The organism is Bacillus sp. ISL-55 (assembly GCF_018613155.1).
Classification (GTDB): Bacteria; Bacillota; Bacilli; order Bacillales; family Cytobacillaceae; genus Mesobacillus.
Map to the genome: position 1 here is coordinate 1 of NZ_JAGGQU010000043.1, position 43,140 is coordinate 43,140.

Genomic DNA, 43,140 nt, shown 5'->3' on the forward strand with positions numbered 1-43,140 from the left:
TTTTATGTTGCCATAAACAGTAAAGAACGTCTCCTGCTACGAAAGTGCGACTTGCGGACAATTCATCTATCAATTTAATAAAAACATATTGATCATCCAGTTCGACCGTGATGGAAAAACTGTGCAGTATTATGATTTAAGTAAATTGCAATAGAGTAGTGGCCGCCATTTGGCGGTCTTTTATTTTGCATTTTCGGATAAAAGAAATGCGATGTATCAATAATAATGGAGGATGTTATTAATCTGCAAAGGAGAATGTGCAGCATGAAAAAATTATTGTTGATGAGTTTTATTTTATTATTGTCGCTGAATATGATGGCCGGATCATCCCCTGCTTACGCCAAACCACAGCACAAATGTATTACTCAATCTGAGATAAAGTTCGAGAATGATTTCCGGAGACTGTGGGTTGACCATGTATTGTGGACAAGCAACTACATTACAAGTGCCACGACAGCAGGTTCCGAGGATCAAAAAGATGTTCTTGAGCGGCTGCTGAGAAACCAGGAGGATATCGGAAACTCCATCAAACCAGTATACGGAGAGGCAGCTGGAAACAAACTTACAGACTTACTTAAGGAGCATATCGTTATTGCCGGCGGCATTGTTGAAGCAGCTAAAAGTGGTGATAAAGCAAAGCTCGATCAGCTAAACAAAGAATGGTTCAGGAATGCTGATGATATCGCGGCCTTCCTCAGCAAAGCCAACCCAAATCTAAAAAACGAAGATGTAAAAAAGTTACTGTATACACATTTGGAAATGGTGGCAGATGACCTAAATGCAAGCTTGAAAAAAGATTGGCAAGCAAGAATTGTTTCGATCGACGACGGTTTGACTCATATCATCATGATGTCCGATGCCATTTCAGAGGCAGTTGTAAAGCAGTTCCCAGAGAAGTTTAAGAAGTAAGAATAAGTTTGGGAAGGTTTTTTGGTCAGAACCATGACAATCAAACCTTCCTGTTATTATCTAGGTACCGACCAATTCCCACTAACAAGTACTTCTTCATTTTAGTAAATCCCCCACTACTCTGCATATTCCTTAAACTTGATGCATGCGCCTTTGTAGCTTTAATAATGTTTTTATATTAGACATATTTTTAATGCAACCCCATATTAATAGCTAAGTATGTTACAATTTAATGATAGCTTTTTATGTCTATAATACAACGGGGTGCTAATTTGGAATGTGTGCATTTAAAAGAGGTTACCGAAATTGCAAACCAGGTCAAGGGACATGGGATATATTTTTTCCAAGATCAGGACCGTTATATTTCTAATGTGGTTGACTTTGTCGTTTCAGGATTAGAACGGGATGAATATTCAATCATTGTAGAAAATGACCGAATAATACCCTTGATACAAAAAAGACTTAAAGACTTATTGGATGAAAGCCGTTTAGAAAAAGTGAATTTCATCAATAATTATGACTTTTATTATGCCAAGGGAGACTTTAGCGTTAATTCTATTTTTGATTTCCTCCCGAACCTAATCGAAGGTTATTCAGAAAACTTAACTGTCCGGAGCTGGGCACATGTAGAATGGCGAGATGAGCCAGCAGTAAGCAAAAAGTTAATGAGTTCTGAAAAAGAAGCTGATGAAATCGTGACCGAAACAAACCTTCTTTCTATTTGTGCCTACGATTCTGACAGGGTTAGTGAAGAATTAAAACAAAGTCTGCTGGCCTGCCACAACCTTCTTCTAAATGACAAAGAAAATGGCGTGTAAACTGACATCAGTTTTGGCACGCCATTTTTTTGATTAAAGATTAAATACTCGGTAACTTAAAAGTATTGCTTACATTGTCATTTTCTAGTTGTCATCAGAAAGTGATTTTTTATCACTAATGACTCCCTACTTTTTTTCGATAAATTGGCCAACCACAGATTTATTAATACCCACCTTGACTGCTGTTGATATAACCATATACAGAATAAATAATACAATGAAAAAAAAATAATATTTAAAACCAGAACAAATCCAGGTACACCCATATTTGAAATCATATTCCCACCCCCACTTACAATTATGCTAGCCTTTGAATGGAAATGAGTAGGAAAATATGAAAATTATGGTACAAATTTAATCCTTAATCTTCTCTTTAGTTGAAGATATGACCGAAAAATTGTGTGAGCATTGGAATCCCCATGTAACCTATCAAGATACCGACTAATAATACCCAAAAATAACTCCATTTAAGTAAACTTTTCATTTTCTTTCTCCATTTCTCGCTTTTCTACTTTCCAATACATTCTAATTACGCTAATTCTGAACAAGTCTTTCAAAGATGATTTCATAAGACGTGGTCTTTCCATGCCCATTATATTCTAAAGGCAGTACTTGTAATAATCTCCACCCATCAGCTGCATATTCACTAATGGTTTCCCTATGAGTTGCTGAAGAAAAAAATCCCCCCAGGGAAGTCTCTACAAATATATATTGGTACATTATATGCACCTCCAAATCTTATATTTTTCAATATGACATCTACATCACAAGTCAAGGATACTGAATAGACAGTCCCTATTCTTTGTCCATCTTTTCAACCCTCTGCCGATGATTTAAATCAATAACAATTTCTCCGACACCCATTGCAATTAATCCATTCAGCAAAGCAAAAATCAAAAGTGCCATATCTCCGCCACCATCTGTAAAAAGGATGATAATAATCCCCAATACACTAAAGAAAACAAAAGCCATTCCTAATAAATATAAAGCCCGGCCAACAAACAACTTTTTTCACCTCTTCGTCATTCTTTCTCCTCGTTGGTTCAATAAGTTCAACGACGAAGGTTGTAATTCCTTCATGTCTCCATGCAACCAATTAGAAAAAGTCACCGTTTCTTCTTGACCAATTCGATTAAATAAAAGGTCTGTGATATTAGAAATGATAGAAGAATGACAATTATTGTTCCTAACGTTAATACCATCTCTTCTGCCGGATCGCCACCACCCATAAAGAATGAAGCAAAAATAAAAAAGAAAATAAGACTTACCATTAGAGTTAAGAAAAAAACGCTAACATACTTTGACACAATAACCCCCCTAAAAGAAAACGAACTTATATTTATAAAAAACGTTGCGTACTTTTTTTGTACTAATCACTACATAGTTATATAAATCAATGGACAGGCATATGGATTAAATGAAACCTCAACAAAAGGAGCCTATAAAATTGAAACGAATAATTGCCTTATCAGGTCTACTGCTACTCTGTATTTATTTGGTCTATAACAGTCCTCAAATATCCCAGAAATACTCTGACATAGAGTCCTTAGAGACAAATGCCAGAATTGGCACCACTGATGACATTCTCGAATCGATCATACCTGAATTTGAATATGTACACGAGAAAGATAAAGACAAAGAAGTGGCTGGTTATATCATTGAAACTCACAGGGAGTATGAGATTCACAGGGATGAAGATGGTAAGATTTTAAAACAGGTCCCCACCTCAAACTTTGAATATATCAGATATAAAAAATACTAACTCACTTTGGGTTCAACTGAAGGCAGCACACTAGTTAAAAATGATGTTATACAAAATAAACGCTATTATAATGCCTATAACAACAAAACCGCCAATTGTTGGACTTCCAAAAAACGTTCTGTTCCAACCATCTTCAGTATTTTTAATATGATCTTTGTTTTCCTTATTCATGAGTCCCTATCCCCTATATTATAAATAGCTGCCTCACATGCCAAAACTAACTTTGTTTTACCTAGCCCAAAAGTTTATACAGATTCTCTACCTTTTTTATAGAATCAAAATATAAGAATTTTCAGTTCCAATCATTCTAATCACCCACAATAAAATATGTAATATTTTGTATACGATTGAATGGCAAAAAAGTTTCTAAAAATACACAAATGAGAGCCTGGCAAAAACCAGGCTCCTCTTTTTTTATGAAGCGGTTTTCGTTTTCAGCAGCTGGATGCCCATTCCAATAAAAACAATACCAGTCAAACGGTTTAAGACCGTTCCAACTTTTGCATTTTTCCTTAGCCTTGTTGTTGCCATCGAGGAAAAATGGGCAGTGAGCATGCACCAGATTCCCCCAGTCAATGTGAATGTCATTCCCAGGATGATGAACGGTATTGGGCTTGGAGTTCCTGCATCGGCCTGGATGAATTGAGGAAGAAATGCCAGGAAAAACAGAGCCACCTTCGGATTTGTTACATTTGTGATCATGCCTTGAAAAAAGATCTTTTTATTGCTCTGGATTGGCAGGGATTTCTGTTCATTTGTGTTGCTTTTCGCTATTAACATTTGAATTCCCAGATAAGCCAGGTATATGGCACCCGCAATTTTAATTGTTTGAAATAAAAAAGCTGATTGTGTCAATATGACTGATAACCCGAAAGCTGCAAGAAGGGTATGGACAACGATTCCTGAAGAAATTCCAAAAGCCGAGTAAATCCCGGCAGCCTTGCCTTGAGATATACTTCTGCTCACGATGTACATTGTATCCGTACCAGGCGTTAGATTAAGCAGGATCGCTGTTACCAGAAACACTTCGAAATTATTAATACCAAACATAATCCATCTTCCTCTGCCGTAAAATAACGTTCAATTAAACAACATTCTGCTGATGCTGCTCGATGAAAGCTGCTAACGCTTCTTTGAATTGCTCTATTTCTTCCATCGTATTATATGGTGCAAGGCCGATTCGAACCCAACCGCCTGCTGGATAGACATCGAGAGCCTCAGCCATCGTGGAAGCGTAGAAATCCCCATCTGCGACACACATATTGTATTTTTCCGCTAGCCATGCTGTGACCTCGCGGGAATGGTGACCTTCTATTGTGAAAGCAAATGTTGGTGTCCTGCGGCCAGAAGCTGCGCGATGTAATGTGACTTCCGGAAGGCTCCTCAAAAAGCTTTCCACTTCAGCTGCAATTCCATTTTCATATTCATCGATTGCATGCATTCCGGACAACAACCGTTCCCTTCTCGTTTCTCCATAACCCAATTCTTCAATGAATTGGATTGCTCCCATTACCCCGGCAATGCCTTCATGATTTTGAGTTCCGGTTTCGAGCTTGTAAGGGATCTCTACAGGTGCAGGCTTAAGCTTGTAGACAGGAAGTTTTTCAAATAAACTCTCCCTTACGACAGCAATGCCGACATGTGGGCCGAAAAACTTATAAGCAGAACATAGAAGGATGTCACATCCTAACTCCTGAACATCTATCGATAAATGCGGTACTCCATGGACAGCATCTACAACTGACAATGCCCCAACCTCTCTGCCCCGTTTTATTATGGGTTCTAAATCCGTTACAGTTCCAGTTACATTCGATGACATACCAGCTGCCACCAGCTTTGTTTTTTCCGTGATGAGCTCTTCCAAATCATCTAATTTCAAAGTGAAAGTATCAGGATCCAGTTTAATGAACTTTACTGTGGCACCACGGTCCCTCGCAAGGGTAATCCATGGATCAACATTGGCACGGTGGTCCAGCTCTGTGACTACAATTTCATCTCCCTCATTGATAAAAGACGCTAAACTCCGAGCGATAGCAAATGCATGAGTGGTCATGTTCGCACCAAAAGCCACCTCGTTCGCCTGGCAGCCGAGCAAATCAGCGACAGCCTGCCTGGCTTCGTCCAGCAATGCATCCGTATCAGCGCTGGTATTAAATGTCCCGTGAAGGTTTGCCATTCCATTCCTTATGTACCGATACATCGACTCCAACGCAAAATCCACCATCTGCGTACCGCCAGGACCATCAAAGTAAACCACCTGTTTGCCATCATCGTTACGGCTTAGGGCAGGAAACCTCTCCCTCACCTGTTCAATCGGAAACATACTAGCCAACCCGCACCACTCCTTAATAAAAGATAATCTCATTATGTCATAATTTTCTAAAAACTGCAGTTATAAAATTTCGACAAACGAAAGAGCCGACTCTTAAATTGCTCATCTAAAAACAAAAAAACCGCCTCAAATTAGACAAGTTAAATTAATATTTGATTGGGAACTTTTTAAACTATTCACTGGTTTGATTTACTTGCATTCTTTACTTCCATAAAAAAAGGCGAATAATCTTGTTCAGCATACCCAACCGTTAGTTATACATAAAGATCTGCACAATAACTGCATATTATATAAATGAAATGACAATAAGGGTTATTTCTTACCTTTTAGTTCTAAAAGTATAGGTGCTATATTCAGTAAGATAGAAACAATTGTCAAAAACCATAATGCCCTTGCCATACCAGGTACAACATCAGATAAAGCTGACCAATCTTCCCCTATTACCCACCGGGATACGTAACTGTAATCAGCACAAAGTGTTAAGGCAGTAAATGATAAACCCATCGCCATAGCAAGCTTATAATCCTTCCCTGCATTATACATATAAAGGTTTATAAAAGTTGCTACTATAGCAATGATCCCTAATATTACCCACATTACTAGACCTCCATTCATTTTTTTTATGTACTATAATAATACTAATGTGCTTCTCTCAATATTTTCATTTCTTTTTTTTATTCTTTTTTTTCTAACTGCTTCACTCTATGTAGTATCTGAAAAAGTATTGTAGTGGTAAAAGAAAATTGAACAATAAACAAAAGTAAATAAATGAATTCAATATTTTCTCCACCAATAATAGACCCAATTCCATATACCAGTACAAAACTTCCAATGCAGGTTATGATGAAAACAAACAACCAATTATCCATTATCTTTTCTCCTTCTAAATCTTCTGCTAATTATGATTTTTACATAAGCAATAGAATATCTTTCCGCAAAACTGTCCCTTTACTTCACTAAGCATATGGTTATCGCAATTCACAAGGCATTTTAATCTTCTAAAAAATCATCATAATACTCTTTCGGATTAGCAATATTGTTTTCAATAAAAAATCTAGCCTGATGTTTGAACATATCTATATAAGAATCTCTATCCATACTTAAATCTCCCAAATCTTCGACATCTCCTTGGACTTGAACAGTATCTGTTTTCAGGTCAATAAGGACGGTCAAATAAGTTTTTTCTTTATATTTAACAATACCGATGGCTTGTTGTTTCTCTAAATCTATATGAGGAAACTCGTGTTGTACTCCTGTCGATTTAAAAAGCGTATATCCAACATTAGATTTTTCAGCTTTATTATCCATTTTTCACCTCGTATTTTATAATCACCCTATTTATTATCCGTTTGCTGATGCTATCCTGTCCCTAGCTGCACAAGGAGTAAACAAAAAATGCGTTAACCCTTCAGGGATCAACACACCCATCCCATTCGTTGTCGTCGGTTGTATTTTCATATTTAAATCTAGCTTGATTATCTCTAACAAATTATACCAAATACTTCATCTCATTATTATAAATATTTTCACATACCAACACAATAAGCAGCACACAAAAGCTCAGAACCTATAGCTCTGAGCTTTCATTCTAGATCGCTACTTGACTGCTAGATAACATTTTGTAAAAAAACAGTGCCAGCCATTAACCTGTTTAGTACTTCACCGTAAAAATCACTTCTCAATGGTAACCATTTTATAATAGAGAAATGTAGAACTTACTAATCCGAATCCTAACATAATGCTTCCGCTCACCAGGTAATTATTAATATAGCTTTTAACAATTAAATGATAATAGGCTGTATCTGCTCCTCCACGACTGGCTAACCATGCATCCGCATTTGAAGTTCCAAATTTAACGCTGAATGCGATTAAAATAATTCCCAGCAATACTAATAAGGCACTAATCATCACAAAACCCTGAAATTTTTCCTTTGTCAATTTATCCCACCCCTACATAATAATTTATCATAAAAATCAGATAAATATTTGACTACTTAAAAGAATTTTACTTTACCTCAATCACGAATCCGTAAAAAGCATCTCCATGCGATACATGCTCTTCCTTTTCATCCATCCACCATACACCATATGAATAATAATAAATCCCTGCCTCAGTCGGGGCAGTAAAGCTGTTATCAGAAACTGTCACTTCCTTTTCCTCATTATCAAGAAATTGAATTAAGTGGATTTTATTTGGTTTTGATCATAATCCATGTCAAAAGAAATTGTTTCCCCAGCTTTAACGATAATGGGTTCTTCGCCTTCTAAACGCTCAACCGGTCCAGCTGTATCGACACATGTAGCTTTCCAGCAATAAGTGCCTAAATCCGTTTCGTATTTTTCATCTCCAATTTCCAGAAAAACTGCAGGTGGCTCAGCCCCAAACAATCCACCATTAGAACAGCCTGTCAATATTACTAAAAAAAACATGACGACTGCTAATAAATACTTCCACATACCAACACCCCTTTTGCAATTAGACGCAAAAATGATGGAAATGTTTCCTAAGTTTTTTCATCGATTGAAACCTGTAAACCAAAAAAAGGTGCTTGACGTCTCAAGCACCCTTTTACTCAACATAAAAAGGCAAGCACAGAACGCGCTTACCTTTTTGCCAATGTGAAAAGATTGATTAGGTTAAACTCGGGATCCTTACTAATGACTCTAATCTTCTGTTGATCAAAATCATGAAAAACCTTGTTTTAATCAATAAGGTAATGATCGCCTTAACCAAACTGTGAAGAATATTCACTGAAATCCCCCCACATTGAGATTAGTGTTAAAACTAACACTATTCTTAGTTTGTGCCAGACGCTTATTTCAATTCCCTTTTTTGATGATGGCCTCCCGATCCTCCATTTGTGGAGGTTCTTCAAACCAGCCGTTCTTGATTTTAATTTCAATTCCTTCCTGCGAATAGAAAAAAATATCCTTAGAAACCATAATGGCTTTCATCGATAAATCATTTCTTAAGGTGAAAAATGCACCGGCACCTGCTCCAACAAGCCCAAAGCCATTCAATAAATATATGCAATGCATCATGAGTTTATCTGAAAACGGCGGAATGGTCGATGTAGTGACCGTGCCCCCTAAAGCAGCTGAAGGCTGGAGATCACTCTCACGTAGAACTTCTTCCATGATTCCAATCTGCTTTTTAGCCAGTTCTTTTCCCTTGAGAAAAAATTTCTTTGCCTCTTTATTCTGGGCACATTGCGCAAAACCGGTAATCAACTGCATGCCGATAATATTGGATTCAAGATTGTGATTAATGATCCCAATTTCCAGATCGTTCAATACCCGCTTGTCTCCAAATAGCTTCATGCCCTTCATATACTTCTTGCTCTCGATGATTTCCGTTGTTTTTGGCATGCTCACCTTTGGCGGCTGTGAGAGAATCCCTTTTTCAAGGAGATAGAATGTTGCCAGTTTATAAATTTTTTGGGTAACCGTCGTAAGCCCCTCATAAATCGTCATCACCCGATTGTCATAAGACATATTCATATTCAATGTATATAAACCCATGCTCACTTGCTTCAATACACGAACAAACATAATATCAAAGCCATTGTCAAAAAGCTTTGGGGCATCCAAATGAACGTCCTCTGACGTAAATCCGATTGGCTTTACGATCCCTTGCTCCTTAAAAAGAACTTCCATCTCTTTAACATAGAAATCAAGCTCCTGCCACAATCCGCCTAAAATATTGCGAGCCTGCTGATCATCAGCTTTTTCAATAAAATATTCTAAAATCCTCATGATCAAGGTTTTCTCCTGATATGTCTGCCAAAGAGTCCCGACTTCAGATGCACTGATCGGCTTAGTTTGGACCAAGTAAATGCCCTCCTTACAATTCCATTTTAATTAATACAATCTCCAAATATTTGGAAATAATGCCTAATCAGACAGAAAAAAAGTAGAGTTAGTCCTTAGGCTTTGACGGTTAAAATCGAGTGGCGTTGCCATGGAACTTGATTACTGTACTTACCAGGAGCGTAAAAAGACACGCTTCTGCGATAGAAACGTGCCTTTATAGAGCTGCTGGCTTTATTCTAATAAATACGAAATAACCTCTGGTATCCGCTTTTTAAAGGCTTGATAGTTATGCTCTGCACCATCAATGACTTTCAGTTCTGCTTCGATTCCTTTTTGCCTGATAATCTCGAAGATAGCTTTATTGGTTTCCAGGAATGGCCCAGAAAGTTTCTCGCCACCTTCATTTGTGCCGCAATCCAAATATACTTTTTCCAGATAAGATAAATCTGCAGTTTTAAACAACTGCTCAATTTCCTCCTGGTTACGATAAAAACCGGATGAAAGGCCTGCGACTCTTTTAAAAATATGAGGATAAGTGCATGCTGCGTAGGTTGAGATTAACCCGCCCAAAGAGATTCCTGCCATATAGGTTTCGTTGGGCTCTGTGCAATACTTAGAGTCAATGAATGGTTTCAATTCGTTGACGATGAACTCAACATATTCCTTGCCTTTTCCTCCTTCAGTACTAGGTTTTCCAAGAAGTTTTGTTGTATATTCTCCGTTTATCCAAGGACAATACTCATTCACTCGCTCCTCTGAGTTCTGATCAATGCCCACGACGATGAGGTCAACTTCGTTCTTCTCCAGATAATCGTCCAGTTCAAGCCCCACACCACCAATCGACTCTTCATTTCCAAACACATTCTGTCCATCATGCATGTATAAAACAGGGTATTTATTGTTTTTTCTTTTCTTCGGCAAATAGACTCTAATTTTCCTTTCCTCTCCAAACATGGACACTGAGAAACTTTCTACCATATTTACACACTCTTTTCGATTAATATGATGAAAATTTTACCATATAGTTTGAGACCATACTAGAAAAGTTTGGAAAGAGAGACAAAAAGCATGGGATATCCCATGCTTAGTTGCTAATGACCTTCATCTTTTTCTTATCGCTGCTCAAAATGGCTACTTGGTACTTTTCATTCTGGATGGATTTTAGTGCTTCCTCTGATTGAAGAAAGTCCTCTACCGTCTTTTCGATATCTTTTACTACTTTGTCAACATCTGGATCTGTTGACTCCAGAAGCAATTGGACAGAGATATAAAAATGATCTTTTTTATTATTCGTAAAGCCTACGGAATCGATTTGGAATTCAGGATTTGCTTTCAACCCTAGGGCAATTGAATCAAAAATTTCCATGAACTTTCCGCCTCGTTCTTCCAAACCAGGATCATACGTGTAAACCTTCACCTCAATATCACCAAGCTCCCTTTGTTTGAGCTTTTCTTTAATCTCTAGTTTTATGTTCTTGATGTTAGTGTCGGTGATCGGAAGCTCAAGATTCACCCGCTTCAAGCTTATCCCGCTTGTATGTCTTGGAGAATCATAATTATACTTGCCCAGTACTTCATATACCGTTTTCTCTATTTTTTCTATTTTTTTATCTATTTCTATCGATTCTTCATCCATCTTGCTCCATTGTTCAGCAGCTTCTGGATTGTTTGCGACCCTGATTTCATACTCTTCCTCATTCCTTGCTTCCAGGATACCACTGATCATATCTTTTATTGGTGTTTTCGTTTCTTTGAAATATTCCTCGGTATTAAAAACCATCGCTTCAATATACTTTTCTTTTCTATTAACATGCAAAGCAATATTTTTAAAATCATGCTCCAAGATCGCTTGATTTATTTCATTTTCAAGGGTTTGCACCTGAATTTTATCTTCAAAAATAAGGTTCAGGTAAGGAATACGTGATGCCACTTGTGCTACGGCTGGTGAAACAAAGGCGGTGCTGATGAAAAGTCCAACTGCTGCGGCAGCGGATATTGAGAGAATCGTCACTCTCTTTCGGATGACACCTCTTTGTTGATTCCTTGTGTTTCTTTGAAACTTGTTCCAGTCGTCATCTACTTGCTTTTCTGCTTCCATGGTGATCGGTTTCTTTGGTATCTCGTCGATCAATCGATAGATACTTTTGGGTACCTCCAGCTGGTCAAGCGATTCCACCCTGTCCTCGTTGTTAGACCCCATTTACTTTCACCTCCTGTAAAAATTGCTTAGATTCCTGCAGAATTTTCGCTAAGCTCTGTTTCCCTCGCTTCATCCTTGCTTTTACCGTATTAATATTTTCATTGAGGATTTGCGAGATTTCTTTTACAGACATGTCCTCATAATAATGAAGGAAGAGCGGCAAACTCTGTTCTCTTTTTAACTTCATCAGGTGGCGTACCATTTCACTCTTACTTTCTTTATGTATAGCGATTTGCTGAGCTGACTCGGAAGTAATTTTCAGTTGAGCTTCTCTATTTTCATCAAAATCGATGTAAGCCTGGCGATTATTTTTACGGTATATGTCTATCGACCGTGAATACACAAGCGTATAAAACCATGCCTTGAAATTCGTGATGTCTTTCTGTTTCATAATGCTGACATATGCACCCTCCAGGGCAATCTGCAATGCATCCTCTGCATGCTCCTTTGACCTAAGAATCAAATAAGCCGATTTAAAAGCTGAAGACATCAATGGCGTTACAAGTATGCTGAATGCCTCATGGTCTCCTCCCCTTATCCTGCCAATCAATTCCTGCTCTTTATTCAATGAGGAAACCCCCTTTCCATTTGCTACATAAGTATAACGAAATGAAGTAAATATTTGGTTGCATTTTTTTGAAAAAAACTAGAAAAAAGACTTCAACATGGAGTTATTCCCTGAATAGAAAGAGAATTCTCGAAGGATACAGAAAAAAACTTTCTTCAACGCATATTTGAATACCGGAAAAATATATTTAATCTGACTTTGAGGTTGCTTAGGGGGCATTTTATGAAGAGATTAATCGTGATCATGTTGGTAATTATCATTGTCAGCATTGGATCCTTCTGGACTTTTGACTATGTCAGTACTGATGGGGACTTCACTAAATGGAGCCATACAACCATGGGCTACGAACATTACGAGGACGGGAAGAAATACTATTTGGGTTATGTTTTTAACTGGGAAGGTATCGGTAAACCAACCCTAGAAAAAGTGGAATTCATTAAGAAAGACGGAACTATTGTCGCCAAGGACGATGATGAGTTCAAAATTGAACCTTATGTAGCGGACAATGGAAATATTGGCGGTCTAGATGAAGAATCCCTAGTAGAAGAAGGAATACACGAGGATCTTATTGATGTTAAAAATTATCAAGTAGACAAAGGTTTTTATTTAATATTAGCTGTGCAATACAATGGCACGACTCCAGAAAATGATATTAATTTATTAAGGATTACCTATAAAAAGTTCGGCGTAACCCAGCACCGGGAAATTTCATTCGATGATGGAGTGATTACTGATCCGATGGAAAACTAAAGAAAGAATCCTGCATCAGTTTGCTAAAGAGCTTTTTTGCTGATGATAGGCAACACCATGTATGGGTTCACATTTTTGCTGATGGCTGTTCTCGTAAAGATTGTTGTTAAAATCCTAAAGCCGATTTTAACGTAGTGCAAGGCCATTTTGCAGTCGGAATAAAGTTTGCAGCTCTTTTCTCACAAAAGAGTCAACTTTACCAAGAAAAATGGTCATAAGATCCTATTTTGTAGTCAAATAGCAACAAAGTTTGAGAAAAGAGCCTTGCTGAAGGCTGTTCTCGTAAAGATTGTTGTTAAAATCCTAAAGCCGATTTTAACGTAGTGCAAGGCCATTTTGCAGTCGGAATAAAGTTTGCATGCTCTTTTCTCACAAAAGAGTCAACTTTACCAAGAAAAATGGTCATAAAATCCTATTTTGTAGTCAAATAGCAACAAAGTTTGAGAATAGATCCTTGCTGAAAATAACGACATGCCATCAAAATGAAAGGCAAGGGAATTTCTCCCTTGCCTTTCTAGATTTCTGCTTTCCTAGCTATGCAAACTCCCTTTTAACCATTGACGCGGACGATAGGAGCCGATTGGTATCTGGATTAAGGTGGTTGCAACTTTCATTCTATAAAGCTCATCAGCCTTGCTTGTATCGAACCCTAACAGTGGATGGCCCCCTAAACCAAGAGCAGACGCAGTTAAAAGTAAATTTTGAACGAGCATTCCCGCTTCCATCTGTAATATCCGGTACCCTCTGTATCCTAATTCTTCTCGAAAAAAATCTATATTGCCTGCGACATGCAAGCAGAGTGGTACTTGCATGAGGTTGACGTTGTCAATGGACAACCCTGTCTGTAATCGCACACGGTGATCTCCTTGTTGAATTTCTTGTAAAGAATGTTGTAGCTGGTTGTAAAAATAAGCTCCATTTGGAATGCCTTCTACATTATAGAAACAGCCGTATATCGAAACTCTGGGCCCCTGGCTGCAGTAAAATTCGTCCAGATCATTGCGGTATGAAAAAGTAGACATAGACTCCTTCAGTAGGGAAGCCAGCTGCTGCTGATTAACCCTGGACAAAACAAAGTCCATTTCAGGTGAGGAACGCTGCTTGCTTATCTCTGCCAAATCAAACACTAATGATTCCGTTTGCGGGAGACTGATCTGCAGACTTTCCTCAATGTCTCTAGACGGGTTACAGACCCTGGTAATCGACTCGGTGGATTCAAGTTTCGAAGCTTCATTCAAGGTTATTAATTTTGGAAACTGTAATACTTTCTCCGACCTTTCATAACGCTTAAATACAACCGGTTTCAGCTTTCTTTTTAATTCTTCTGACGATATGTTTTTGTGGGAAGCTGTTCCATTCGCAGTCCAGTTTGTAGTTTCCACTGACAGCGGAATAATCGAATACACACTCTCCTCCTGCTCAGATAACCCGAGAAGATGGTTGATTGCTGAATCGAGATATTGAAAGTAAACACCTGAAGCGAAACCAAAACGTTTCGCCGTTTCCAGCAGCTGCCCCATCATTACTCCAGCATCCAACCCCTGCAGCCGGTACGAAAAATTATTATATTTAAAGAAGTTTTTCCAAAACATCGTAGAAATGAATGCAGTCCCAAAGCAAGAAGATATATCGCAACGGTCGCCAATAGCGGCAGCAATATATGAATCGAAGTTACCAGCCCTCAGCAGAACAAGACAGTGATGGGCCGGGTCATAATGATATACCCCTTCAGGCAGATCCTCTATCTTTAAATATACATAAAGTTCATTAGGGTATAGACCCCCGCCGGAAGGAGCATACCTTCTAAAGGTATGGGCGGGATCAGCATCATCAGAGAAAAATGACTCACTTACTTGGGTAATTCCGTAAACATACCAGAGGAAATGTCCGATCTCCTTGATATTCGGCTTGGATGGCTGCTTGTTTTCTGCCAAGGACAAGGGCACCTCCCCGGAAAGTGGCACCACTGGCAATCCTTGATAAAGTTTATAAGAAAGAGGAGCGTCCTCCCAGTTTGGTTCCCAGTTTTGCTGATTGGCACGATCGATATTAAACTGAAGATCCGTTAAAAATTGATTAAGATTCATCCTGCTGCCTCCTAAGGGAACGGATGCGGAAAGTGATTTAATTCTTCAAATGACAAAGGTTCTTTCACATATCCAAGCTTCATTGGGACGTGGAGAACCCGGTCGAGCCCTTTGAGACGGGTCAAATGGTGTCCAAAGGTCATTGGCAGCATCCCCGGTATCAATACTTTCACACAATAGAGCCCATTTTTCCTTATTTCAGGAGGAGTCTGGTCGACAACGATGACATTGAGCCCCAATCGCCGAAATTCCTTGAGGATATCATTGAGATCTTCCGTCAGGTCTGCATGACGCGACTCATTATTAAAAGCGTCCTGAAAACTCTGTAATGGCCGGTCATCTTCGAGCAGGAAACCTAAGCGTGCTTCCGCCTGCGGCAATCCGTACAGCATTCCGTGATCATCCATCTCTCGCACTAGTGAATCATCATCAAGCATTTGCATGTATTTTTCCTTGTTGGATTCCAGTTTTTCATCGAGATTGAGCATCATGCCGGCGAGCTCCTGAATCGCGCTTTTGGCAGCCTTTACTGGATCAAGATGGGCGCCTGCCGCACAAATAATGTTCAATCCATTATCCTTCCTGTTTTTCGCCATCGCCCAGACACTTGGAATACCATGCTCCATGGTGGCATTAAATAAATATAAATCATATCCAGCTACAGCCCTCATCCGCTCCGCCATCAAAAGCAGTTCTTCATCTTCAGCCGATTGAAGATCAAGGCGTGGCAGTTTCAGCTTTGAGTACCAGGACAAGAGGAAGGAATCACGCTCTACCACTTCCATGATGCCGTAGAAAATCGCCTCTTCCCTGCTTCCTCCAAGCGCGCAGCCATTTGACGTTTCATAGACAAATCCTGCTGACCCGCATCCCAGACTATAATAGGATAGAAGTTCTGGCACGAGAATCGGCCGCTCTTCAATCAGTGAGTAACCCCATACCCAATCCATCTGCCGGTCTGGGTCAAATTTTCGAAAAGGAAATCCTGGCTTTTCATATTCTTCATCAGCATGGACACCTACTTCCAATGGATTCAAGGCGTGCTGTTCCAGGTTACGGTAACTGTCATGAACGGCTGTCCGCTTACCGCGAGGCTGAAGTCCGCAGTGACGCTCAAGCCCCTCCAGAATGGCAGTCAATTCGCTTTCTGCGTAGCATTGTGTCCTGCCGGCTGTCCCCTCATTTCCCCCTGAAATCATTGGCAGATTGACGCTAGCATCAGCGAAGGGAGTGACCAAATCGTACATTTTACTGTTTAACAGCCCTGTCCGGTTGTCAAAATAATCGGCAACGAGCACTTCCTTCATCTTATCAAGCGGTGTACATCGGTAGCTGCTGGCACTAATCTTCGGACTTGAATTTAATGAGATTTTAGCAAGAGAAGCTGAATCGTCTGGAATTGAACTGCAAACCTGGCACGAGGAATCTGCCAGAAACGTATGCCACGATCCATTCAATGTTTTTAAGTCGGTAAAATGCATCCGTCCTGCGGAAAGGCCCTCCTCGCCCGCAAGTACTCGATCTGCTTCAGTTACAATTATATGAACCATATGCAGAAGGCCACTTTTAGATGCCCAAGGGTCTGAACTCGTTTCTTTTTCAGACAGCTTTTTCTTCACCTCATTCATTTCGCTCCGTTCCTGCCCCCCCAGCAGTTTCCTCAGGTCAGCACATTGGGAACATCCTGGTTTGCCTGGCCTGACGAGCGGTCCAATGATTCCTTCTCCAAACGAAATAAAGGCACGGAGCCAGGGACTGCCACTCAGTTTTACCGTTTCTTCAGCTTTTTGATGCGCAGTGGGGTTCCAGGAATCATGAAGGACAAGCATCAACTCAGAATTTTCGGGAAGCCCATTCTCAAAATCTGTCCTTCGGAACACTTGATAGCGTGAGGATAATTCTTCAGCAACCGAGTCTGCGAGCCAGCCTTCCCCGATAATGACTACGAAGGAACTCAACTCAATCCCTCCTCTCGCAGAGATACACCAAATACGCCTTCTAGTTGCTGACTGAACATCGGTTCAAAGCTTAATTCATACACTGACATTTCGGTTCTGTTCTGTTTAAGAACTTCAATCGCTGCCTGCAAAGTTTCACGCTGGATCCTTCCTGTGCATTCCGGAATCGGTAAGCTATGTTTCTCACTTTCCGGAAAATAAACCTGTGACTCCTGCAGAATTCTAACTCCAGAAGATTCATTTTGAAAATGTGATAATGCATTCTGCAAAGCGCTTCTTAACGCCAAAGTTTTATTCAGCCCTGCGCTTCCATACCAGCCTTTTTTCGTACCGATCCAGATAACAGGGAAACCGTGGACTTCCTTCCCAACCCCAACTCGCGGTGCTCCCTGTATTGTCGTAAGAGCCTTTAAATAGAAAGCACATCGCTCGTCTTCAATCAACTGGAGGTCAATAAGAGAAATACACTCTTTCTCGTTGAACTTTCGAGTATCCAATTCCTTTGTGAGACATTTTTGCAGTCCTCTCCCAACTGCTTCCGCAAAAGATTCACCGGCACCTACACCAAGATTTTGTCCGTTTCCAATCACTTCTGCCATGCGGTTTGCATATGTTTCAATCCCCGTCAACGCCGCCTCCGTTCTTGCTTCTTCATGTGTGAACCCTGAACAAACCGTTGCGGCCAGTAATTCAGACGGCCCATCTGATAGCGGATCTGCTGCCTGGACCCTGCATTGTGCCAAGGGAAGCTGCTTAAGGTCACCCTCCTCCCATTCATGTAATATCCCAGTCTCTTTGGAAGTCAATAGACTAAAATACTGCAAAAGTTTTTCAGGTTCAACTTTTCTGTAGTTCTGAGCAAGTCGACTTTCAATATCCTCTATCTTTTCGGATGAAAAAACTTCTGTTACTAGTGGATGTGGTGAAACTAAATGCCAGCTTCCCTCAAGAGTTTCTAAATTCAACAGATAGATCTGGTTTCTTTGTTCAGCAGTCGTGACGCCCGCAAGTTTTTTATATAATTCAAAGGTAATAACATTTGCCAGTAATGCCCCAGTGGTTGAGGACATAACCGGGTCCTTCTGCTCTTTTACCAAAACAGAAGAATGCAATCTTCTCCATGCCGACTCCCAGCAAAGCTCTGAATCAGGAGCAAACATTGGACCAGCCATGCCTGTTTGTTTGAACAGTATGGCGGGAATGAAGGTTTTCCTCTCCTCCCTGCAAATTGATTGTAAAAGCCCCAATTCTTCAACATTGCCATTTTGTGAAACATACAGGACTGAGTCGAAAGGCCTCAGCAGCCCGCTCCAGTCTCCATCGGTACTTTTAAGCTCCTCGTACTCCACCTCCGAATCAGTTCTACGTGCATGGTTCACGAGCTCAGCCAACCTTTTTCTATTGGTCGGGATATCATCTGTAATAGAGACATTCAGTTTCTGCAGACCGGATTCCAGCAAAGTTGAAATGAGCGAGTTCAATATGGGACCGGAGCCTACCGCCAGTACCTTTGCATTGCGGAATGACTGGAATCTTGATGCACCTGAACCAGCCAAATTATCGGCAAACTCAATTTGTGAAGCGAATTTCTTCAGGACTTGCTCAGATAATTGATGCTTTTCATCCTCGCTCACATCCCTGACAAAACCATTTTCAAGAAGAACTTCAGTAATTTGATAAACTCGCTGCCTGTAAGCTTCAGGCAGGCCATCGGTTAATTTCCCCAGCGAATACTCCCCGTTAAACATTGGCAGCAGCTTTTCAACCCACTGGTCAATTCCATTGCCTTCAAGACGAAAGGAACATGAGTTATTCCTTAAATACACACCACTGTTTGGTTCTGCGAGATAAAATGTATCTCTTTTCACCTTCAATACCATAGAAGGGTCCAGCTTCACCATCTCACTCCTCCTCAGGCACAAATGCCTTTACTCTCCTTCATTTGACTGTCATTATCATCGTATGTAGTTCAATTTGTCCCTTATGTCATATGAGGAAATAAGAAGCCCCTGCAAAAAACTTTCCACAGGGGCTAAAGTCTGTATTCTCTAACTTAACCGCGATGGCAGCGGCCGCAACCACCACAGCGTCCGCACCCGGCGCAACGAGCGCATCCTCCACATCCGCCGCAGCCTCCGCAACGGAAACAACCACCGCCGCCAAAGCAGCTAAAGAAACAAGAAAAACCGAAACAACCGCCAAAACCACCCAAGCCTAGAAAAATCCGCTCATCCCCTGAATGGTACTGGTTTTGATCCCAGCTAACCGGCTGAGTTGCCTGGAAATCACCAACATTCAGCATTTGCAGTTCATTTTGAAAATTATTCATCATTATTCTTTCCCTCCTCGGATAAATACAGGGCTCCAAAAAACAAGTCACAACCTTGAGCACTACCAGAAATATTCTTATATACATGGTACAAACATAATTAATAAGAATACTCTTCATCAATTTATGAAGACGAAACGGCCATTGTCACATATGCAAAAGCCTATTTTAGGAAATTGAAGGGTACCGCTTAAGCTAAACACTTTTTCCCCTATCTATATCAAGGCAAGGGAGGTATAGAAAACTTCAGTTTTTTTTCGGACATTGCTTAGAATCAGAGTCGGACACTTCAGAAACATCCTCCTCATCACATCCTCAATTAAATGCCAAAGCGTGATGGTTTATAAAATATTCTGCAACTTCCATCGCAAAGTTGTACAATGAACATGTAAACTCAATTGTTTGGGAGGGAATAGCATTGAGAAACCACGAAATAGATTATAAGATTTACGGCGATGACATGCAGTTTGTTGAGGTTGAACTGGACCCGAATGAAACGGTGGTCGCTGAAGCTGGCAGTCTGATGATGATGGATCAGCAAATTGAAATGGAAACGATTTTTGGTGATGGTTCAGGCAGTGGCGGCGGACTTGTCGGCAAGCTTTTTGGTGCTGGGAAACGCCTTTTGACGGGCGAGAGCCTTTTCATGACCACATTTACCAATAATGGCCATGATAAAAAGCATGTATCATTCGCCTCTCCTTATCCTGGTAAAATCATTCCGATGAATTTGAGTGAGAATGGCGGCAAGATCATCTGCCAAAAGGACGCTTTCCTGGCTGCGGCAAAAGGTGTTTCAGTTGGGGTTGAATTCCAAAGGAAGCTAGGTGCAGGTTTCTTCGGTGGAGAAGGCTTCATCATGCAGAAGCTTGAAGGAGACGGAATGGCATTTGTCCACGCTGGCGGAACGATACATAAAAGAGAGCTTCAACCAGGAGAGGTCATTAAAGTCGATACTGGCTGCCTTGTTGCAATGACAAGCAACGTGAATTACGACATCGAAATGGTAAAAGGAATTAAAACAGCCTTATTTGGCGGAGAAGGACTCTTCTTTGCGACACTTAGAGGACCAGGAACTGTATGGATTCAATCACTTCCATTCAGCCGCCTTGCCAGCAGAGTATTTGCAGCCGCTCCACAAGCCGGAGGACAAAACAAAGGAGAAGGCAGTGTCCTTGGCGGAGTCTTCAGAATGCTTGACGGTGATTAATGATGAACAAGTGGGGATGGATTCCGAGTCAGGAACCATCCTTTTTTCATATGAGAATAATGTAATACATGAATCTTTTCCATTCCATAAACGTATTATAGTTAACTAAACTTTCTCTAAGTGAGGTGCTTACGGATGTTCTTAAGGATTTTCCATAAATCAAATCGTCCAACGAAAATAGCACTAATAACCGGCACTATTCTTTTACTGGCAGGCGGAATAGCTAGTCTTTATCTTTAAGCTTTTATTATCGACTAAAAATTAAGGCTAAACCAAGTGTTTCCCTGGTTCAGCCTTTTTAATTGAACGATTTATCTGCCTTTTCCTATTGTAATGGAATATACCCTATCTCCTCAACGAGCTTCTGCCCCTCAGGACCCTGCATCCATTCAAGCATAGGCTGGACTGATTTTTTCGGGTTTTCCTTTATTGTAATAGCATATAGATTGACGACATATGGATATTCACCTGACGCAATATTCTCAGGTGAAGGTTCTACTCCATCCAGTGAGACAAGTTTGATTTTTTCATTCGGATTCATCCCGGTTGTGAAAAATCGGAAAGAGTATCCTATTGAATTATTGTAGTTGCGGTAGCTGGCAACCTCCTCCATCAGATCACCCATTCCAGCAACTTCTTCTTTCAGCGCTGGCATCAATAGCGTATCACCCATGAATTTTTCCATGATTGTCTGGCTGCCCGAGTCCGCTGGCCGCTGGAACGCCATAATCTTGTTATCCTCTCCACCAACATCATTCCAATTGGTGATTTTACCAGAATAAATGGATTTAATATCCTCGGAAGCCAGGGTTTCAACAGGATTCTTTTCATTCACAAAAAACACAAAGGCTTCCTTACCAATTGGGGTAAGCACGAGTTCCTTCCCTTTGCTCTCTGCCAGGCTTTGTTGCGAAGCAGAAGGCTGGGCTCCGAAAAAAATATCAACCTCTCCTGATACTAGTCTTTCAAAAGCATAGATTGTATTCGTGAAACTAACAATCTCCTCGCCTGTAGGGAGATTGTTTTTGTTGCCGATATCCATGTAGGTTGCGTTTGCGAATGCAGCATAAACGGGATACGCTGCCTCCGCCCCATCCAATATGGGCATTTCGCTTTGAGTTTCCACACTGAAACTCGCAGGATCTTGCAGCATAGGCAGAATGTTATTCGGGTTCGTCACATAATATGGCTCCAGGTCAACACTCGAAAACCCATTGCCATAATCAAAACCATATGACACTGGGAGGATATGCTTGCTTCGCTCAATGTGGATTGAACCAATAACAGCCAACAACAGGACAATGATGCCAATCCCCACAGACAGATTCAGCTTCCTGAAAATAACCTTCGACTTCGTCCTCCGTTCGGATACGATATAGCCGATCAAAAAGAATAAATAATAAGCGAACGGCACAGCAAATATGTAAATAAATTGTCCCATCATCGCGGATATAAACGAATTCGGTAAAAACGGGAAAAGCGTGAATACGAAAATGGCCCATACCTCATGGCCAAAGAATCCCTTGGAAACTATCATCCCAATAGCAGCAAGAAGCACCGTCAGCAAAAGCGGTGAATAAATCGGCAAATACCGACCATAAAACGTGGCAGCCTGTGGCCTTTTTCCAAACCGAAACCCTATGATTATAGCAACAATCGAGATAATCCCTAGCAGGGCTGGCGGACCGTACTTCTCAATCGGTAAAACCGCAATCCCTATAAAAGATAGAAAAAGAGGCATTAGTACTAGATAAATAATCAAAAACCCGGCATCCTTCTTCATTACAAAGACCCCCATGAATCATTATATTTAGTGTAATTTTACACCAAAAGAATAAATTGGTAAATATATTTTATTAGTATTTAATTTAAAAATTTAAAGGTCAGCTTTGTATTACATTGGTGACCTAAATTTTGAGAAAATAAAGAAACAGGGCGTCAATACAGCGTTTTGGTGACCTAAATCTAGAGAATACGGAAAAACAGGTCAACAATACATCCTATCGATGACCTAAATCTCTAAAAATATGAAAAACAGGGCGCCAATGCAGCCTATTGGTGACCTAAATCTCTAAAAAAATCAAAAACAGGGCGCCAATACAGCCTTTTGGTGACCTAAATCTCTAAAAATATGAAAAACAGGTCAACAATACAGCCTATTGATGACCTAAATCCCTAAAAATATTAGAAACAGGGCGTCAATGCAGCCTATTGGTGACCTAAATCCCTAAAAATATTAGAAACAGGGCGTCAATGCAGCCTATTGGTAACCCAATCTTCAAAAATACGCAAAAAGAGGTCACCAATAAAAACCTAATTTAAATTGCCCTCAATAACAAAAAAGAGAGGAACCAATACAGTTCCTCCTCCTTCATCAAGCCGCTCTATTTAGAATTAAATCCTTCCTCCGATAAACACTCAGTACGACTCCGATAATAAACGCATTTAACATCATCGGGATAAATCCATAGCTGATGAATGGCAGGGAAATGGATGTCAGTGGAAGCAGGCCAGTCATCATTCCAGTATTATAGATGAATTGTACGAGGAACAATGTCACTCCGCCCACAAGCAACAGGTTCCCAAACCGAGAGTGGATTTGTGAGGAGATCATAACTATTCTCGCTGCAAACAGTGAGAGAATCACGAATAATCCAATCGCAAACATATAACCGTAATGATAGGTGAGATTGACAAACGCATAATCTGTATGTTCGAATGGCAATGATTCACTTTCAACAGCAGAACCAAACCAGCCGGCTGAAGATAGTCGTTCTTTTAGCTGCAAGTACATATATCCCGAGCTATCCGGGTATTTTTCAGGGTTCATGAATCCTAATATCCTTGCAAGCTGATATTCTTGCACAGTGAACCAGGCGAATGCTCCAAATCCGCCTGCTCCAATAACCGACGTGATCGTTATGATGGTTGCAGCTTTTCTGCTAATCGTGCTCCACCACATCATCACAAATACCATTACAACATAGATGAAGGAAACGGCCATATTTGGAACCGCCATAAATAGAAGCAGTGGTAACGAAAATAAGAGGAAGTGCTGCCATAGTTTAATTTTCGGGTTATTGAAAAATGAAGCCCAGCCCAGAAACAAGAATGGCAGTGCGTAGTGGCTTTCAATCTGGAACGAGCCAATCATAAAATATGGCACCCCATTTATGAATGTATTTGGGACCGTTAATAGTAAGAATAACAACAAGACTCCGATCGAATAAAATACCCAGCCTTTATTTTCAAATTTTCGATAATCAATAAACATCATACCTGCTGCAATTATCAAACCTAATAAAACATGAATAGCTTTCCTCACTAAATACCCATCTGATAATTCATCACCCAATGTGATCAACGGAAGGAAGCTTAATGCCATGGTTATCGCTAATAAACCGATCAGCCACCAGTCAATCCTCGGTTTATGGAGTTTGTTCAACTCATGTCCAAGCTTTGACGGACTCCCCATTTGGCTAACTGCTTTTTCCTCCGCCTCTCTCTCACTCAATCCTTTACCAACCCATTCTTGCTTGACCTCATTTAAATGATATTCCAACTCTGATGCCACAAATTTCTTCGCTTCCTTTGAGCGAATTTGATTTGTCACTTCACTTAAAAAATGAACCCATCTATTATTCATAGTTCTATCACTCCTCCAGCAATCCTTTTAAGACGATACGGCCTGAAGATAATTCTTTCTCCTGCTTACGAAGATACTTCCTCCCTTTATCGACGATTTGATAAAACTTCGCACCTTCCTCATTCCAACAGGAAGTAATAAACCGTTTTTGTTCCAGCATGTGCAGTATCGTGTACAGCGAGCCTTCGTTGTCCTCAAACTTACTAAAGCCCCTCGACCTTAGCAATCCAGTCAATTCATAGCCTGTCTTTTCATGGAGAAGCAGCTGCAAAATGGCTGCCATGAGCATATCATCAGTTTCATCAGGCAGGTTTATTTGTTTATGAATTTCATTTCTCATTTTTTCTGAGAAACTTATCTCTTTAAAAGTGGACTTTTCCATGGATTTTCGGAGTTTATTTAGCCGTTCTTCCATTATATTTCCTCCAATCTTTCTTTCAGGAGTTCTTTCGCACGTTTCAGCCGTGTCTTGATTGTATTTTCTTTAACCTCTGTCACCGCCGATATTTCCTTAATACTCATCTCTTCAAAATAAAATAGGTAAATCACTTCGCGATAGTTAACTGGCAGCTCCATGACCGCGGAGGCCAGCTGTCCATCTTCTTCCTCCTGTATGACAGTTTCCTCGACACTATCACTCTGCATCGCATCATAAACAGGCTGATAATCGATCGTAAAAACATTCTTGTTGTACCAGCTTTTTAAATAATCCTTGCAGTGGTTGGAAGCGATTCTCCAAAGCCAGGTCCGGAACTTCGACTTTCCGCTGTATGTATGAAGTGATTTATAACATTTTACGAAAATCTCCTGAGTCAAATCCTCAGCGATTTGTTTATTTTTCACATAAGAAAACGTTAGCTGCAGAATCTCTTGACCGTATCTGTCCATGATTTCATTAATTGCCTCTACTGTATTCTCGATTTCATTCATCTCTGCTGTTATTTCATCCACAACCGTTCCCCCTTCATAGTTATAGACGACACACTTTCAAAAAGGTTTTGGTAATCTTTTTTTAACATCATAAAAACGGGATAAAAGTTCTATTTTTTAAAAATTGAAAATAATATTCGTTTCTCTTCTCTTTCGTCTAGTAAAATAGAAAGTGGATTTAATTCGCGTGCATATATTATACAGAAATTAATTGTTAGGGAGGCTTTTAATATGATCAAAGAAGAATGTCAGCAAGCCTATACCCCAGATATAAAAGATCTACATGATATAAGCTTAGCACTGATCAACGCTAAGGATTTTTTCTCCAGTCATACATTGGATGGAAGATTTACATATGCGGCACCTTCTAGTAACACGCTTTTTGGTTACACACCCGCCGAGTTGTACGATCAATCCATTTTCAGTTTTTGCCACCCATTGGACCAGGAAAAGTTAGAACATTACTTTTCTTCTTTTCAGTCCGGGGAAATCCTGTTTCGTTTCAGGAGAAAAGAAGGTGATTATCTTTGGCTGGAATCCAGCTGCACGAAGGGTCCTTCACACACTGAAATTATGCTCATATCAAGAGATGTAACCCGCCGTGTAAATCGGGAGGAAAAACTGAAAGAACATCAAAAGAGAGATCGGCTATTCCTTGAACATTCGAAGGATACGATGGGGATCATTACAAAAAACGGTGTATGGACTTACATTAATGAACAGGGTAAGAAATTGATGGGTGCTACCAGTTTCGATGAAATAGTTGGTACGTCTTTGTATGACTATACTGACCCAAAGGACTATAAGTTGCTGCAAGAAAGCCTGGACTCAAGAGACTCCAGTGACCTTGAAATCAGTTTAATCCGGAAAGACAATGATTCAAAGCGTGCTGAGGTTCAGCTTATCCCGACGGTCTTCAAGAACAGAGACGTTTCCCTTGTTATCATTAAAGATATTACAGAACAAAGGAAAACCGAAGACCAGCTGCAGGTAGCTGAAAAACTTTCAGTAATCGGACAAATGGCAGCCGGAATCGCCCATGAAATCAGAAACCCATTGACTGCGATAAAAGGATTCACCCAACTTTTGAGTGAGCATCCGGCAGAAGAAGCCGAAGATTATGCCAAATCATCCTGGACGAGCTCGCCCGCATAGAATCTATAGTTGGCGACTTGTTAGTTCTTGCCAAGCCTCAGGCTTCCAATCTATCGAATGTAGACTTGATCTCTCTGGTGAACGGCGTTGTGAACTTGCTTAATCCCCAGGCAACGCTTTCGGATGCCTTTATTAAAATTAAAACTGATTCACCTAGCATTTACATAGATTGTGAGCCGGATAAAATAAAGCAGGTGTTAATAAATTTAATTCAAAATTCTATAGAGGCTATGACAAAAGGCGGAGAAATCCTCGTTGCTATCTCAAAAGAAGCAAATCTAGCTTCAATTCAAGTTATGGACCAAGGAGCAGGAATCCCAGAAGACCGGCTGAATAAACTAGGAGAACCATTCTATAGCACAAAGGAAAAAGGAACCGGCCTCGGCCTGATGATTTGCCAGAAAATCATCAAAAACCACTGCGGCAAGATCGAGTTTTCCAGCATCGTTGATGAAGGAACCACCGTTACAATTACCCTGCCTGTAAATGAGGATTACCAGGTTGACAATGAATAATCAGCAAAGTAAAAACTACTTTCAAGAGAGAATAACCCAAAGTGTGTAAACCATTCATTATTCGATGCAGATTTATAAATAACAATGAAAATGGCGTGTAAACTGACATCAGTTCTAACACGCCATTTTTCTGATTTATTGTATTTTCGCATCAGGGAAATAAATAATTCTTATTCAATTTTAGCACCCGTTACTTTAAGTACATCTTTTCACAATCACTAATGTCTATTTCCAATAGTCTAATGAACCAGACCTGTGGATTTAATATTACCCTATTCGATTTCCTTATTATAAAACTGCATCCTTCTTTCATCGTAAGTTTTTTCATCCTTAGTACCAAACCCGTAGCCGTCAGAAATAATGGAACTGACTGGGACAAGGAGAGTTAATGCTATTTTCCACTTTCCATCCTCTAAAACCATAGCAATCACGAAGTAATTTACACCGTCTATAAAATATTTGTTCTGTGAATACACTTTATAATTCACACCCACATAATACACTTTTGGGCTTTTAAATTTCTCCTTATAACGATAGGACAAAAACTGTTTACCATATTCGTAGGGCAGTTCCTTCCACATAACAAGGTGGGCTTCTTTAATGTTTAGCAGTCCTCGTTTGAACATTTGGTTTTCCTTATCAGCAATAAAGTCCAATAAATCCTTTCTACTATCCTTATCCCACCTAGAAACTGCAACTTCCCATTGGCTTTTATTTAAATAGTAGAAATAATTTTTGATAACGTTTATTGGAGCTTCCATTTTTGTTTTTTCTCCATTAACCGAAAGATTAAATATTGAAAAGTAAATAGATAAAATTAGAACAAAGACTTTTGTTTTCATTTCTTATCGCCACCTAAGACAATTTGTTCTTAGGTTGCCCACCATTGCTGGAAACCAATTCATCTTTTACTAACCTGCTTCGTTTGCTCAATAAGCACACGACCAAATGGCGTTAATCCTTCAAGGATCAACGCATTCTATAGTGAATAAAAATAATCACTCAAATTCATAATATATTCTATTTGTTAAATTTTCTTTTCATTCTAATAAAATTTCACAAAAGAAAATTTTAAGATTTTCGTAGGATTTGATAATTTTTTTTGTTCCAAAATCTATTTCTAATACTTTCCCTCCAGAATCAATCACATAATAAGTGTTTTTAACAATTGAATCAGCGAAGATGAAATAGGTCTTAGGAGTACGTTTTCTATTGTATAAATTCTCCATAGTTTTTAAATCAAAAGCTAAATGAACTTGCTCTTCTATGCTTAAACCTTTATATGTGTCTGCATCTTTTCCCGCGACTCTCAATATATCAAATAAATAACAGCCATTATAAAAGGTCAAAAACTTCTTATATTCAGCAGGGAACTCTTGTTTTAAATCTTCTTCAAACTTATTAATATCTTCTTTTGATAATGGTGGTTGAAGATGTGTATGCCATCTACCCTCTCCTAAGTGTCCATAAAGAACAGTTTTAGTTCGTAATTTTTTCTTATCTTCTCCATATAATTCACTTAGTTCTTTACTTAGAAATTCAAAAATATATATCACCTTCGTTTTAGCAATATAAACATATTATTTGTGGTTCTTCTTCAACTATCCTACCTCATCCAAAATGATTCAACAAAAAGAGGCGTAAATCCTTGTTAGTAATAATGGTTAATAACTGTCTCAGAAAACAAAAGGGCCAAATCGCAGGGAAAGCAATTTGGTCAACAAACTCATTAACATTTTTATTTGCTACATACCTTACTTTTTACAAGCCAATTTAAATTTTGTGATAGGAGCCGTCCTCCTTATGCATAAGATAGGATCCTATATTTGGGAACTCTGTCATTAATTTCTAATGATAAAAAAGTGCATTACTCCTTTTAAGGATTAATGCACGAGGTTAATTAAAATCTAATGATTTAGTTGTTTTTGTCCAAAGATGAAATTTAGTAAGGAATATAGTTTTTTCACTTATAGAGATTAGAAAAAATTATAGGCTAGTTTTACTTCATTTTTTTCTTAAACAATCCTGCGCCCGCTTTTACCCAGGGCGTAATATATACCATGCTGCAGGGTTTGCAGGCATTCATATTTTTTCAGGCCTGTCAGTGTTTCGGTTATTACCATTGCCAGCTCAGCTGATATCCCTACGAGGATCACCTCTACTCCTAGCAATCTTGCCGCTGAACCTAATTTGTCGATCAACTCGGCAGTGTAAGGAGAAATCTCCTTATTTAAGCCAGTAAGGTCAAGCAAGACATATCTTGCTTGATATTTTGGCAGATTGTTCAGCGTGTTCATGATCAGATCCTCCGCACGGTCCTCGTCGTATCTGCCGATCAACGGGACAACGACGATTCCATCAAGCACTGGAATGAGCGGAGATGATAATTCTTTGACCAAGTCCTGGAGCATTTTGGTTTTTTCCGCTACAAGGGTCTCCAGCTGCTGGATTTGCTTCGCTTCCTGTTTTCTTACCATCTGTCGGATATTTTGCTGAACATTCACGTCAGACGGAAAGTATTCTACTATGGTATATGGATTGGAGTCATTTTGGTACTCGACGATTTCATACCAGAAATTCCTCCCGAACAATCCTGTAAAAACACCTGCATAATGTGCTGGCACGAAAATCCCTTGTTTCTCCTGGGTTCCAAGTTGGTTCATTTTATATTCCCAGTCATCTTTAATATATAAAGTAAAATTCTTCGTATCAACATCCATTTTTTCTACTCTTACATAACCCCATCCAGCCGGTACATACGTATCCGAGAGCCATGCCACCACATTGGATGTATTGATTTCCTTCATTTCCCTGAAGCCTTCGCCAACGATGATTCCCTGCCGGAAACCCGTCGCCTCAAGTACGAGATTCGTTGCCTCTTCACCTGTAATTTCATTAATAGTATCGAAGAAGGTTTTCATGGCAGACACCCAGAAAAAAACAACGTCTCCTCCTTCAAATAACACTTGTCCTGTAGATAAATCCCACTTCAATTCCACGCCGCCAACAACAAGATCTTTTTGCATCTCCACTTCGTTCACCTTCTAGTAATTAGTTTATGTAAAAAGTTAATTGAGATTTATTATCAAAATTCGACCTAACACCTTTCAAATCCTGCCAAATCTGACAATTTTGTTGGCATGCTTTCGGTTACTTACCAACTTAGCTTATTTTATATATCAAAGGGTAAATAATTGATAAAAAAAGTGGGGCGAGAATGTAAAGGAACAATCAAAAAAACGCTTCCTTCTCGGAAGTTCTATTCCTTCAGGTGTGACTGTCATTTAAGCATCTACCATAATGCTAAGGTTCAGATTAAGCTGGAGGAACTCAGGAAGGATGATTAATTCTCTCCCTATCCTTCCTATGTATTGTAAAATGAATTAATTCTCTAGATAAAATGATTCACCTCTCGCACCCACGCTGAGATTCTACCCGTAGAATCCCACAGCATTCAATACAAAAACACCTGCCAATGTTACACAAGTCCCAGTTAAAGCCGCAATTGCTGCGGTCCTTATTTTTTTCGATTCGAACCAAACAGTCAAGGAAACGATGATGGTAAAAATGAAACCGAAGAAAATAGAAGCTGCCGGATTCGTCGGACCTAGCCAGTCATACCAATTCAAAAAATCCATATAACAGCACTCCTCCCAATCTTTTACTTCTTATACGATTGAATTACTTATCGGTTTCATTTTTTTAACTTACCATTCCTTTCGATAGCAGCGGAAAAATTAAAAGGCTGCACGGTAAAAAACTCTGTGCAACCTTATTTACACTAATAAGGACCTGTTTCGCGGCTATTCTTCACTGCATCTTTTGTAGCTTCATTTGCAGCTAACGAACCTTGCCCACCCTGTCCATATATGTAAAATTAATGATCAGGTTTACTACCATAATTAATACGGCTTTAATAAGTATAATTTTGTATGATTCATTGCCATTCCTCGCATTTATATGTTGAAATCGCAATATCTTCCATTCCATTTAATCAAAATACCCTTAATATCACTAAATAAACTGTTCATTTAAAAATAGAATCCTTATTACTCTCAGGTATCCTCTGGTATAGATTCATCTTCTTCGTCACGGCGTTTTTGACGGACACTTTTCTCCATTTCCAATCGGTTTCTGTCCGTCATGACCACGATGATGGAAACTTTTCTTCTTTCCCCACAGGTTTCTGTCCGTCTTATACCTATAACTGATCATCATATAAGACATATGTTTTCATATTAAATTAATTCGCATGAAACCAAAATAACCCCTAAAACGTATTAAATCTGGAGGTGATCAAATGACATTTAAAAGCTTGATTGTTACTCTTGGCACTTTTCTTCTTACTACGGGTATTCTCTACCTGATTGGACATTCTTTTTCGTTAACCTCGTTAATGTTCCAATACGAATTTTCTTCTGACTCAGATGGTTTCTTCATATCAGGCGGGTCACTGCTGCCTATGATTATAGGCCTCATTGCCAGTTTTCTTGTGGAAAAGATTTATGTTCTCAGACATCGGCAAGGATAGGACAAAAAAACGCGCTGACCCCCTAAGGATCAACGCGTTTAACTGTTCGAATTTATTGACCTAGAATCTTCATTTCTTTTAAAGGATAAAAAACAACCTTCGTTGTTCCAACGATACTTTTAATCGGAACCGCCCCAATATGGCGGCTATCCTTACTATTTCTTCGGTTATCCCCCAGCACAAATATATGCCCTTCTGGAACAACCTCACTGCCCACAGGCGTCTCATCTAACGTAAAAGAACCAGTCAGCAGCCCATTGGTGATGAGCTTTTTGCTTTTTTCCAAATATGGTTCTTCATAAGGGTTCCCATTTATATAAAGCACATCGTCTTTGTATTCTACCCGGTCACCAGGAAGCCCGATGACCCGCTTGATATAATCCTTGTCCTCTGTTGCATGGAAAACGACGATATCAAACCGTTTCGGCTGGCCGATTTTTGTAACGAACATCCTCTCCTGGCTATGTAGAGTAGGCTCCATAGAAGCACCTTTTACCTCTATGGGAGTCATTAAAAACGATCGAACAACAAAAGCCAGTACAATTGCGATTAGAAATGCCTTTGCCCATTCCCAAATTTCATTTCTTTCTTTTACCATATGGCACATCCTTTCCAAATTATTCTATTGGATTCTATTTCCACATAGAACATTGGAAATCCTTCTTAATCAAAATCCAAAATAAAAAGAGGCAAAAGCCTCTTTTGGGAAATGATTATTTTTTTATATATTCCATAAGTGTATCCGGGTCAAAACCAAGAACCCAGTTGCCATTAACCTTCGTTTGTGGCACACCCATCTGTCCAGTTTCTTCAACCAGCTTTTGCGCAGCAGCTTGATCGTATTGTACATTCACTTCTTTGTAGTTTAATCCTTGACCCTCAAGGAATTGTTTCATCATTGTGCAGTAAGGTCAAGTGTTCGTAGTGTAAACCGTGATATCGTTCATTTTAAATCCTCCTCGAAATTTTTAATACCCTATAATGTATTATCCCGAATTTGCTATATTTTTGCAAAAAAGAAGCACCGGGGATACTTATGTTTTTCCCTATTTTACTTTAAAAAAACAGGAAGGGAGGTATTTTAATAGTAGGTGGGTAACTAAAAGCAAATTTCTCATTATCAAGATATAATAGAAGAAAACTAACGATTGGAGCGGAGGAAAGATCAATGGAACTTCTCTTCATCCCAGTTGCTATTGTATTTGCTGCCATGTTCATACATGCTGTTAATGATGTTTCAAAGGTTCGAAAAGAACTGGAACTTGTTAAAAAACAAAATGAAGAAATCATAGAGTTATTGAAATCTCACAAGAAAAATATATAGTCTTTACTGCCTTGGAGCAAACAGCATAACCGAAACACCGATTATACATATTCCGGCTCCAACCCAATCGTAAAAATCAGGAGTTTTTTTATCAACTCCCCACCCCCATAGCACTGACAAAACAATGAATACGCCTCCGTAAGCAGCGTAAACTCTGCCGAATGATGGGAAGGATTGAAATGTCGCAATGACGCCATAAATCGCAAGTGCCAGTCCTCCTCCTATTCCCCAATAAAACGGTTTTCCTTCCCTTAGCCATAACCAGATCAAATATCCTCCGCCAATTTCGGCTATTCCTGCTATAATGAACAACAAAATCGCACTAAATATGACAATCACTTCCTAAATTGATAAATGTACTAGCATTATAACGCTATTTTACGATCATATTAGAAGTTCAACATAATCCATGACCGTTTTATAGCAACTTTTTTATTTTTATAGCGAATTTCTTTTTTTTATAGCGATTTTCTCGTTTTTATAGCGAAATTTTCATTTTTATAGCGAATTTTACTTTTTTATAGCGATTTTTTTCGTTTTTATAGCGAATTGGAAAATCAGCTTGTTTTTTTCCAGTTTCAATTTGTTAAAATAGAGAAAAAGATACGTCAGGCGGTTGGTTTTATGCTGAATTGGCAATATGTGAGAAGTATCAGTCTAAAGAGCGAGGAAGTGCCATCATTTCGGGATTATCCGTTTAATCTTCCTAGTTTTAAAGCATTAGATGAATTAACGCTCCACCCAAAGGTCACATTTCTAATTGGTGAGAACGGGATGGGCAAATCGACTTTACTTGAGGCGATTGCAGTTGGTCTAGGTTTTAATCCTGAAGGAGGTTCGTTTAATTTCAATTTTTCAACCTATGACTCCCATTCGGATTTAGGGAATTATTTACGAATTGTAAAAGGAATAGAAAGGCCACAGGACGGATTTTTCCTGCGTGCTGAAAGCTTTTATAATGTCGCTTCCAATATCGAAGAACTAGATAGCGAAGGACCTGGTCCGAAGGTAATTGATTCATTTGGCGGAGAGTCTTTGCACGAACAATCACATGGCGAGGCATTTTTCTCTACATTCCTTCACCGGTTTCGTGGCAATGGCCTGTATATAATGGATGAACCCGAAGCAGCACTCTCGCCGTTGAGGCAAATGTCAATGCTGACGCGCATCCATGATCTCGTAAATGATAACTCCCAGCTTATCATTGCCACGCATTCTCCAATCATCATGGCCTATCCTGATGCAGCAATCTATGAATTCAGTGAAGAAGGCATTTTTAAAAGAAAGCTGGAAGAAACGAATCATTATCGCATCATGAAACAGTTTTTCGAGAATACACCCAGGATGATTCATCATCTATTAACTGAATAAATTACAAGAAATGATTATACATAATTAGTATCTATTGATAATCCGCTTAAAAACCCTGGTCACTTTAATTTGATTAGCACGCTCCCATTTAATCCATTCCAGGGCAAGTATCGTAATCAAAAGCCAGATCGTACCAGCTAAATGCCCCGCCAGTACATCGCTTGGAAAGTGGGCTCCAAGATAGATTCTAGTAAATCCGATACACACAACCAGAAAGCCTGCAACTATAGTTGTCATCCATTTAGTGAAAGGCTTTCTCGCAGAACGGACGATAAAATAGGCAATCAATCCATAAAAAATCAGCGAACCCATGGAATGTCCGCTAGGAAAGCTGTAGCCAATTGCATCAATCTCTGGATTAATAGAAGGACGCCCTCTTCCAAAAAGCTGTTTCAACAATTTGGTCAGCGCACCCCCGCCACCGATGGCTATTAATAAAAAAAGAATACCTAATTTATCCTTCGCCTTTACCCATAAGGCAATTATTGCAGCAAGTGTGCATAACGACAAAAACCATACAGAACCTAGCTCTGTAACAAAAATCATGATCTGGTCCAAAGTAGCGTTTTCGATTAAGTTGATCCTTTGTATGATCGCATCATCAATCGCATTGATTTCGTTTTCGAGCATTTCTTCCGCTAATTCCGAAAATATGACGATAAAAAGCACGGACATTGCAGCTCCGACGATCATCAGCAAAAACGGAAATCCTGCCTGTTTTATTTCTTCCTTATTTATTTCCACAACACCTACCTCCCTTTCCAACATAAAAAACGGCTGATTTTCCCAATATGTAAATCCATAAATTCTTTACAAGATCTGAATCCTAAACCTAACATTTTAACCAAACTATAATAAACTTTTACCCGACATAAATCCAAGTAAACAGCACAGCATTGTAGATGACAGCTGGCCATTTATTTTACTAATAAAATTTTATTAAGACTACTATGTTTGCCATTGAGGATGTAATTCCAAATATTACTTTTTTACAATCATAACTTGTAAATATTTGCATACTCTGTGATAGACTATTTTTATAGAAAACATCATGAGACTGATAGAAATAGATTTCAAGGGGGAGTAGTCGTGTATAACAGTGGTTTAATCCTTGAAGGCGGAGGGATGAGAGGTGTCTACACCGCCGGGGTGCTGGAGCATTTTTTAGAAAACGAATTATTTTTTCCGTATGTCATTGGTGTTTCTGCTGGTGCGTGCCAGGGCTCTTCCTATATTTCCAGGCAGCCTGGACGCAACAAGCAGGTCACCATTGACTATGTTAAACATCAGGATTATATTTCTTATAAAAATTTACTATTAAAAAAGGAATTATTCGGGATGGATTTCATTTTTGATAAACTCCCTAATGAGCTTGTTCCATTTGATTTTGAAACTTTTAACAGCGCTGCTGAAAAGTTTCTTGTTGGCACGACCGATTGTATCACCGGCGAACCCATTTATTTTGATAAAAATGATGTTCCTAAGGAATTCCTGAAAATCATCAGAGCGTCCAGTACACTGCCCTTCATGGCGCCGGCCATTGAGTTCCAGGGACGGACACTGATGGATGGCGGGATTGCTGATCCAATTCCAATTCGGAAAGCAATAGCTGATGGAGTGAGAAAAAACGTAATCGTTCTAACGAAACCAAAAGGATATCGCAAGAAGAAATCATCCCTGTCCTGGCTGCCACGATATGTATATAAGGAATACAAAGGGCTGCACACTGCCCTCGAAACTCGCTACAAGCTATATAACGAAACTCTTGACTATATTGAAGAACTCGAAGCAAAAAAGGAAGTCTTCGTCATTAGACCTTCAAAGAATCTCAAGGTAGGAAGAGTTGAGCGCAATCCCGATAAACTGACTCAATTGTATGACGTTGGATTTGAAGATGTGAAGGAAAGTTACGGCGAATTGAAAGACTGGCTGGGAGAGTAAAATGCTGTTAAATGATGCACTTGAAGTTTTATCAAATAGCCTTAAACAAGACAAAAGAGTTCAAGCTGTTTTTGTGAAAGGATCTGTTGGGCGCGGCGAGCAAGACGAACATTCAGATTTGGATTTGTATTGCCTTGTTGAAGAGAATGACCTTGATGGTTTCCTTCAAAGTCGGATCAATCATCTAGAATCCTATGGAAAATTACTTTTTCATGATGACATTTTTATCGTTGCACCACAGATTCTTGCAGTATATGAAAATATGCTTCATGTCGATTTATTTACAGTTACAGAGAAGACTTTTATTGAAAAAGACTTCTTTAAAGTCATTTACGACCCAGCTAATCTACTGGAAAAATTCCAAAGCACTCAAAACCTCAGGTTATCTGCAGATGATTTACAGGATGCAGTCGATGACGTCGCCTGGTTTCTTTTTCAATACAAAAAATCTGCAGCACGCGGCAATGATTTATGGGCAGTGAATATGCTCAATCAAGTCATGTCACATCTAGCAAAAGTGTTGCTGCATAGATATAAACCTGAACGAGCTCAATTAGGGTTGAAAACAGCAGAAGCATCATTGCCTAAAGAAGTCATTAAAAATGTCAGCGAAATCCAGGAAAACATCACTCCCCGGAAACATCGGATAGCTGCTGGGCTTCTTCGTGACCTTTTGAACCAAGAAGCGGAATGGATTCTTAATGAAGTGACTCATCCTGACAAGATTGAACCATTGTGGAATAGGGTTTTGGAAGAGTAGTGTTTGCATTCACGTGCTTCGAATAAGATCCATCACCACCCTTGGCAAATATATTATATTTCCATTCTCATTCGTTTTCATTGAGCCTATGCCTAAAAGACCATTCCATTCCTGAGATATGCTTCAGAGTGTAGACCCTCCAGTTGAAAATGAAAATTGCGTGTAAACTGACACCAGTCTTACACGCCATTTTTCTGATTTTGTAGTATTCGCATTCAATATAAGCTATTGGGAAATCTAAACGAATAGGCAATTAATTCTTTTCTATTCTTGATGGATGGCTGGTCTATCTAAACCTTTTCGAACCATATGAATTTGAATGGACTCTGCTTTCCTGTATATTAAGGCTAGAAAACAATTAGGAAGGATGATTACTATTTCTATTCAAAAGCAAATACAGCTTAAAAAGAGACCAACTGGAGTTCCTACTTCTGAACATTTTGAATTTGTGGAAGTTCCTGTAGACTCCCCTGCAAAAGGAGAAGTCCTTTTGCAAACTATTTATATCTCGGTTGATCCTTATTTAAGAGGCCGCATGAATGACACCAAATCGTATATCCCTCCGTTCAACTTGAACGAGGCGATTTCAAGTGGCGTAATTGGAAAAGTAGTTGAGACAAAGTCAGACCTTTTTGAAGTTGGCGATTTCGTAATCGGCTCATTAGGCTGGCAGGAATTCTCCATCGCCAAAGAAAATACTATACGTAAAATTGACCCGATTCTGGCACCAGTATCAGCCTACTTAAGTGTATTGGGCATGACCGGTCTTACGGCGTACTTTGGCTTACTACATATCGGCAAGCCGAAAGAAGGAGAAACCGTTGTTGTATCCGGTGCCGCAGGAGCTGTCGGTTCCATTGTGGGTCAAATCGCAAAAATCAAAGGTGCGAGGGTTGTTGGTATTGCAGGTTCCGAGGAGAAGGTTCGTTATCTTCTGGATGACCTTGGATTTGATGCAGCAATCAACTATAATACACAGGATGTGGGCTCCGCTCTAAAAGAAGCATGTCCTGACGGGATCGATGTCTATTTTGAGAACGTAGGCGGAGAGATTTCAGATGCAATTTTCCCGCTCTTGAACAACTTCGCAAGAATTCCTGTCTGCGGAGCGATCTCAGCTTATAACAAGTCTGAGCCAGATGTAGGGCCCCGGGTGCAAGGGTACTTAATCAAGACAAGTTCGTTGATGCAAGGTTTCACTGTCGGCAATTACTCCTCCCGTTTTGGCGAGGGAGCGAAAGAATTGGCAAGCTGGCTTTTAGAAGGGAAATTGAAGTATGAAGAAACGGTTACAGAAGGCTTTGAAAATACAATAGATGCATTTTTAGATTTGTTCAAAGGCGCAAATCTGGGAAAAGCAATCGTGAAAGTTGCTGATTCTGACAAATAACTTGAAATGTGTAGGCGCCATGTCCAATTTCGCCAAGCGCTGGTGCATATCCTTAAAATGACAATGAAAATGGCGTGTAAACTAATATCAATTTTAACACGCCATTTTTCTGATTTATTGTATATTTAGTCCAAAATATAATGGTTTTTATTCAACATACGCACCCTATAGTTTAAGTGCACTTATTCACAAAGTTAATTAACAAAAACAAGAGAAGGACGGAATCTAAACCCGCCCTTCTTTCTCTATTTAATTTACTATTTTATTTTCTTTATTATAGATAGTAATATGGTACGAATCGTTTCCTACTTTGGTCTTCATATCTTCAGACCGGAGAAAGTCATTTATCACTTTTTCAAGCTGTTTAGCAAAATCCCTAGTATTTTGGGTTTCCCCTGATAGCGTTATGAACGCCTGAATCTCCGGCTCTGAATGAATTGAATATCCAACCATCCTAACTTTGTAATCCTTTTTACCAAGTATGTCCTCACCAACAAGGTCCAGAATCCCTCTCCATCTTTCATCCATTTCCAATTCAGCCATATCTATTTTCTTTACCTTTAAATAAACATCACTTATACCATTTTCGCTCAGTACATCTTTCACGATTTGTTCCATTTCACTAATTCTAGTCTCTGTGTCGGGAATACCAATTTCCAGCTTTTTTGGAAGATCGTATCTCATCTCCAGGACATTATAACCCTGTGTATTTAACTTTTCATTAATATCTTCTATAATTCCAGCGTGTTTTAACTCTTTTTCACTGAGCCGCCACTCAATTTCCTTTGGTCTCGAAAGGACTACTTTTACTTTATATGCATCATAATTGCTAGAATGTAATATATTCGACGCTATTTGGTTAACATCATTTTTCACTTGATTAAGATATTCCTCTGAACCATCTACACTTATCGTAATTACCTTTTCAGGATATGATACACCTGCTGTGACTTTATAACCTTTTGCTATAAGTTCCTCCGATATTTGTTCTATAATATCAGACTTATTTCCAAAAATTTGTCCAAAAAAAGGAACTTTAGCTACAACCTGTGCTATAGCAGGTGATACAAATGCTGAACCAATAAATAGAGATAAAACAAGAACCGCTGCACCACTTAAAGTGAGAACTTTTTTAAAACGAACTGCATAACTCCTTTTAATTATTGTTACACCATAGTTATCTCCCTGATTCAATTCTAACCTGGCATAAGTATCTCTTTTAAATTGCTCAATATCAACTTGATGTTTAAAGTAACTTTTTGCTGACTGTAAAACCTTTTCTTCCATAGCCATCCTCCTCAATTTTAGTACTTAATAATTTGCGACCACGGGCCAGTCTAGATTTAACTGTCCCAATATTAAGATGTAAAATTTGTGAAATTTGCTGAATGGAAAGTTCCTCGAAATAGAAAAGAATAATGGGAATACTGTAATGTATCGGGAGATTGTATACAGCATTATGAATTTCCTCTTCCTGAATATCTCTTATGTATAATTCTTCAGTACTTTCCTGCCGTCTTTCAGGTAAAAAATCCGATATTACTTCTCTCCAGGATTTTCGAAATGAGCTTTTACATTCATTGATAACTATCCTTGCAAGCCAAGGAAAAGGCCCCTCTTTATTCTTTAAACTCTCCATTGATTTATAAGCCTTAATAAATGCATCTTGTACACAATCCTCTGCTTTAGGCCAATCTTGGACATATGTATAAGCGAGTCTAACAAGACGTTGCGTATAGGTATCGATCCACATTTCCAAGACCTCATTCTTATCCAAGAATTTGCCCCCTTTCATCTTCATTTTTGGTTTTCAAATGTATGATGCAAGTACTCAAGAAAAGGTTCCATTTTTTTATCATAATAAAAAAAGGACTAAAACCAATTACGTTTAGTCCAAGCGGTTCGCTTGTTCAATTAACCTGCTGCTTTAGTTCAACAAGAAAAAACTGCGTGGTTCGGCAGATGGAATTTCGACTCATATACCGGTTACTTAAAAAAAGAAGCAACTATAAACCCTATTATGATTACAAGAATAAGTATCCCTGTTCCTTTCCAACCTAAACTTCCTACTAAATCCACAAGACCTCCGCTGTTTGCTCTATTAAAAGCATCGTTCATATTACCAGTTGGGTTGTTTTTCAATTCTTGTTGCCTTAATCTCTCTCTTTTTTGTCCAGGAGTTTCTTTGTTATCTTGCATTTAAACACCTCCAGTAATTTAAACGATCTTTCCTCTTAAATTCTATAAGAAAATCCATTATCCTGTTGAACTAACCTGCTGCGTTTGTTTAAGTAGAATGTTTCACAATTGTTGATATTCCTTAGAATCTATAAGTGTTTTTTAATATTCCAACCAACTATTAACAACTTCCTCAAAATTGTGATCTTTCCAAGATATAATTGCGTTCATTTCCCCGACTTGTAAAACTTTTTCTTGAAATAACAGATCCCCCAAAAAGTATGCTAATCGAGGAAAACCAAACGTTTTGCCTCCATTAATGGAAAACCACTCACGGAAAATTTGCTGCGGAGTACTTTTTGCAAGATCTTTTGCAAACTCAAGTTGAATTTCCTTTTTATGCGCTGATGCAAATTCCAACCATTCATCGCCATTATCATCGTAAGAAAAATATACGGAAGAGGACAATCCAGGCGATGTTTTCCTTGAAAAATGTGTAGCTGCCCCTTCTTGAAATAGCCAGATAAGAGGATTATTCCACTCCATTTTCGACCATTCATTTCCCGCTTTATCTGAAATGATATTATGAGTAACGTGCCCTAATTCGTGTGCAATAATGGCTTGCAAATGGCTACTTTCTGGCGATAATTTTTCTAACGCAAAAGTTACATTAGGTATTATTTGTTTGTGTGAATAGGCATTAGAACCAAAACCACCGACAATTAAATATATATCAATAGGAAAATTCACTTGATACATACCCAAGTAATTTTGCTCTACTTCTTTTATAATGGTGACAATTTCGTTGTGGATTAACTTGATGGAAGTCAAGACTTGAGGATACCTTTTTATAGACTGAATATGTCTTTCTTCGGTGTCTTTGCAATGATATAAAAAATACTCTTTGAAAATCCCTGGGAACTTCATATAGTAGCTCCGCAAGAAATTTATAGAAGGTTGATAGTTATCCAAAAAATACGGTACAGTATCAACTATTTTCAAAAAAATCCTCCTATTCATTAACTTTTGACATAGCTATCTTCAATTAATAATTAGGCATTTAGGTTAATTTTACCATTATGATGGAAGTTTTTCTTAAACTAACCTGCTCCGTTTGTTCAATAAGGTTTAGCAATAAAGTACGGAAACCTAATCCTCCATGGTTCTACGACCCCACCAAATTACCAATTAGTTATATTATTCAAGTACTAAAACTACAATAAGTTAAAATTTATAGTACCAAAAAATCGCAATTTCATTTGCTGTTGGAAAGTTAGAATAAAGCATAGTATCAACTGCACCTATTACAAAGTGATTTTTGGCGTAACATTGGCACGCTGAAACATTAATATCTTGTGTTTCAAGCACTAGACCACTAAAGTTATTCTCCTTTGCCCACTCAATAGCTTTATTTAATAAAGCAGTTCCAACACCTTTTTTTCTATAATTTGTTGCAACAGCAATGTCCTCAATTAGTGCATAACCATTCCAATTAGAACGAATCTTAATCCTACCGATGCAGTCGTTTTCATCATACTAAAAATATACAATTTTCCCCTGTTCTTCAATATATCTTGAAATAAGGTTCAGAGAATATCTCCTCTGTATATTTCCAAACATTGTTTTCAAATGTAGGTATAATTCTCCCCGAAACAACGAAACATTCGTTAGGTTTATTACAATCCTCCATATTAAATTGAGTCATTTCAATTATCATAGCCATCTCCTTCAAAACGAGATTATATGGAATACAACTTGTATTATAGCCTTCTATTTACTTCGTCCTTTTTCAACTAAACTGCCTCGTTAGTTGAATTAGAATCAAATTAAACTCTTTTCTCAGCAATCCTTTTTAATTCTGTCGCACGAGTAGCAATAAATTCACTCATATACTTTTTTAAAAACAACGTATCTGCTACAAGTCCGAAAATACCAAGTGGTGACTTATACTCAAATATATCGGTCATTATAGTTCCATCTGGGTGTTCAATAAATTGGTGGGTATGAACAAAGGATTGAAAAGCTCCTTTTACCATAACATCCACAAACTTATGAGGTCTTTCCATTATAATAACTTCCGCGGTCAACCTTTGCTTAACGCCAAAGTGAATTGCTTCCCAGGTAACTACATCACCTAGTTCCAATAACCCCTCAGTAATGCCACCAACAGCTCTTTCCCTGGTTTTAGTAGTAGTTTGTGTATGTATATCTACGTTCCTTGCCAGGTCAAAACAGAGTTCAATGGGAGCTTTGATAAATTGTTCATTTTTAATAATAGGCATCCATATCCCTCACTAATAGATCGTTATACTTCTTCCACTATCCTGCATCGTATGTTCAATAAGGAATTCAACAAAAAACGGTGGTAATCCCTCCTTGATCATCGCACCCTCAACAATAAGGTTCGCGGCGAGAAAGGCATAAACCTGCTTAAATCAGCAGCAATGTTTAATCTCTATTATCTAATAAATTTACACAATCCTCTTCCAAATGTTTGGATGTATTATTTTTCTCATAAAAATCGATAATATTACCATCCGTCGCCCCCTGCCAATCCCTTTCACAAAACTGAACCACTTCTTTGCTTTTTTTCGAAACCCCATAATAATAATACATATATGGTTCATCCTTAAATACAACTGTTGTGAGCGTCAAGTTAAAAT

At 38.9% G+C, this 43,140-nt stretch carries 49 protein-coding genes and 2 pseudogenes; 13 read left to right on the plus strand and 38 right to left on the minus strand.

Features of this window, described 5'->3' with window-relative positions; genetic code table 11:
• Positions 1-264: 264 nt before the first annotated feature.
• Positions 265-909 carry a glycosyltransferase gene (locus J7E32_RS19110; protein ID WP_214910742.1) on the plus strand — a complete coding sequence of 215 codons (645 nt, stop codon included), beginning with the start codon at positions 265-267 and terminating at the stop codon, positions 907-909.
• Between the two features lie 281 nt (positions 910-1,190).
• Positions 1,191-1,727, plus strand: coding sequence for an MEDS domain-containing protein (locus J7E32_RS19115; protein ID WP_353654076.1), 537 nt, complete (start codon positions 1,191-1,193; stop codon positions 1,725-1,727).
• A gap of 534 nt (positions 1,728-2,261) precedes the next feature.
• Here the strand turns inward: J7E32_RS19115 and J7E32_RS19120 are convergent.
• Positions 2,262-2,447, minus strand: a complete 186-nt coding sequence (locus J7E32_RS19120; protein WP_214910746.1) for a DUF4177 domain-containing protein — start codon at positions 2,445-2,447, stop codon at positions 2,262-2,264.
• Positions 2,448-2,522: 75 nt separating this feature from the next.
• Positions 2,523-2,699 carry a hypothetical protein gene (locus J7E32_RS19125; protein WP_214910748.1) on the minus strand — a complete coding sequence of 59 codons (177 nt, stop codon included), beginning with the start codon at positions 2,697-2,699 and terminating at the stop codon, positions 2,523-2,525.
• A gap of 475 nt (positions 2,700-3,174) precedes the next feature.
• Between J7E32_RS19125 and J7E32_RS19130 the strand changes: the two genes are divergently transcribed.
• Complete coding sequence (locus tag J7E32_RS19130; RefSeq protein WP_214910750.1) at positions 3,175-3,489, plus strand: hypothetical protein; 315 nt, start codon at positions 3,175-3,177, stop codon at positions 3,487-3,489.
• 30 nt (positions 3,490-3,519) lie between these two features.
• Here the strand turns inward: J7E32_RS19130 and J7E32_RS19135 are convergent, their stop codons facing one another.
• From J7E32_RS19135 to J7E32_RS19190, 13 genes are all read right to left on the minus strand, one after another.
• Entirely contained in the window at positions 3,520-3,660 is a 141-nt protein-coding gene (locus J7E32_RS19135) for a hypothetical protein (RefSeq protein WP_214910751.1), read from the minus strand.
• 243 nt (positions 3,661-3,903) lie between these two features.
• Positions 3,904-4,539, minus strand: a complete 636-nt coding sequence (locus tag J7E32_RS19140; protein WP_214910753.1) for a LysE family translocator — start codon at positions 4,537-4,539, stop codon at positions 3,904-3,906.
• A 34-nt stretch (positions 4,540-4,573) separates the two neighbouring features.
• Positions 4,574-5,812, minus strand: coding sequence for a cysteine desulfurase-like protein (locus tag J7E32_RS19145; RefSeq protein ID WP_286183578.1), 1,239 nt, complete (start codon positions 5,810-5,812; stop codon positions 4,574-4,576).
• A gap of 321 nt (positions 5,813-6,133) precedes the next feature.
• Positions 6,134-6,418 carry a hypothetical protein gene (locus tag J7E32_RS19150; protein WP_214910757.1) on the minus strand — a complete coding sequence of 95 codons (285 nt, stop codon included), beginning with the start codon at positions 6,416-6,418 and terminating at the stop codon, positions 6,134-6,136.
• Positions 6,419-6,495: 77 nt separating this feature from the next.
• Positions 6,496-6,690, minus strand: coding sequence for a hypothetical protein (locus tag J7E32_RS19155; RefSeq protein WP_214910760.1), 195 nt, complete (start codon positions 6,688-6,690; stop codon positions 6,496-6,498).
• A 121-nt stretch (positions 6,691-6,811) separates the two neighbouring features.
• A complete protein-coding gene (locus tag J7E32_RS19160; RefSeq protein WP_214910762.1) occupies positions 6,812-7,129 on the minus strand; it encodes a hypothetical protein in 318 nt (105 codons plus the stop codon).
• A gap of 363 nt (positions 7,130-7,492) precedes the next feature.
• Complete coding sequence (locus tag J7E32_RS19165; RefSeq protein ID WP_214910764.1) at positions 7,493-7,759, minus strand: hypothetical protein; 267 nt, start codon at positions 7,757-7,759, stop codon at positions 7,493-7,495.
• A gap of 67 nt (positions 7,760-7,826) precedes the next feature.
• Positions 7,827-7,970, minus strand: coding sequence for a hypothetical protein (locus tag J7E32_RS23020; protein ID WP_286183569.1), 144 nt, complete (start codon positions 7,968-7,970; stop codon positions 7,827-7,829).
• 29 nt (positions 7,971-7,999) lie between these two features.
• Positions 8,000-8,278, minus strand: coding sequence for a hypothetical protein (locus tag J7E32_RS23025; RefSeq protein ID WP_286183570.1), 279 nt, complete (start codon positions 8,276-8,278; stop codon positions 8,000-8,002).
• Between the two features lie 363 nt (positions 8,279-8,641).
• Positions 8,642-9,652 carry a DUF3231 family protein gene (locus J7E32_RS19175; protein ID WP_214910766.1) on the minus strand — a complete coding sequence of 337 codons (1,011 nt, stop codon included), beginning with the start codon at positions 9,650-9,652 and terminating at the stop codon, positions 8,642-8,644.
• A gap of 213 nt (positions 9,653-9,865) precedes the next feature.
• Positions 9,866-10,612: an alpha/beta hydrolase gene (locus J7E32_RS19180; protein WP_214910768.1), complete on the minus strand. Its 747-nt coding sequence runs from the start codon at positions 10,610-10,612 to the stop codon at positions 9,866-9,868.
• A 106-nt stretch (positions 10,613-10,718) separates the two neighbouring features.
• Positions 10,719-11,834 carry a DUF4030 domain-containing protein gene (locus tag J7E32_RS19185; protein ID WP_214910770.1) on the minus strand — a complete coding sequence of 372 codons (1,116 nt, stop codon included), beginning with the start codon at positions 11,832-11,834 and terminating at the stop codon, positions 10,719-10,721.
• Complete coding sequence (locus J7E32_RS19190; protein WP_214910772.1) at positions 11,824-12,402, minus strand: RNA polymerase sigma factor; 579 nt, start codon at positions 12,400-12,402, stop codon at positions 11,824-11,826. The genes J7E32_RS19185 and J7E32_RS19190 overlap by 11 nt, the downstream gene beginning before the upstream one ends.
• A 222-nt stretch (positions 12,403-12,624) precedes the next feature.
• Here J7E32_RS19190 and J7E32_RS19195 point away from each other — a divergent pair, with 222 nt between their 5' ends.
• A complete protein-coding gene (locus J7E32_RS19195; RefSeq protein WP_214910774.1) occupies positions 12,625-13,152 on the plus strand; it encodes a hypothetical protein in 528 nt (175 codons plus the stop codon).
• Between the two features lie 530 nt (positions 13,153-13,682).
• Here J7E32_RS19195 and J7E32_RS19200 read toward each other — a convergent pair.
• From J7E32_RS19200 to J7E32_RS19215, 4 genes are all read right to left on the minus strand, one after another.
• Positions 13,683-15,239 (minus strand): SagB family peptide dehydrogenase, encoded by a 1,557-nt coding sequence (locus tag J7E32_RS19200; protein WP_214910776.1) that lies wholly within the window; start codon positions 15,237-15,239, stop codon positions 13,683-13,685.
• Positions 15,240-15,250: 11 nt separating this feature from the next.
• Positions 15,251-17,197: a TOMM precursor leader peptide-binding protein gene (locus tag J7E32_RS19205; RefSeq protein ID WP_214910778.1), complete on the minus strand. Its 1,947-nt coding sequence runs from the start codon at positions 17,195-17,197 to the stop codon at positions 15,251-15,253.
• Positions 17,194-19,098, minus strand: a complete 1,905-nt coding sequence (locus J7E32_RS19210) for a putative thiazole-containing bacteriocin maturation protein (protein ID WP_214910780.1) — start codon at positions 19,096-19,098, stop codon at positions 17,194-17,196. Before J7E32_RS19210 ends, J7E32_RS19205 begins: the two co-directional genes overlap by 4 nt.
• A gap of 152 nt (positions 19,099-19,250) precedes the next feature.
• A complete protein-coding gene (locus tag J7E32_RS19215) occupies positions 19,251-19,529 on the minus strand; it encodes a heterocycloanthracin/sonorensin family bacteriocin (protein WP_286183573.1) in 279 nt (92 codons plus the stop codon).
• Positions 19,530-19,944: 415 nt separating this feature from the next.
• On the opposite strand from J7E32_RS19215, the gene J7E32_RS19220 reads away from it, so the two are divergent.
• Positions 19,945-20,736 (plus strand): TIGR00266 family protein, encoded by a 792-nt coding sequence (locus J7E32_RS19220; protein WP_214910782.1) that lies wholly within the window; start codon positions 19,945-19,947, stop codon positions 20,734-20,736.
• 325 nt (positions 20,737-21,061) lie between these two features.
• On the opposite strand, the gene J7E32_RS19225 is transcribed toward J7E32_RS19220, so the two are convergent.
• The 4 genes from J7E32_RS19225 to J7E32_RS19240 all read right to left on the minus strand — a co-directional run bounded on the left by J7E32_RS19225 (position 21,062) and on the right by J7E32_RS19240 (position 25,333).
• Positions 21,062-22,519: a PstS family phosphate ABC transporter substrate-binding protein gene (locus J7E32_RS19225; protein ID WP_214910784.1), complete on the minus strand. Its 1,458-nt coding sequence runs from the start codon at positions 22,517-22,519 to the stop codon at positions 21,062-21,064.
• A gap of 591 nt (positions 22,520-23,110) precedes the next feature.
• Positions 23,111-24,382, minus strand: coding sequence for an FtsW/RodA/SpoVE family cell cycle protein (locus J7E32_RS19230; protein WP_214910786.1), 1,272 nt, complete (start codon positions 24,380-24,382; stop codon positions 23,111-23,113).
• 7 nt (positions 24,383-24,389) lie between these two features.
• Positions 24,390-24,797 carry a PadR family transcriptional regulator gene (locus J7E32_RS19235; RefSeq protein ID WP_214910788.1) on the minus strand — a complete coding sequence of 136 codons (408 nt, stop codon included), beginning with the start codon at positions 24,795-24,797 and terminating at the stop codon, positions 24,390-24,392.
• Entirely contained in the window at positions 24,797-25,333 is a 537-nt protein-coding gene (locus tag J7E32_RS19240) for a sigma-70 family RNA polymerase sigma factor (protein ID WP_214910790.1), read from the minus strand. Before J7E32_RS19240 ends, J7E32_RS19235 begins: the two co-directional genes overlap by 1 nt.
• 210 nt (positions 25,334-25,543) lie before the next feature.
• Here J7E32_RS19240 and J7E32_RS23030 point away from each other — a divergent pair, with 210 nt between their 5' ends.
• Together J7E32_RS23030 and J7E32_RS23035 are read left to right on the plus strand one after the other, a co-directional pair.
• The gene (locus J7E32_RS23030; protein ID WP_286183574.1) at positions 25,544-26,467 is read left to right on the plus strand and encodes a PAS domain S-box protein; all 924 of its coding nucleotides are present in this window, start codon (positions 25,544-25,546) and stop codon (positions 26,465-26,467) included.
• Between the two features lie 17 nt (positions 26,468-26,484).
• Positions 26,485-26,982 (plus strand): sensor histidine kinase, encoded by a 498-nt coding sequence (locus J7E32_RS23035; RefSeq protein WP_286183575.1) that lies wholly within the window; start codon positions 26,485-26,487, stop codon positions 26,980-26,982.
• Between the two features lie 272 nt (positions 26,983-27,254).
• Here the strand turns inward: J7E32_RS23035 and J7E32_RS19250 are convergent, their stop codons facing one another.
• From J7E32_RS19250 to J7E32_RS19265, 4 genes are all read right to left on the minus strand, one after another.
• Entirely contained in the window at positions 27,255-27,824 is a 570-nt protein-coding gene (locus tag J7E32_RS19250; RefSeq protein ID WP_214910792.1) for a DUF4829 domain-containing protein, read from the minus strand.
• 198 nt (positions 27,825-28,022) lie between these two features.
• Positions 28,023-28,538 carry an SMI1/KNR4 family protein gene (locus J7E32_RS19255; protein WP_214910793.1) on the minus strand — a complete coding sequence of 172 codons (516 nt, stop codon included), beginning with the start codon at positions 28,536-28,538 and terminating at the stop codon, positions 28,023-28,025.
• 459 nt (positions 28,539-28,997) lie between these two features.
• Complete coding sequence (locus J7E32_RS19260) at positions 28,998-30,008, minus strand: STAS domain-containing protein (RefSeq protein WP_286183579.1); 1,011 nt, start codon at positions 30,006-30,008, stop codon at positions 28,998-29,000.
• A gap of 405 nt (positions 30,009-30,413) precedes the next feature.
• Positions 30,414-30,620 (minus strand): hypothetical protein, encoded by a 207-nt coding sequence (locus J7E32_RS19265; RefSeq protein WP_214910797.1) that lies wholly within the window; start codon positions 30,618-30,620, stop codon positions 30,414-30,416.
• A gap of 662 nt (positions 30,621-31,282) precedes the next feature.
• Between J7E32_RS19265 and J7E32_RS19270 the strand changes: the two genes are divergently transcribed.
• The gene (locus tag J7E32_RS19270; RefSeq protein ID WP_214910799.1) at positions 31,283-31,513 is read left to right on the plus strand and encodes a hypothetical protein; all 231 of its coding nucleotides are present in this window, start codon (positions 31,283-31,285) and stop codon (positions 31,511-31,513) included.
• Between the two features lie 52 nt (positions 31,514-31,565).
• On the opposite strand, the gene lepB is transcribed toward J7E32_RS19270, so the two are convergent.
• Together lepB and J7E32_RS19280 are read right to left on the minus strand one after the other, a co-directional pair.
• A complete protein-coding gene (gene lepB / locus J7E32_RS19275) occupies positions 31,566-32,111 on the minus strand; it encodes a signal peptidase I (protein WP_214910801.1) in 546 nt (181 codons plus the stop codon).
• Between the two features lie 115 nt (positions 32,112-32,226).
• The gene (locus J7E32_RS19280) at positions 32,227-32,460 is read right to left on the minus strand and encodes a glutaredoxin family protein (RefSeq protein ID WP_214910803.1); all 234 of its coding nucleotides are present in this window, start codon (positions 32,458-32,460) and stop codon (positions 32,227-32,229) included.
• A 221-nt stretch (positions 32,461-32,681) separates the two neighbouring features.
• On the opposite strand from J7E32_RS19280, the gene J7E32_RS19285 reads away from it, so the two are divergent.
• A complete protein-coding gene (locus tag J7E32_RS19285; RefSeq protein ID WP_214910805.1) occupies positions 32,682-32,837 on the plus strand; it encodes a hypothetical protein in 156 nt (51 codons plus the stop codon).
• Between the two features lie 3 nt (positions 32,838-32,840).
• Here the strand turns inward: J7E32_RS19285 and J7E32_RS19290 are convergent, their stop codons facing one another.
• Positions 32,841-33,167: a YnfA family protein gene (locus J7E32_RS19290; RefSeq protein ID WP_214910829.1), complete on the minus strand. Its 327-nt coding sequence runs from the start codon at positions 33,165-33,167 to the stop codon at positions 32,841-32,843.
• Between the two features lie 294 nt (positions 33,168-33,461).
• Here J7E32_RS19290 and J7E32_RS19295 point away from each other — a divergent pair, with 294 nt between their 5' ends.
• The gene (locus J7E32_RS19295) at positions 33,462-34,208 is read left to right on the plus strand and encodes an AAA family ATPase (protein ID WP_214910807.1); all 747 of its coding nucleotides are present in this window, start codon (positions 33,462-33,464) and stop codon (positions 34,206-34,208) included.
• A 24-nt stretch (positions 34,209-34,232) separates the two neighbouring features.
• Here J7E32_RS19295 and J7E32_RS19300 read toward each other — a convergent pair whose 3' ends face one another.
• A complete protein-coding gene (locus J7E32_RS19300; RefSeq protein ID WP_214910809.1) occupies positions 34,233-34,952 on the minus strand; it encodes a phosphatase PAP2 family protein in 720 nt (239 codons plus the stop codon).
• Positions 34,953-35,297: 345 nt separating this feature from the next.
• Between J7E32_RS19300 and J7E32_RS19305 the strand changes: the two genes are divergently transcribed.
• The 3 genes from J7E32_RS19305 to J7E32_RS19315 all read left to right on the plus strand — a co-directional run bounded on the left by J7E32_RS19305 (position 35,298) and on the right by J7E32_RS19315 (position 38,299).
• Positions 35,298-36,149, plus strand: coding sequence for a patatin-like phospholipase family protein (locus J7E32_RS19305; RefSeq protein WP_214910811.1), 852 nt, complete (start codon positions 35,298-35,300; stop codon positions 36,147-36,149).
• Position 36,150: 1 nt separating this feature from the next.
• A complete protein-coding gene (locus J7E32_RS19310) occupies positions 36,151-36,909 on the plus strand; it encodes a nucleotidyltransferase domain-containing protein (RefSeq protein WP_214910813.1) in 759 nt (252 codons plus the stop codon).
• Positions 36,910-37,276: 367 nt separating this feature from the next.
• A complete protein-coding gene (locus J7E32_RS19315) occupies positions 37,277-38,299 on the plus strand; it encodes an NADP-dependent oxidoreductase (protein WP_214910815.1) in 1,023 nt (340 codons plus the stop codon).
• Positions 38,300-38,548: 249 nt separating this feature from the next.
• Here the strand turns inward: J7E32_RS19315 and J7E32_RS19320 are convergent, their stop codons facing one another.
• The 7 genes and pseudogenes from J7E32_RS19320 to J7E32_RS19350 all read right to left on the minus strand — a co-directional run.
• Positions 38,549-39,586 (minus strand): DUF4179 domain-containing protein, encoded by a 1,038-nt coding sequence (locus tag J7E32_RS19320; RefSeq protein WP_214910817.1) that lies wholly within the window; start codon positions 39,584-39,586, stop codon positions 38,549-38,551.
• On the minus strand, positions 39,546-40,076 hold the full coding sequence (locus tag J7E32_RS19325) for an RNA polymerase sigma factor (RefSeq protein ID WP_214910819.1): 531 nt from the start codon (positions 40,074-40,076) through the stop codon (positions 39,546-39,548). The genes J7E32_RS19320 and J7E32_RS19325 overlap by 41 nt, the downstream gene beginning before the upstream one ends.
• Positions 40,077-40,285: 209 nt before the next feature.
• Positions 40,286-40,498 (minus strand): DUF6366 family protein, encoded by a 213-nt coding sequence (locus J7E32_RS19330; RefSeq protein ID WP_214910821.1) that lies wholly within the window; start codon positions 40,496-40,498, stop codon positions 40,286-40,288.
• A gap of 141 nt (positions 40,499-40,639) precedes the next feature.
• On the minus strand, positions 40,640-41,479 hold the full coding sequence (locus tag J7E32_RS19335; RefSeq protein ID WP_286183577.1) for a M48 family metalloprotease: 840 nt from the start codon (positions 41,477-41,479) through the stop codon (positions 40,640-40,642).
• A gap of 222 nt (positions 41,480-41,701) precedes the next feature.
• A pseudogene (locus J7E32_RS19340) lies at positions 41,702-42,194 on the minus strand (GNAT family N-acetyltransferase).
• Positions 42,195-42,303: 109 nt separating this feature from the next.
• Positions 42,304-42,759, minus strand: a complete 456-nt coding sequence (locus J7E32_RS19345) for an SRPBCC family protein (protein ID WP_214910825.1) — start codon at positions 42,757-42,759, stop codon at positions 42,304-42,306.
• Between the two features lie 166 nt (positions 42,760-42,925).
• Positions 42,926-43,140 (minus strand): annotated as a pseudogene (locus J7E32_RS19350) (hypothetical protein); the annotation flags it as partial.

Coding starts and splice junctions, on each gene's coding strand:
- J7E32_RS19330 (WP_214910821.1), bottom strand. CDS start 40,498: ATGCAAGATAACAAAGAAACTCCTGGACAAAAAAGAGAGAGATTAAGG.
- J7E32_RS19310 (WP_214910813.1), top strand. CDS start 36,151: ATGCTGTTAAATGATGCACTTGAAGTTTTATCAAATAGCCTTAAACAA.
- J7E32_RS19145 (WP_286183578.1), bottom strand. CDS start 5,812: ATGTTTCCGATTGAACAGGTGAGGGAGAGGTTTCCTGCCCTAAGCCGT.
- J7E32_RS19185 (WP_214910770.1), bottom strand. CDS start 11,834: ATGGGGTCTAACAACGAGGACAGGGTGGAATCGCTTGACCAGCTGGAG.
- J7E32_RS23025 (WP_286183570.1), bottom strand. CDS start 8,278: ATGTGGAAGTATTTATTAGCAGTCGTCATGTTTTTTTTAGTAATATTG.
- J7E32_RS19160 (WP_214910762.1), bottom strand. CDS start 7,129: ATGGATAATAAAGCTGAAAAATCTAATGTTGGATATACGCTTTTTAAA.
- J7E32_RS19200 (WP_214910776.1), bottom strand. CDS start 15,239: ATGAATCTTAATCAATTTTTAACGGATCTTCAGTTTAATATCGATCGT.
- J7E32_RS19120 (WP_214910746.1), bottom strand. CDS start 2,447: ATGTACCAATATATATTTGTAGAGACTTCCCTGGGGGGATTTTTTTCT.
- J7E32_RS19265 (WP_214910797.1), bottom strand. CDS start 30,620: ATGGATTTTTTGAATTGGTATGACTGGCTAGGTCCGACGAATCCGGCA.
- J7E32_RS19180 (WP_214910768.1), bottom strand. CDS start 10,612: ATGGTAGAAAGTTTCTCAGTGTCCATGTTTGGAGAGGAAAGGAAAATT.
- J7E32_RS19270 (WP_214910799.1), top strand. CDS start 31,283: ATGACATTTAAAAGCTTGATTGTTACTCTTGGCACTTTTCTTCTTACT.
- J7E32_RS19285 (WP_214910805.1), top strand. CDS start 32,682: ATGGAACTTCTCTTCATCCCAGTTGCTATTGTATTTGCTGCCATGTTC.
- J7E32_RS19135 (WP_214910751.1), bottom strand. CDS start 3,660: ATGAATAAGGAAAACAAAGATCATATTAAAAATACTGAAGATGGTTGG.
- lepB (WP_214910801.1), bottom strand. CDS start 32,111: ATGGTAAAAGAAAGAAATGAAATTTGGGAATGGGCAAAGGCATTTCTA.
- J7E32_RS19250 (WP_214910792.1), bottom strand. CDS start 27,824: ATGAAAACAAAAGTCTTTGTTCTAATTTTATCTATTTACTTTTCAATA.
- J7E32_RS19140 (WP_214910753.1), bottom strand. CDS start 4,539: ATGTTTGGTATTAATAATTTCGAAGTGTTTCTGGTAACAGCGATCCTG.
- J7E32_RS19315 (WP_214910815.1), top strand. CDS start 37,277: ATGATTACTATTTCTATTCAAAAGCAAATACAGCTTAAAAAGAGACCA.
- J7E32_RS19110 (WP_214910742.1), top strand. CDS start 265: ATGAAAAAATTATTGTTGATGAGTTTTATTTTATTATTGTCGCTGAAT.
- J7E32_RS23030 (WP_286183574.1), top strand. CDS start 25,544: ATGATCAAAGAAGAATGTCAGCAAGCCTATACCCCAGATATAAAAGAT.
- J7E32_RS19235 (WP_214910788.1), bottom strand. CDS start 24,797: ATGGAAGAACGGCTAAATAAACTCCGAAAATCCATGGAAAAGTCCACT.
- J7E32_RS19150 (WP_214910757.1), bottom strand. CDS start 6,418: ATGTGGGTAATATTAGGGATCATTGCTATAGTAGCAACTTTTATAAAC.
- J7E32_RS19345 (WP_214910825.1), bottom strand. CDS start 42,759: ATGCCTATTATTAAAAATGAACAATTTATCAAAGCTCCCATTGAACTC.
- J7E32_RS19210 (WP_214910780.1), bottom strand. CDS start 19,098: ATGGTGAAGCTGGACCCTTCTATGGTATTGAAGGTGAAAAGAGATACA.
- J7E32_RS19155 (WP_214910760.1), bottom strand. CDS start 6,690: ATGGATAATTGGTTGTTTGTTTTCATCATAACCTGCATTGGAAGTTTT.
- J7E32_RS19295 (WP_214910807.1), top strand. CDS start 33,462: ATGCTGAATTGGCAATATGTGAGAAGTATCAGTCTAAAGAGCGAGGAA.
- J7E32_RS19320 (WP_214910817.1), bottom strand. CDS start 39,586: ATGGAAGAAAAGGTTTTACAGTCAGCAAAAAGTTACTTTAAACATCAA.
- J7E32_RS19195 (WP_214910774.1), top strand. CDS start 12,625: ATGAAGAGATTAATCGTGATCATGTTGGTAATTATCATTGTCAGCATT.
- J7E32_RS19215 (WP_286183573.1), bottom strand. CDS start 19,529: ATGATGAATAATTTTCAAAATGAACTGCAAATGCTGAATGTTGGTGAT.
- J7E32_RS19225 (WP_214910784.1), bottom strand. CDS start 22,519: ATGAAGAAGGATGCCGGGTTTTTGATTATTTATCTAGTACTAATGCCT.
- J7E32_RS19125 (WP_214910748.1), bottom strand. CDS start 2,699: ATGGCTTTTGTTTTCTTTAGTGTATTGGGGATTATTATCATCCTTTTT.
- J7E32_RS19230 (WP_214910786.1), bottom strand. CDS start 24,382: ATGAATAATAGATGGGTTCATTTTTTAAGTGAAGTGACAAATCAAATT.
- J7E32_RS19260 (WP_286183579.1), bottom strand. CDS start 30,008: ATGCAAAAAGATCTTGTTGTTGGCGGCGTGGAATTGAAGTGGGATTTA.